52 protein-coding genes (1 of these 52 cut by a window edge) are annotated in these 55,902 nt (G+C 74.0%); 23 read left to right on the top strand and 29 right to left on the bottom strand.

The genetic code is table 11. The annotated features are described in order from the left end of the window. On the bottom strand, positions 1-338 hold the start of the coding sequence (locus IE265_RS18680) for a DUF6531 domain-containing protein (protein WP_190036740.1). Its footprint begins 4,144 nt before the window's first position; only the first 338 of its 4,482 coding nucleotides appear in the window; its start codon is at positions 336-338; its stop codon lies off the left edge, out of view. A 112-nt stretch (positions 339-450) separates the two neighbouring features. On the opposite strand from IE265_RS18680, the gene IE265_RS18675 reads away from it, so the two are divergent. Beyond that, the gene (locus IE265_RS18675; RefSeq protein WP_229916273.1) at positions 451-1,671 is read left to right on the top strand and encodes a DUF6183 family protein; all 1,221 of its coding nucleotides are present in this window, start codon (positions 451-453) and stop codon (positions 1,669-1,671) included. Positions 1,672-1,792: 121 nt separating this feature from the next. Here the strand turns inward: IE265_RS18675 and IE265_RS18670 are convergent, their stop codons facing one another. From IE265_RS18670 to IE265_RS18655, 4 genes are all read right to left on the bottom strand, one after another. Next, positions 1,793-2,248 carry a PaaI family thioesterase gene (locus tag IE265_RS18670; RefSeq protein WP_190036739.1) on the bottom strand — a complete coding sequence of 152 codons (456 nt, stop codon included), beginning with the start codon at positions 2,246-2,248 and terminating at the stop codon, positions 1,793-1,795. 112 nt (positions 2,249-2,360) lie between these two features. Further along, a complete protein-coding gene (locus tag IE265_RS18665; RefSeq protein WP_190036738.1) occupies positions 2,361-3,032 on the bottom strand; it encodes an enoyl-CoA hydratase-related protein in 672 nt (223 codons plus the stop codon). A 158-nt stretch (positions 3,033-3,190) separates the two neighbouring features. After that, positions 3,191-3,910 (bottom strand): TetR/AcrR family transcriptional regulator, encoded by a 720-nt coding sequence (locus IE265_RS18660; protein WP_229916271.1) that lies wholly within the window; start codon positions 3,908-3,910, stop codon positions 3,191-3,193. A 384-nt stretch (positions 3,911-4,294) separates the two neighbouring features. After that, on the bottom strand, positions 4,295-4,813 hold the full coding sequence (locus IE265_RS18655; RefSeq protein ID WP_190036737.1) for a MarR family winged helix-turn-helix transcriptional regulator: 519 nt from the start codon (positions 4,811-4,813) through the stop codon (positions 4,295-4,297). A gap of 164 nt (positions 4,814-4,977) precedes the next feature. On the opposite strand from IE265_RS18655, the gene IE265_RS18650 reads away from it, so the two are divergent. Continuing rightward, positions 4,978-5,493, top strand: coding sequence for a YceI family protein (locus tag IE265_RS18650; protein ID WP_190036736.1), 516 nt, complete (start codon positions 4,978-4,980; stop codon positions 5,491-5,493). 64 nt (positions 5,494-5,557) lie between these two features. Here the strand turns inward: IE265_RS18650 and IE265_RS18645 are convergent, their stop codons facing one another. Beyond that, on the bottom strand, positions 5,558-5,890 hold the full coding sequence (locus IE265_RS18645) for a MazG-like family protein (protein ID WP_190036735.1): 333 nt from the start codon (positions 5,888-5,890) through the stop codon (positions 5,558-5,560). Positions 5,891-6,012: 122 nt separating this feature from the next. Beyond that, a complete protein-coding gene (locus IE265_RS18640; protein ID WP_190036734.1) occupies positions 6,013-6,555 on the bottom strand; it encodes a DoxX family protein in 543 nt (180 codons plus the stop codon). Between the two features lie 151 nt (positions 6,556-6,706). On the opposite strand from IE265_RS18640, the gene IE265_RS18635 reads away from it, so the two are divergent. Then, positions 6,707-7,033: a nuclear transport factor 2 family protein gene (locus IE265_RS18635; RefSeq protein ID WP_190036733.1), complete on the top strand. Its 327-nt coding sequence runs from the start codon at positions 6,707-6,709 to the stop codon at positions 7,031-7,033. Between the two features lie 878 nt (positions 7,034-7,911). Here IE265_RS18635 and IE265_RS18630 read toward each other — a convergent pair. After that, entirely contained in the window at positions 7,912-8,700 is a 789-nt protein-coding gene (locus IE265_RS18630; RefSeq protein WP_190036732.1) for an SDR family oxidoreductase, read from the bottom strand. 152 nt (positions 8,701-8,852) lie between these two features. Between IE265_RS18630 and IE265_RS18625 the strand changes: the two genes are divergently transcribed. Next, positions 8,853-10,499 (top strand): alkaline phosphatase D family protein, encoded by a 1,647-nt coding sequence (locus IE265_RS18625; protein WP_190036731.1) that lies wholly within the window; start codon positions 8,853-8,855, stop codon positions 10,497-10,499. A 242-nt stretch (positions 10,500-10,741) separates the two neighbouring features. Here IE265_RS18625 and IE265_RS18620 read toward each other — a convergent pair whose 3' ends face one another. Beyond that, positions 10,742-11,743, bottom strand: a complete 1,002-nt coding sequence (locus IE265_RS18620; protein WP_190036730.1) for a Gfo/Idh/MocA family protein — start codon at positions 11,741-11,743, stop codon at positions 10,742-10,744. Positions 11,744-11,861: 118 nt separating this feature from the next. Here IE265_RS18620 and IE265_RS18615 point away from each other — a divergent pair, with 118 nt between their 5' ends. The 3 genes from IE265_RS18615 to IE265_RS18605 are packed head-to-tail and all read left to right on the top strand — an operon-like array spanning position 11,862 to position 15,418. After that, on the top strand, positions 11,862-13,235 hold the full coding sequence (locus IE265_RS18615; protein WP_190036729.1) for a multidrug effflux MFS transporter: 1,374 nt from the start codon (positions 11,862-11,864) through the stop codon (positions 13,233-13,235). Continuing rightward, positions 13,187-14,395 (top strand): serine hydrolase domain-containing protein, encoded by a 1,209-nt coding sequence (locus tag IE265_RS18610; protein ID WP_190036728.1) that lies wholly within the window; start codon positions 13,187-13,189, stop codon positions 14,393-14,395. The genes IE265_RS18615 and IE265_RS18610 overlap by 49 nt, the downstream gene beginning before the upstream one ends. Before the next feature lie 9 nt (positions 14,396-14,404). Further along, a complete protein-coding gene (locus IE265_RS18605; RefSeq protein ID WP_190036727.1) occupies positions 14,405-15,418 on the top strand; it encodes a small ribosomal subunit Rsm22 family protein in 1,014 nt (337 codons plus the stop codon). On the opposite strand, the gene ddaH is transcribed toward IE265_RS18605, so the two are convergent. Both ddaH and IE265_RS39120 read right to left on the bottom strand, forming a co-directional pair. Beyond that, positions 15,407-16,189 (bottom strand): dimethylargininase, encoded by a 783-nt coding sequence (ddaH, locus tag IE265_RS18600; protein ID WP_506005199.1) that lies wholly within the window; start codon positions 16,187-16,189, stop codon positions 15,407-15,409. The two genes, IE265_RS18605 and ddaH, sit on opposite strands and share 12 nt — an antisense overlap. 391 nt (positions 16,190-16,580) lie before the next feature. Next, a complete protein-coding gene (locus IE265_RS39120) occupies positions 16,581-16,970 on the bottom strand; it encodes a DUF6243 family protein (RefSeq protein WP_190036801.1) in 390 nt (129 codons plus the stop codon). Between the two features lie 101 nt (positions 16,971-17,071). On the opposite strand from IE265_RS39120, the gene IE265_RS18590 reads away from it, so the two are divergent. Further along, a complete protein-coding gene (locus tag IE265_RS18590; RefSeq protein WP_190036725.1) occupies positions 17,072-17,716 on the top strand; it encodes a TetR/AcrR family transcriptional regulator in 645 nt (214 codons plus the stop codon). A 234-nt stretch (positions 17,717-17,950) separates the two neighbouring features. Then, entirely contained in the window at positions 17,951-18,679 is a 729-nt protein-coding gene (locus IE265_RS18585) for a bifunctional DNA primase/polymerase (protein WP_190036724.1), read from the top strand. A gap of 39 nt (positions 18,680-18,718) precedes the next feature. On the opposite strand, the gene IE265_RS18580 is transcribed toward IE265_RS18585, so the two are convergent. The 7 genes from IE265_RS18580 to IE265_RS18550 all read right to left on the bottom strand — a co-directional run bounded on the left by IE265_RS18580 (position 18,719) and on the right by IE265_RS18550 (position 26,435). Continuing rightward, on the bottom strand, positions 18,719-19,723 hold the full coding sequence (locus tag IE265_RS18580; protein ID WP_190036723.1) for an SCO2278 family lipoprotein: 1,005 nt from the start codon (positions 19,721-19,723) through the stop codon (positions 18,719-18,721). A 131-nt stretch (positions 19,724-19,854) separates the two neighbouring features. Next, entirely contained in the window at positions 19,855-20,703 is an 849-nt protein-coding gene (gene efeU / locus IE265_RS18575; protein ID WP_190036722.1) for an iron uptake transporter permease EfeU, read from the bottom strand. Between the two features lie 3 nt (positions 20,704-20,706). Further along, the gene (gene efeB, locus IE265_RS18570; protein ID WP_190036721.1) at positions 20,707-21,987 is read right to left on the bottom strand and encodes an iron uptake transporter deferrochelatase/peroxidase subunit; all 1,281 of its coding nucleotides are present in this window, start codon (positions 21,985-21,987) and stop codon (positions 20,707-20,709) included. Between the two features lie 14 nt (positions 21,988-22,001). Continuing rightward, positions 22,002-23,159 carry an iron uptake system protein EfeO gene (efeO, locus tag IE265_RS18565; RefSeq protein ID WP_190036720.1) on the bottom strand — a complete coding sequence of 386 codons (1,158 nt, stop codon included), beginning with the start codon at positions 23,157-23,159 and terminating at the stop codon, positions 22,002-22,004. A 212-nt stretch (positions 23,160-23,371) separates the two neighbouring features. Next, entirely contained in the window at positions 23,372-24,211 is an 840-nt protein-coding gene (locus IE265_RS18560) for a heme ABC transporter ATP-binding protein (protein ID WP_373302984.1), read from the bottom strand. Beyond that, entirely contained in the window at positions 24,202-25,212 is a 1,011-nt protein-coding gene (locus IE265_RS18555; protein ID WP_190036796.1) for a FecCD family ABC transporter permease, read from the bottom strand. The genes IE265_RS18560 and IE265_RS18555 overlap by 10 nt, the downstream gene beginning before the upstream one ends. A gap of 209 nt (positions 25,213-25,421) precedes the next feature. Then, positions 25,422-26,435 (bottom strand): heme/hemin ABC transporter substrate-binding protein, encoded by a 1,014-nt coding sequence (locus tag IE265_RS18550; protein ID WP_190036718.1) that lies wholly within the window; start codon positions 26,433-26,435, stop codon positions 25,422-25,424. A 250-nt stretch (positions 26,436-26,685) separates the two neighbouring features. On the opposite strand from IE265_RS18550, the gene IE265_RS18545 reads away from it, so the two are divergent. From IE265_RS18545 to IE265_RS18535, 3 genes are all read left to right on the top strand, one after another. Then, positions 26,686-28,167, top strand: a complete 1,482-nt coding sequence (locus IE265_RS18545; protein ID WP_190036717.1) for an HtaA domain-containing protein — start codon at positions 26,686-26,688, stop codon at positions 28,165-28,167. A gap of 59 nt (positions 28,168-28,226) precedes the next feature. Next, entirely contained in the window at positions 28,227-29,717 is a 1,491-nt protein-coding gene (locus IE265_RS18540) for an HtaA domain-containing protein (protein ID WP_190036716.1), read from the top strand. Between the two features lie 87 nt (positions 29,718-29,804). Then, positions 29,805-30,449 (top strand): PhzF family phenazine biosynthesis protein, encoded by a 645-nt coding sequence (locus IE265_RS18535; RefSeq protein WP_190036715.1) that lies wholly within the window; start codon positions 29,805-29,807, stop codon positions 30,447-30,449. A 79-nt stretch (positions 30,450-30,528) separates the two neighbouring features. Here the strand turns inward: IE265_RS18535 and IE265_RS18530 are convergent, their stop codons facing one another. Both IE265_RS18530 and map read right to left on the bottom strand, forming a co-directional pair. Continuing rightward, positions 30,529-31,188, bottom strand: coding sequence for a biliverdin-producing heme oxygenase (locus IE265_RS18530; protein WP_190036714.1), 660 nt, complete (start codon positions 31,186-31,188; stop codon positions 30,529-30,531). Between the two features lie 205 nt (positions 31,189-31,393). Beyond that, positions 31,394-32,251, bottom strand: coding sequence for a type I methionyl aminopeptidase (gene map / locus IE265_RS18525; protein ID WP_190036713.1), 858 nt, complete (start codon positions 32,249-32,251; stop codon positions 31,394-31,396). A 61-nt stretch (positions 32,252-32,312) separates the two neighbouring features. Between map and IE265_RS18520 the strand changes: the two genes are divergently transcribed. Then, a complete protein-coding gene (locus IE265_RS18520) occupies positions 32,313-32,543 on the top strand; it encodes a hypothetical protein (protein WP_190036712.1) in 231 nt (76 codons plus the stop codon). Positions 32,544-32,802: 259 nt separating this feature from the next. Here the strand turns inward: IE265_RS18520 and IE265_RS18515 are convergent, their stop codons facing one another. After that, entirely contained in the window at positions 32,803-34,074 is a 1,272-nt protein-coding gene (locus IE265_RS18515; protein ID WP_190036795.1) for an MFS transporter, read from the bottom strand. A 178-nt stretch (positions 34,075-34,252) separates the two neighbouring features. Then, positions 34,253-34,855, bottom strand: coding sequence for a hypothetical protein (locus IE265_RS18510; protein WP_190036711.1), 603 nt, complete (start codon positions 34,853-34,855; stop codon positions 34,253-34,255). A gap of 432 nt (positions 34,856-35,287) precedes the next feature. Between IE265_RS18510 and npdG the strand changes: the two genes are divergently transcribed. Continuing rightward, positions 35,288-35,992, top strand: coding sequence for an NADPH-dependent F420 reductase (gene npdG / locus IE265_RS18505; RefSeq protein ID WP_190036710.1), 705 nt, complete (start codon positions 35,288-35,290; stop codon positions 35,990-35,992). A gap of 291 nt (positions 35,993-36,283) precedes the next feature. Further along, entirely contained in the window at positions 36,284-36,469 is a 186-nt protein-coding gene (locus IE265_RS18500; protein WP_190036709.1) for a hypothetical protein, read from the top strand. A gap of 131 nt (positions 36,470-36,600) precedes the next feature. Here IE265_RS18500 and IE265_RS18495 read toward each other — a convergent pair whose 3' ends face one another. Next, positions 36,601-37,401: a site-2 protease family protein gene (locus IE265_RS18495; RefSeq protein WP_190036708.1), complete on the bottom strand. Its 801-nt coding sequence runs from the start codon at positions 37,399-37,401 to the stop codon at positions 36,601-36,603. Between the two features lie 191 nt (positions 37,402-37,592). Between IE265_RS18495 and IE265_RS18490 the strand changes: the two genes are divergently transcribed. Next, the gene (locus IE265_RS18490) at positions 37,593-40,931 is read left to right on the top strand and encodes an AfsR/SARP family transcriptional regulator (RefSeq protein ID WP_190036707.1); all 3,339 of its coding nucleotides are present in this window, start codon (positions 37,593-37,595) and stop codon (positions 40,929-40,931) included. A gap of 52 nt (positions 40,932-40,983) precedes the next feature. Here the strand turns inward: IE265_RS18490 and IE265_RS18485 are convergent, their stop codons facing one another. From IE265_RS18485 to panB, 3 genes are all read right to left on the bottom strand, one after another. Continuing rightward, a complete protein-coding gene (locus IE265_RS18485) occupies positions 40,984-41,811 on the bottom strand; it encodes an ABC transporter permease (protein ID WP_190036706.1) in 828 nt (275 codons plus the stop codon). After that, positions 41,808-42,845 carry an ATP-binding cassette domain-containing protein gene (locus tag IE265_RS18480; RefSeq protein WP_190036705.1) on the bottom strand — a complete coding sequence of 346 codons (1,038 nt, stop codon included), beginning with the start codon at positions 42,843-42,845 and terminating at the stop codon, positions 41,808-41,810. Before IE265_RS18480 ends, IE265_RS18485 begins: the two co-directional genes overlap by 4 nt. A gap of 228 nt (positions 42,846-43,073) precedes the next feature. Continuing rightward, positions 43,074-43,940 carry a 3-methyl-2-oxobutanoate hydroxymethyltransferase gene (gene panB / locus IE265_RS18475; protein WP_190036704.1) on the bottom strand — a complete coding sequence of 289 codons (867 nt, stop codon included), beginning with the start codon at positions 43,938-43,940 and terminating at the stop codon, positions 43,074-43,076. Positions 43,941-44,156: 216 nt separating this feature from the next. Here panB and IE265_RS18470 point away from each other — a divergent pair, with 216 nt between their 5' ends. The 4 genes from IE265_RS18470 (at position 44,157) to IE265_RS18455 (ending at position 50,028) form a co-directional block, all read left to right on the top strand. After that, positions 44,157-45,761 (top strand): MFS transporter, encoded by a 1,605-nt coding sequence (locus IE265_RS18470; RefSeq protein WP_190036703.1) that lies wholly within the window; start codon positions 44,157-44,159, stop codon positions 45,759-45,761. A gap of 277 nt (positions 45,762-46,038) precedes the next feature. Further along, positions 46,039-46,596 carry a TetR/AcrR family transcriptional regulator gene (locus tag IE265_RS18465; protein ID WP_190036794.1) on the top strand — a complete coding sequence of 186 codons (558 nt, stop codon included), beginning with the start codon at positions 46,039-46,041 and terminating at the stop codon, positions 46,594-46,596. Between the two features lie 1,089 nt (positions 46,597-47,685). Continuing rightward, the gene (locus IE265_RS18460; RefSeq protein ID WP_190036702.1) at positions 47,686-48,723 is read left to right on the top strand and encodes an endonuclease/exonuclease/phosphatase family protein; all 1,038 of its coding nucleotides are present in this window, start codon (positions 47,686-47,688) and stop codon (positions 48,721-48,723) included. A gap of 87 nt (positions 48,724-48,810) precedes the next feature. After that, the gene (locus IE265_RS18455) at positions 48,811-50,028 is read left to right on the top strand and encodes an MFS transporter (RefSeq protein ID WP_190036701.1); all 1,218 of its coding nucleotides are present in this window, start codon (positions 48,811-48,813) and stop codon (positions 50,026-50,028) included. Positions 50,029-50,161: 133 nt separating this feature from the next. On the opposite strand, the gene IE265_RS18450 is transcribed toward IE265_RS18455, so the two are convergent. After that, a complete protein-coding gene (locus IE265_RS18450; protein WP_190036700.1) occupies positions 50,162-51,916 on the bottom strand; it encodes an NAD+ synthase in 1,755 nt (584 codons plus the stop codon). Positions 51,917-52,275: 359 nt separating this feature from the next. Here IE265_RS18450 and IE265_RS18445 point away from each other — a divergent pair, with 359 nt between their 5' ends. After that, entirely contained in the window at positions 52,276-53,019 is a 744-nt protein-coding gene (locus IE265_RS18445) for a DUF998 domain-containing protein (RefSeq protein ID WP_190036699.1), read from the top strand. After that, entirely contained in the window at positions 53,016-53,885 is an 870-nt protein-coding gene (locus IE265_RS18440; protein ID WP_190036698.1) for an alpha/beta fold hydrolase, read from the top strand. Before IE265_RS18445 ends, IE265_RS18440 begins: the two co-directional genes overlap by 4 nt. Positions 53,886-53,932: 47 nt before the next feature. On the opposite strand, the gene IE265_RS18435 is transcribed toward IE265_RS18440, so the two are convergent. Beyond that, the gene (locus tag IE265_RS18435; protein WP_229916266.1) at positions 53,933-54,565 is read right to left on the bottom strand and encodes a DUF305 domain-containing protein; all 633 of its coding nucleotides are present in this window, start codon (positions 54,563-54,565) and stop codon (positions 53,933-53,935) included. Positions 54,566-54,575: 10 nt separating this feature from the next. Continuing rightward, positions 54,576-55,241: a thioredoxin-like domain-containing protein gene (locus IE265_RS18430; RefSeq protein WP_190036697.1), complete on the bottom strand. Its 666-nt coding sequence runs from the start codon at positions 55,239-55,241 to the stop codon at positions 54,576-54,578. A gap of 151 nt (positions 55,242-55,392) precedes the next feature. On the opposite strand from IE265_RS18430, the gene IE265_RS18425 reads away from it, so the two are divergent. Then, positions 55,393-55,827: an RrF2 family transcriptional regulator gene (locus tag IE265_RS18425; RefSeq protein ID WP_190036696.1), complete on the top strand. Its 435-nt coding sequence runs from the start codon at positions 55,393-55,395 to the stop codon at positions 55,825-55,827. Positions 55,828-55,902: the final 75 nt, after the last annotated feature.

Raw genomic sequence — 55,902 nt, 5'->3', positions numbered from 1 at the left:
GCGGAGGACAGATCGGCCCGCGCCACCCGCCCATCGGCCAGGGCCTTGTCCGCCAGGGCCTGCGCCCGCTCCAACTGCGGCCAGTACGCCGCCAGCGCGTCCCCCGCCAGGTCGTACGACCGCTTCAACTTCCGCAGATTCTTCGGCACACCCGAGAACTCGTCCCGGAACACCTCGGCCGTCCGGCCCGCCATCGCCAGGACGGCATCCTCCTCCGCCATCCCCTTCACCAACCGCAACGCGTCCTGCACGTCATCGGCAAACGCGTGCAGACTCCTGGCGAGCGACTTCACCCGCACCGGATCCCCCGGCGTCGGATCCTTCTCCAGATCCAGCACATGCCAGTCCGTCGGCCGATACCCCGCCACCACGCAACCCCCGTCACAACGTTCGCTCAACGCGCCTACGCATCAGCAAAGTTACTCGAACCCCTGCTCGTAGACTTCGCGCGTGAACGACAACGACGTGACGCCCGGCGACGGTGCCCCCCGGTGGCATCCCGGGGAGCGGACCGACCCGGCGGAGCTGAAGGAGCTGGCCGAGACCCGGCCGCAGGATCTGTACGCGGCGGTGGAGCGGCTGTGCCGTCAGACGACCGGCCACGGTGACGGACCGCAGAGGCCGGCGGGACGGGCGGCGACGGGGTCCGACGGGGCTTCCGCGGCGCGGGCCGTACGACGGATCGCCGAGACCCTCGCGGAGACGCGCTCCCGGGACTGCGCGCGGTCTGCCGTGGACATCGTGGGCCGACTGCTGCCGGCCGGGTCCTCGTACCGCGAGGAGAACGTCCTGCTGCGGCGCTCGGTGGCGGCGAAGCTGGCCGTGTCCCAGCAACTGCGCGACCTGGAGCCCTTGTTCGGGGAGTTCCCGGATACCGCCGACGACCCCGTGGTGGAGGTTCGGGCCTGCGTGCTGGGCGAGCTCGCCCTGATCGGCGCGGGGCGCGGCCGGCCTCTCCTGGACGCGTACGCGGAGAGGCTGCGCGAGTTGGGGCACCCGCTGGCCCGGCTGCCCCGGACGCGGCTGGACGTCGAGCACCGGTTCGCGGTCCGTGTGCGGGGACTCGGGCCCGTCAGGACCACGGAACAGCTCCGGTCGCGCTTCCCGGAGGTCCCGCCCACCGACGGCGGTGCGGCGGCCGGTCGCACGGCCGCCCGGACGCCCGACGACGGGCGCGCACGGTCGGCCGCCGAGCCCTTCACCGCGGGCGGATGGGCCCGCGAGCCCGAAGCGCGGTTCTTCACTTCGGCGGGACCGCTCGGCCCGGACGACTTCGGGATGTCCTTCATCAGGGAACTGGACCTGGACTGCCTGGCGGGCGAGGGCACGCGCCGGGGCGGTGCCGTCGCCTGCGCGACGACGCCCGACGACGTGCTCGGCGAGCTGTTCTCGGCGTCCTTCAACGGCGGAGTGAACGGGCAGGGGCAGGGCGGCGCGTACGCCAGGCTGTACGCCTGGAACAGCTTCCACGCGTTGCTGGGGCTGCCCGCCGGGACGCCGCCGCTGGAGGCCGTGCGGCGTGCCGCCGACCACCGGTGGCTGCGATTCATGGCGTTCACGGACTGGTTCCACCACGACACGGCGGACGTGGCGTTCGCCGTGCTCGATCCGGCCCGGACCGGGGTCGCGGTACTGGCTGCGACCGACACCGATCCCGACACCGGTTCCTGATTCCGGGGCCGTCCTGCCGGGGCGCGGCTGCCCGCTGCGGCTGTGGCTGTGGCGGCCGTGCTCGGCGGCGCGGTGGCCTGTGCGGCCCCCGGTCGGCCCGCGGGGCTCCGCGGGCCCCCGGTCAGTCCGTCGGGCGCAGGATCAGGCAGGTCGTGGTCGCGTGGGCGATCAGCCGGCCCTGCTCGTCGAGGACCTTGCCCTCCGCGGTCGCCGTGCGGCGGCCCGCGTGCACGACCGTGCCCTCTGCGGTGAGGGTCCGTCCGTCGGTGCGCGCGGCGCGGATGTAGTTCACCTTCAGCTCCAGGGTGGTGCAGCCGACGCCGGCGGGCAGGGTCGTGTGCACCGCGCAGCCCATCGCCGAGTCGAGCAGGGTCGCCGCGATGCCGCCGTGGACGGTGCCGAGAGGGTTCGCGAAGTCGGGACGGGTGTCCAGTGAGACGACGATCCGGCCGTGCTCGACCTCGTCGAAGCGCATGCCGAGCAGCCTGCCGATGGAAGGGAGGTCCGCCGGACGTTCGGTCTGCACCCACTTCATGAGGTCGAGGCCGGACAGGGCGGTGACGTCCACTGTGGACATGGGGGCTCCTCGCTGATCCTTGTGCTGGTGCGTGCGTGTACTGGCTCGTGGTGCGGGGTCGGCCGGCCGAGCGAGTCGACCGGCTCAGCGGGGCGGCAGCCCGGCGCGTCGGCTAGCCGAGCGGGGCGGCCGTGTCGCGCAGGGTCTCCAGTACGGACGCGTACATGCGGGCCTTGATGGTGCCGAGGGTGGGGCCGGCCTTGGCGGCCTGGGCCCGTGCCGTCTCCACGGCGGTGCGCCGTACGGAGTCCTCGTCCGCCACCCGGTCGACGAGCCCGGCGGCGAGCGCGTCGGTGCCGCCGTACCGGCGGGCCGTCAGCATGGCCTCGTGCGCGGTCCGCGCGGTAAGCCGGGACTGGATCAGCGCGGACATGCCGGGAGTGAAGGGGATGTTGATGTCGGCCTCCGGCAGGCACCAGTAGCCGCGGTCGGCGCGCATCACACGGAAGTCGTGGGCGAGCGAGAGCATCGCCCCGGCCGCGAACGTGTGCCCCTGGAGGGCGGCCACGGTGACGACGGGCAGGGAGAGCGTCCGGGCCAGGAGCCCGTGCACCGACACGACGTACTCCTCGTGCCGGTCGGCGTGGGCGAACAGCCAGTCGAGGTCGAGGCCGTTGGACCAGAACTTGCCGGTGGCGGCGGTCACCAGGGCCCGAGGCCCGTCGGCCTTCTCCACCTCGTCCAGAGCGGCGTGCACGGCGGCGATCCAGTCGGGGTGGAATCGGTTCTCGCCGGCTCCGAGGTCCAGGACGAAGACGTCGTCCTCGCGGTCGAGTATCGGCACGGTGGGCTCCTTCGGTCGGGGCGGGTCGGGGCGGGTCTGGTCGGAAGGGAAGGCGGTCCTACGGGTCGAAGCGGAACGGGTCCGAGCGGGAACGGGTCGTTCGGCTCGGGGTCCTGGCCGGGCGCGTGCGACGGCGGCAGGGTGCGGCCCGGCCGGCGTCAGGGGGAGCCGGTCACGGCAGGGCCCGAACCAGGCCCGGCGTCCGGTCCGACGCCGGATCCGACGTCCGGTCCGACGCCGGATCCGGTACTCGGCCCGACGCCAGGTCCCGCATCCGGTCCGGCGTCCGGCCCGGTGCCCCCGCGCAGCGCCCGCGACACGACGTCGCGGATCTCCTCCGCGGTCGCCTCCAGCGGATCGATGCTCTGTTCCGCCCGGCACATGATCACGGCACCCTCGACCGCCGCGATGACGAAGGAGGCGAGGCGCTGACCCCGCGCGTCGGGCAGGCCGTGCGCCACGAACAACGCGGCCAGCGCGGCGCGCCAGCGGGCGAAGACCGCGCCCGCCGTGCGGACCGCCTGCGGTGCCTCATCGTTCGTCTCCACGACGACGGCCACGATCGGGCAGCCGCACCGGAAGCCGCTGTCGACCAGCCGGCCGCGCCACAGCGCGAAGAACGAGTCGACGGCCGCGGGCGGGTCGTCCGCCTCCGCGGCGGCCTCGATCAGACCGGCGATGAAGTCGCCGGCCAGCGCCACGGCCTCGTCGATCAACTGAGCACGCCCGCCGGGGAAGTGGTGGTAGACGGACCCGCGAGGGGCGCCACTGTGCGCGAGGACCCGGTCGATGCTCGTGGCACCCGCGCCGTACTCGCGCAGCAGTTCGGCCGTGCTGAGCACCATCCGTCGGCGGCTGTCGCTCCTGCGAGGGCTCATGCGCCGGTCACCGCCGTCCCGTACCCGCCCCGGGAGCGGGCCCGGGAGGCCCGCCGCGAAGCTACCTGCCAGTAATCCATGGTGTCGGCAATCTATGGTCTATGGCATAGAACATGCAAGAGTCCGGAGGCGGCGCGTGCGCGGGTCCGCCGACCGGGGCGGGTACGGCACGGCTGCCCGGGGTGCTCAGGTCCCTCGGCCTGGGCGGTTCGGGCCCCGCGCCCCAGCCGGGCGCCTGCCGTGTGACGGCCACGCCCGGCGCATGGGTACGGGGTCGACCGGCTCGGTGGCGATCGCCGGCACCGGTACCGGCCGCGTCGAGGACCGGCGGCCGGCCTTCGCCCCGCAGTCCGGGCGGACCGTCGCCAACGGCTGGGGCGACCGCTATCCGGCGGAGTGCGGCGGAGGCGTCTGCGCGGTGCCGTGGGCGGCCGGCAGCAGGTCGTGGAGCTGCGTGTACCGCTGGTCGCAGGCCGTCCGCGAGATCGCCAGGGACACCGCGTCGGCCAGCGGGCGCGAGGACTCGCCGAGCAGCCGGCGCGCCTTGTCCGTGAGCGCCACCTCGATGCCGCGCCGGTCGCCGCACGCCGAGTTCCTGCTGACGAGCCCGGCGTGCTGGAGGCAGGCCACCTGGTAGGTCAGACGGGTCTTGGGGCGGCCGAGGAGTTCCGCGATCCGGGTCATGCGGAGGCTGGAGCCGGGCTGGTCGGCCAGCAGGCACAGCACCAGGAACTCGTCGTGCGAGACCCCCATGGCGTCCTTCACCCGGGAGCGCAGCTGCTGCTCGATCGCTCCGGCGGCGGCCAGCAGGCGCATCCAGGCGCGCAGTTCGGCGGGGAGCAGTCCCTCGTCGTCCGACGGACCGCGATCGGGCTGGTCGGCGGGTCCGGGAGAGTCGCTCATGGGGCCCGAGTCTACCTGTTGTCCATTTTTGGATAACGGGCTAGCGTGTGGTCATCCAAATTTGGACGACTGGCAGGGTGCCGCGGGGACGAGTCCTCGGACGCCTCCTCGGGGTGCCCGCGTGCCCGTCGCCCCGCCGCAAGCCCACTGTCAGGAGAACCCCCATGACCGCCGCCGTAGAGACCGGCCCGTGGCAGCTCGATCCCGCCCGTTCGACCGTCGCCTTCGCGCATCGGACGATGTGGGGCCTGGTCACCGTGAAGGGCACCTTCGGCGCTGTCGCGGGTGAGGGCGAGGTGCTGCCCGACGGCACCGCCCGCGGCTCCGTCACGCTGGAGGCCGCGTCGCTGGACACCGGGAACGCCAAGCGCGACCAGCATCTGCGCGGCGCCGACTTCTTCGACGCGGAGCGGCACCCCACCCTCGTCCTCGCCGTCGACGAGGCCGTCGTCGGGCAGGACGGCACGGCCGCCGTCACCGGCCGGCTGACGGTTCGGGGGGAGAGCAGCCCGCAGTCCGTCACCGCGAGCATCGCCGGGGCGGGCACCGACGAGGTCGTCCTCACCGCGGAGTTCACCGTGGACCGGGCGCGATTCGGCATGGGCTGGAACCAGTTGGGCATGATCCGCGGCCTGGCCACGGTCACGTCGACGCTCGCCTTCGTGCGCACCCCGGCCTAGTCCGGGCGCGGAGCCCCGGCGCGGGAAGCGGCACGCCCCTCGCCCGGGACCCGCCGGGCAGGTGCTAGGAGAGGCCGCCGGGGTCCAGGGAGCGGTCCGTCACCCGGGCGAGGTGCGCGGTGAACACCTCCCGGGCCTCGGGGGTCAGGGTCCGCAGGGCGACCGCCGCCGTGATGATCACGTCGCACAGCTCGGACCGTACGTCGTCCCAGGTGTGAGAGTTGCCCTTGCGGGGATTCTGGCCGGTGGCGCCGATGACCGCCTCGGCGACCTCGCCGACCTCCTCCGAGAGCTTCAGCATCCGCAGGAGCAGGGCCTCCTGGGGCGGGCGGGCCGGCTGGGCGCGTACCAGCCAGTCCTGGAGGCGGTCGATGGACTCCCAGAGATCGTCGCTCATGCCGGCCAGCCTGCCACGGGGAGGGGCGGCGCCGAAGCGGATGGCGCGTGTACCGCCGGGCCGGCCCCGACGACCGTGAGGGGACCGCCCGACGACCGTGCCGGGCCTCGGTGGTCCGCCTCTCAGCTGAACAACTCGCCCTGCTCCCCCTCCTGTTCACGGCGCAGGCGGGCGTTGCGCATGCCGATGACCGCCAGCGTCGCCGCGGCCGTGCCCGCGAGGGCGACCGGGACCATCCAGCCCCGGTCGACGGTGTGGCCGAGGAAGTGGTCGAGGGAGATCCGGCCGGGGCCCGTCACGGCCAGGCCCGCCGCCGTGAGACCCAGCTGGGCCGCGTGCTCGTAGCCGCCGTCCTGGTTGAAGAACCCGTTCGGGGCGTGCACCGCCGACGCGCCCGCCATCGCACCGGCCGCGGCGGCTCCGGCCGCCGGGGTCGCGAGCCCCAGCGCGAGCAGTGCGCCGCCGCCCGCCTCCGCCAGGCCCGACGCGGCGGCGCTCGCCTTCCCGGGCGCGTACCCCACCGACTCCATGAACTGGCCCGTGCCCGTGAGCCCGGGGCCGCCGAACCAGCCGAACAGCTTCTGCGCGCCGTGCGCGGCCAGCACGCCTCCCGTGCCGAGCCGCAGGAGCAGCAGTCCAACATCGCGCCGGGTGCAAGAGGTCACGGTCGTCGTCACTCCTCGGGCATTTCCGCTCGTACGGTCCCGGGCGCGTCGTACGCCCTGTGCCCACCGTCGCACCGAACGGGAGCCGCGACCGCGGTCCGCGCGGCCGTTCGGGTGGCGGGCCCACGGGGGCGGTGTGAGTCTGGCGGACATGACGATTCAGGTGACCAAGCTCAGCGACCCGGCCGTCCGCGCGTTCGTCAGCGCCGTGAACGCGCACGACCGCGAGGCCTTCCGGGCCGTCCTCGCCCCCGGCGCGACCATGGCCGACGACGGGTCCGACCGCGACCTCGACGAGTGGACGGCACGGGAGATCTTCGACTCCCGAGGCCACATGGAGGTCGACAGGGAGTCGGACGGCGGCCACTCCCTCGTCGCGCGCTACAGCAACGACACCTGGGGCGAGATGAAGACGCGGTGGAGCTTCACCGTCGACGACGACGGCCGGATCGCGCGCTTCGAGACGGGTCAGGCGTAGCGCCTCCGGTGCCGGACCGCCGTCCCGCGCGCGACGGCCGGCCCGCCCCGGGCCCCTTCGCCTCCGGGCCGCCGAACCGCACCGGTCTGCGGGCCGTTGCGCCGCGCCCGCTTCCGGGTTGCCGGGCCGCGCCCGGCTTCGGGCCGCCCGACCGCGCCGGTCTCCGGGCCGCCGAACCCGCCGGTCTGCGGGTCGCTGAGCCGCGCCGGTCTGCGGGCCGCTGAGCCGCGCACGCTTCTGGCTTGCTGAACCACGCCCGTCTCAGGGCCGCCGAGCTGCGACCGCTTCCGGGTCGCCGTGCCGCGCCCGCTTCCGGGTTGCTGAGCCGCACCGGTCTGCGGGTCGCTGAGCCGCGCCCGCTTCCGCGCCGCGGAGCCGCGCTTGGCCTCGGGCCGGTGAACCACCCCCGCCGCGGCGCGCTTGGCCCCTGTCGGGGATCTTCGTCGTGGCCGGCCGGCCGGCCGAGGCGCTGCCGGTCAGCGTCGACGCCGGACATACCCTGCCGGGAAGCCGTGCCGCGCGGTGCGCGGCCGTTTGCGGGCAGCCGTCCCGTGGCGACGGGCCGTCTCCCGCGGTCTCCCGCGGGCCCCCCGCCCGTCCGCCCGGAACGGCTGCCGCCTCCCCCCTTGGATGTGGCACCGAAGGGCCGTACTCCAAGTGTGAAGTTCCGGTGGAGGAGGCCGAGCATAGGGCTGCAACCGGCCGGAATGTACCGGAGGGGGAACTTCCGTTCGTGCAGATCGGGCCGCCGGCCGCCGCCCGCCCCGCCGCGCGTGAGGCGGTCAGGGGTGGACCGGCGACTTCTCGCCGAGGTGGTGCCGCCGGACCCCCGCCGCGCGGCCTGACCCTCGCGGCGCGGCGGACCCCCGTCGTGCTCCTCAGCCGCGGCCCACGTACGGCATCGCGGTAGCGAGGACCGTCGCGAACTGCACGTTCGCCTCCAGCGGCAGTTCCGCCATGTGCCGGACCGTCCGGGCCACGTCCTCGACGTCCATCACGGGCTCGGGCGCCATCTCCCCGTTCGCCTGGAGCGCGCCCGTCGCCATGCGTTCGGTCATGTCGGTGGCCGCGTTGCCGATGTCGATCTGGCCGCACGCGATGCGGTACGGACGCCCGTCCAGGGACAGGGACTTGGTGAGCCCTGTCAGAGCGTGCTTCGTCGCCGTGTACGCCGCCGAGGCGGGACGCGGCGTGTGCGCCGAGATCGAGCCGTTGTTGATGATCCTTCCGCCCTGCGGGTCCTGCTCCTTCATCTGCCGGTACGCGGCCTGCGCGCACAGGAACGCCCCGTCGAGGTTGGTGCCGACCACGTGACGCCATGCCTCGTACGGCAGGTCCTCGAACGGCACGCCGCCCGGTCCGAAGGTCCCCGCGTTGTTGAACAGCAGGTCGAGGCGCCCGAATTGCGCCCGTACCGCCGCGAAGAGCCCCGCCACGTCCTCGGGCCGCGCCACGTCGGTGGGCACGCACAAGGTCCCGCCGCCCGGGCCGTCCGGCCCCTCGGCGCGCGCCTCCCGGGCCCGGGCCGCAGTCTCCTCCAGGCGCTCCGCGCGGCGGCCCGCGAGCACCACCGACCAGCCACTGCGCAGGAGTTCGACGGCGACGGCACGGCCGATGCCCGAGCCCGCACCTGTCACGACCGCGATCCTCGTCCCAAGGGCGTCCATGGCTCCGCAGCGTACGCGAGGCCGTCCGACCGCCGCGGCGGTCCGCCATGCGGAACTCATCTGTCCGACATCTGACTGTTGTGTACGTGACAGTCTCGCGTCGACCCTGGCCACTCCAATGCCTTGTACAACATCCGTCAGGGGAGAGCCAGATGACACCCGCAGGCCCGCAGCAACCGTCGCCGCACGCCCCCGAACTCCGCGCCGCCGCCCGTCACCTCGGGCGCCGCCGCTTCCTCACGGTCACCGGTGCGGCCGCCGCGCTCGCCTTCGCCACCAACCTGCCGACCGCGGGAGTGGCGGCCGCCGCCGAACTCGACGCCGCCCGCATCACCGAGGACCCCTTCACCCTCGGTGTCGCCTCCGGTGATCCGCGGCCCACGTCCGTGCTGCTGTGGACGCGGCTCGCGCCCACCCCGTACCAGGCCGACTCCGGACTGCCGCCGGAGCGCGTCACGGTGCGCTGGGAACTGGCCCGCGACGAGCGGTTCCGGCACGTGGTCAGACGCGGCGCCACCGTGGCGCACCCCGAGTTCCACCACTCCGTGCACGTCGAGGTCGGCCACCTCGACCCCGACCGCGTCTTCTACTACCGCTTCCGCGCCGGGAGTTGGGTCAGCGAGACCGGCCGCACCCGCACCGCGCCCTCGTCCCGTGCGCGGGTCGGCGGCCTGAAGCTGGCCGCGGTCTCCTGCCAGGCCTACCACGACGGCTACTTCACCGCGTACGGACACCTCGCCGAGGACGACGTCGACGTCGTGTTCCACCTCGGCGACTACCTCTACGAGTACGCGGTCAGCGCGGTCGGCGGCGCCCGCAACTACACCGACCGCGTGCTGCCCGACGTCTTCAACCGCGAGACGGTGACACTGGAGGACTACCGACTGCGGTACGCCCTCTACAAGTCCGACCCCGAACTGCGCGCCGCGCACGCGGCCCACCCGTTCGTCGTCACGTGGGACGACCACGAGACCGAGAACAACTACGCGGGCGACGTCCCCGAGAACGGCGTACCGCCGGAGGAGTTCCTGCTGCGCCGGGCCGCCGCGTACCGCGCCTACTGGGAGAACCTGCCGCTGCGGCGCCCGCAGCGCCCCGAGGGGCCCGACATGCAGCTCTACCGGCGCCTGACCTGGGGGCGGCTCGCGCAGTTCGACATCCTCGACACCCGGCAGTACCGGTCCGACCAGGCCAACGGCGACGGCTGGAAGACCCCGACGCCCGAGTCCGAGGCCCCGTCGCAGACGCTGCCCGGGTTTGCCCAGGAGCGCTGGCTGACGGACGGTTGGAAGCGGTCGGACGCGCTCTGGAACGTCGTTCCGCAGCAGGTCACCTTCGCCCGCCGCAACCACGCCACCCCCGGCAACACGACTCTGAGCATGGACTCCTGGGACGGCTACCCCGCCTCCCGGGAGCGGCTCCTCGCGGGGGCCGAGGCGGCCGGCGTGGAGAACCTGATGGTGCTCACCGGCGACGTCCATGTGTCGTACGCGTTCGACCTCAAGCGGGACTTCGCGGACCCGGGCTCGCGGACGGTGGGCACCGAGGTCGTCACCACGTCCGTCACCAGTGGCAGGGACGGGTCGGCCAGGCCGGGCAACTGGGCCGGGTACCTCGCTGCGAACCCGCACATGAAGCACTACAACGGGCTGCGCGGGTATGCGACCGTCGCGCTCGGGCGGGAGGCGGCGCGGGTCGACTTCAAGACGGTGCCGGCTGTGACCGTGCCGGGGGGTGGGGTTTCGGTCGCCGCGTCGTTCGTGTGTGAGGTGGGGGAGCCTGGGCTCAAGCCCGTGTAGTTCTTCGGGGGTGTGGGGTGGGCCCCGGCTTGTTCTGTGCGGGTCGCGTGGGGCTGGTTGCGCAGTTCCCCGCGCCCCTTTGGTGGGTGGGGGTGGGCCCGGGTTGTTTTGTGCGGGTCGCGCGGGGTTGATCGCGCAGTTCCCCGCGCCCCTGGGGGGTGGGTGCGGGGTTCCAGGGCCGTGGGGGGGGGGGGGGGCCGTGGGTGCGGGGGCGCTGCCCCGCACCCACGGCCCTGGAGGGGTCAGCGTTGTTCGTTGGGGTAGTGGACGCCGATGCGGTCGCGCACCGTGTCCAGCGTCCGCATGACGGCGAGCGTGCCGTCGAGCGGGACGAGCGGGGACTCGCGCTCGCCGGCCCGCAGGCAGCGCATCACTTCGAGGGCCTCGTGCTTCAGGCTCGTTCGCGGCCCGTCCGCCGGATCGGCGGTGAACTCCTCCGGGTCGCGGCCGTCGCGGTGCAGCACGAACCGGTCGGGGTGGAAGAAGCCGCCCGGGATGTCGATACGGCCCAGCGAGCCGGTGACCGAGGCGGAGACCGACGTACCGCCGACGAGAGAGCAGTGCAGCGAGGCGAGAGCGCCGCTCTCCCAGGAGAGCAGCATTCCCGTCTGGAGATCGACGCTCTCCTCGGAGAGCACCGCTCTTGCCATCACGTCCGAGGGCTCCCCGAGCAGCAGGTGCGCGAACGACACCGGGTAGACGCCCAGATCGAGCAGGGCGCCGCCGCCCTGGGCCGGATCGCGCAGCCGGTGGGTGGGAGGGAAGGGCCCCGCGAGCCCGAAGTCCGCCTGCACCGTGCGGACCTCACCGATCGCCCCGTCGTCCACGAGTCCCTTGAGGCGCCGGACCAGCGGGTTGCAGTACATCCACATGGCCTCCATCAGGAAGCTCCCGTGCCGCGCCGCGAGGTCCACCAGCTCCCGGGCCTCGCGCGTGTTCAGCGTGAACGCCTTCTCGCACAGCACGTTGCGCCCGGCCTCCAGGCAGAGCCCGGCCGCCGCCCGGTGCGCCGCGTGCGGAGTGGCCACGTACACGACGTCCACGTCCTCGTCGGCGGCGAGGGTCTCCCAGTCGCCGTACGCCCGGGGTATCCCGAACCGCTCCGCGAACGCCCCGGCGGACGCCTCGGTGCGCGACGCCACCGCCACCACCTCGGCGTCCGGCAGGTCCACCAGGTCCGCCGTGAACGCCGCCGCGATCCCGCCGGTCGCCAGCACACCCCACCGCACGCGTTCCTCAGCCATCCCGACCCCTTGCTCCGTGACCCCGACGACCTCGACGGCTGCGCCGGTCCCGACCACCATGTCCGAGCTGAGAGCATAGGTCGCGGAATCCACTGACAGGTCGGACGGGGAGGGGCGGATGCCCGAGCGTGGCCGTACCGCGCGGGACCAGGACGGTGCGCAGGGGCACATAACGGGCGCGCCGGCCCCCGCGGACATCGGCACCGCGGACATCGGCACCGCAGGCGCCGGCTCCGCGTCCGCGGCACCGACTCTGCCGCCCCGGCGGGCCATGCGCTCCGTGGGCCTGCTGGTCACCCTCGTCCTCGGCGGCCTCACCGCCGTGCCGCCGCTGTCGATGGACATGTACCTCCCGGCGCTCCCGGACGTCACCGACGCGCTGCACGCGTCCGCGGCCACCGTGCAGCTGACGCTCACCGCCTGCCTCGCGGGCATGGCGCTCGGGCAACTGGTCGTCGGGCCGATGAGCGACCGGTGGGGGCGCCGGCGGCCCCTGATCGCAGGGCTGCTCGTCTACGTGGCCGCCACCGCCGTCTGCGCGTTGGCGCCCACCGTCGAACTGCTCGTCGCCTTCCGGCTGCTCCAGGGGCTCGCGGGCGCGGCCGGCATAGTGATCGCGCGGGCCGTCGTGCGCGACCTGTACGACGGCGTGGACATGGCGCGGTTCTTCTCCACGCTCATGCTGATCTCCGGGGTGGCGCCGATCATCGCGCCGCTGATCGGCGGACAGGTGCTGCGCGTCACCGACTGGCGGGGCGTCTTCCACGTCCTGACGGTCGTCGGGGTCGTCCTGACCGCGTCCGTCTGGCGGCTGCTGCCGGAGACGCTCCCGCCCGCGCGCCGGCACGGCGGCGGCGTCGGCGAGGCGCTGCGCGCCATGCGCGGCCTGCTCGCGGACCGTGTCTTCACCGGGTACATGCTCACGGGCGGGTTCGCCTTCGCCGCCCTGTTCGCGTACATCGCCGCCTCGCCGTTCGTGATCCAGGAGATCTACGGCGCCTCCCCGCAGACGTACGGCGTCCTTTTCGGCGTCAACTCCGTCGGACTGGTGATCGTCGGGCAGGTCAACGGCAAGATCCTCGTCGGCCGGGTGAGTCTGGACAGGGTCCTCGCGGCGGGTCTGGCCGTCGTGACCGCCGCGTCGGCCGCGCTGCTCGCCATGTCCGCCGGAGTCTTCGGTGAGGTGGGCCTGTTCCCCGTCGCCGCGGGGCTGTTCGTCCTGATGTCGGCGATGAGCCTGTGCATGCCCAACACCAACGCCCTGGCGCTCATGCGCACCCGGCACGCCGCCGGCTCCGCGTCCGCGCTGCTCGGCACCTGCTCCTTCCTGATCGGTGCGATCGCCTCGCCCCTCGTGGGCGTCGCGGGGGAGCGCACCGCTGTCCCGATGGCCGCGGTCCAGCTGGTGTGCGCACTGGTGGCGGTGGGCTGCTTCGTGGCACTGTGCCGTCCCTGGCGCAGCCAGGCGGACGCGAAGGGAGCGGACAGCTGAGCACCCCGAGACTGCGGCCCGGCACTCCGGAACGGGCCGGGCTCGACCCGGACGAACTGGCTGGCCTGGTGGCGGAGTTCCGCGAGCTCACCGAGGGGGACCGGCCGTGGGCCGCCGGCGCCGTGCTGGTCGCGGGGCGGGGGCCCGTGACCGCCGTCGAGGAGGCGGCGGGATGGGCGGTGCGGTACTCCGCGTACGACCGGGAGACGGACACCGGGATCGAGCTGCCGCTCCACGACCGCGTGCGGGCGACCACGCGCACGCCCTTCGACCTGGCGTCGCTCACCAAGCTGTTCACCGGCGTGGCCGCGGTGCAGCAGCTGGAGCGCGGCACGCTGGGCATCGACGCGCGCGTGGGCGCGTACCTGCCGGACTTCACGGCCGCCGCCGAGCACGGCCTCACCGTGCGGCACCTGCTGACCCACACCTCGGGGCTGCGTCCCGAGCTCCCGCTGTACGACTGCCCGGACGACGCGGCCCGGCTCGCGCTGCTGCGGGCCGAGGAGCCGCTCGCGGAGCCGGGCGGCGCGTACCTCTACTCGGACCTCAACATGCTGCTCCTGCAGCACCTCCTGGAGCGGCTCACCCGGCGTCCGCTGGACGTCCTCGTCCGGGACGGCGTCACACGGCCGCTCGGCATGACGGCCACCGGGTTCGGGCCGTGCCCGGGCGCGGCCGCCACCGAGGACCAGCGGCGCCCCTGGGCCAAGGCGGACCGGGGGATGCTGCGGGGCGTGGTCCACGACGAGAACGCCTGGGCGCTCGGCGGTGTCGCCGGGCACGCGGGGCTGTTCTCGACGGCGGGCGACCTCGCGGTCCTGTGCCGCACCCTGCTGGCGGGCGGCTCGTACGGCACGGCCCGCATCCTGGGCCCCGACTACGTGGAGCTCCTGCTCTCCCCGCCCGGTCTGGGGTTCGCCGTGGACCAGCAGTGGTTCATGGGCGAGCTGGCCGGCCACGGCGCCGCCGGGCACACGGGCTTCACGGGTACGTCGCTGGTGCTCGACCCGTCGACGGACACGTTCCTGGTGCTGCTGGCCAACACCGTGCACCCCCGGCGCGGGCCCGCCGACAGCGGTCCGCGGGCGGCGGCGGCCACCCGGCTGGCCCGCGCGGTGCGGGGCCCCGACGGGCGCCGGGTGCCGCCACCGGCACCGTAGAATCGCCCCGTGAGTGCCCCCGATTCCCCAGCCGAGACCCTGCGCGCGGCCCTGGACGGGCTGCTCGACGGGCTGCCGCCCAAGGCGGCCGCGCAGGCCGTCGACCGGCTGATCGCGAACTACCGGGGCGCCACCCCGACCGACGCGCCGATCCTGCGCGACCGCGCGGACGTGGCGGCCTACGCCGCGTACCGGATGCCCGCGACGTTCGAGGCGGTACGCGCCGCGCTCGACGCCTTCACGCGGGCCGCGCCCGGGTGGACTCCGGGCACCCATGTCGACGTGGGGGGCGGCACGGGCGCGGCGACCTGGGCCGTCAGCGCCACCTGGCCCGAGGAGCGGCCGGTGACCGTGCTGGACTGGGCCGAGCCCGCGCTCGCCCTCGGCCGTGAACTGGCCTCGCGCAACCCGCTGCTGAAGCCCGCCGAATGGCGGCGCGCCCGGATCGGAGCGGCGCTCTCCATCGAGAGCACCGATCTCGTCACGGTGTCGTACGTCCTGGGCGAGCTCACCGAGGAGAGCCGCGCGGCGGTCGTCGACGCCGCCGCGAGCGCCGCGGGCACGGGCGCCGTCGTGGTCGTCGAACCAGGCACCCCGGACGGCTACGCCCGCGTGATCGAGGCCCGCGGGCGGCTGGTCGACGCCGGGTTCCACGTCGCGGCCCCCTGCCCGCACAGCGCCGGCTGCCCCATCGTGCCCGGCGAGGACTGGTGCCACTTCTCGGCGCGGGTGAGCCGCTCCTCGCTGCACCGGCAGGTCAAGGGCGGCTCACTGGCCTACGAGGACGAGAAGTTCAGCTATGTCGCCGCCACCCGGTTCCCGGTGGAACCGGCTCCCTCGCGGGTCGTGCGGAGGCCGCAGATCCGCAAGGGGCAGGTGCTCCTCGACCTGTGCGAGGCCGAGGAGGCCCTGCGCCGCACGACCGTCACGAAGCGGCACGGCGCGCTCTACCGGGCGGCCCGGGACGTGGACTGGGGCGACGCGTGGCCGCCCGAGGAGGACACCGGGACCTCAGGGGCGTAGCTCCTGGGTGCAGCACTTCACGCTGCCGCCGCCCTTGAGGAGTTCGCTCAGGTCGATGCCGACGGGCTCGAACCCGCGGGCCCTGAGCGGGTCGTAGAGGCCGGTGGCGGACTGCGGGAGCAGCACGTGCAGCCCGTCCGAGACGGCGTTCAGGCCGAATGCCGCCGCGTCGTCCCCGGACGCCGTCAGGGCGTCCGGGAAGAGCCGGCGCAGCACCTCGCGGCTGCCGGGCGAGAAGGCGGGCGGGTAGTACATGATCTCGTCCGCCGCGTCGTCCAGTACGGCGAGTGCCGTGTCCAGGTGGTAGTGGCGCGGGTCGACCAGGTCGAGTCCGACCACCGGCAGGCCGAAGAACTCCTGCGCCTCGCCGTGCGACAGCGGACTGGCCCGGAACCCCCGTCCCGCCAGTACGTACGAGGCGGTGACGGCGAAGTCGCCCTCGCCCTCGTTGACGTGCACGGGCTCGCGGACCTCGGCGAAGCCCCGGGACCTGAACCACGCCAGGTGCGCCGCGGCCTCGCCCTCCCGCTGCGGGAACGCGAAGCGCGCGCCGAGCACCCGGCCGTCGACGACGGTGGCGCCGTTCGCCGCGAAGACCATGTCGGGCAGCCCGGGGCGCGGGGCGAGCACGTCGACGGTGTGCCCGAGGGACAGATAGCGGTCGCGCAGGTCCTCCCACTGGGCCACGGCCAGGGGTACGTCGACCGGCTTGGCGGGGTCCATCCACGGGTTGATGGAGTACGTGACGTCGAAGTGCACGGGCGGGCACATCAGATAGCGCCGGGGTGTGGCGCGGCGGGGAGGGTGCAAGGAGGGCTCCTCACGTGGACCGCAGGGGCAGTTGGTGCCCATGGTGCGGTGCGGGGAGCCCTCGCGTCGGGAGCCGAACGGGTTGTTCTCGCGCCCGGCCCGCCCGGCTCATGACGCCGCGCAGGCCCCCCGGCGGCTCGCCGGGCTCATGGCGTCGTGCCGGCCGCCTTCCGGGTGGCCCTGCCGGGCCCACGGCTTCGTACCGGTCGCCCTCCCTGTCCCCCGCCGGGCTCTCGCGCCCGCGCCGCCGCCCACCCCGTGCGCCCGCCGGGCTCTCGCGCCCGCGCCGCGGCACCCCCCGTGCGCCCGCCGGGCTCGCGCGCCCGCCGCCCACCCCGTGCGCCCGCCCGGCTCACGACGCCGTGCCGGGTGCCTCCCCGTCGGCCCCGCCGGGCGCGGGCGCCTGTCGGGTCGTACGCCTCCCGTCGGCGGGCCCCCGTTCCCGGTTCGTCCGGGCCCCCGCCCGCGCAGGGCCGGCGGAGTCCGCGCGGTCACCCGGGTCCGCGCGGTCAGCCGGGTCCGCCGGGTCACCCGGGTCACCCGGGTCCGCCGGGTCCGCCGGGTCCGCGCGTGCCTCCCGGCGGGCGCGCTCCTCCCGGAGCCTGCGCAGCAGTTCCCGCTTGCGGGCGGCCGGGTCCTCGCCGCCGCCGAACGCCCGGCCCCCGCCGCCGCCGCGCAGGGCCGCGCGGCTCAGCGTGCCGCGGGTGCCGCCGACGCCCAGCATGTCTCCGCCACGGGTCATGGCAGTCTCCTCCCCGATAGATGACGATACGTATCGTCTCGCCGAAGCGTCTCCACGATGCGGCGAGACGCACCGTCTTGTCAACCTGATAGATTCGGCGCATGGCCCAGACGCCCGCCGGACCCCCGCGCAAGCCCGCCCCCGACACCGCCCGGCGCAGCGAGAAGTCCCGCCGCGCCATCTACGACGCCGCCCTCGCCCTCGTCGGCGAGGTCGGCTACGCCAGGACCACCATCGAGGGCATCGCCGCCCGTGCCGGAGTCGGCAAGCAGACCATCTACCGCTGGTGGGGGTCGAAGGGCGACGTGCTCCTGGAGGCCTTCCTCGACCTGGGCGACCAGGCCGCCGACCGCACCGCGCAGCCCGGCCGGGACCCCCACGCCCTCCCCGACACCGGCGACCTCGCGGCCGACCTCAAACTCGTCCTGCGGGCCACGGTCGACGAACTCCTCGACCCCAGGTTCGAGGTGCCCTCGCGCGCCCTCGCCGCCGAGGGCCTCGTCAACGAGCAGATCGGCAAGGAGTTCGTCGCCAAGCTGCTCGAACCCTCGCTGCAGCTCTACGTCGACCGGTTGCGCTCCGCCCAGCGGGCCGGTGCCGTACGGCCGGACGTCGAGCCCCGCATCGCGCTGGAGCTCTTCGTCTCCCCGCTCGCCCAGCGCTGGCTCCAGCGCACGGCCCCGATCTCGTACGCGTACGTGGACACCCTCGTCGACTACGCCCTGTACGGCATCGCCCCGCGCTGAGTCGCCCGCGGGCGGGCCGGCCGACGGGGGAGGCACGGCCGCGGACCTCCGGCGCCGTGTGAGCCTGCCGACACCGGAGTCGGGCATATGTGCGCGAAAGGCGCTCGCGGCCCCGATGGCGGCCTTGGTGCGATTGGTCCCGACCACCCCGGATGTCGGCTCCGGCCACCCGGGGCGCAGGATGGTGGGACGATGGAGCAAGGCGTCCGCAGACCATTCGAGGCGAGGGGTTCGATGAGCGCAGAGAAGGGCCGCGCCTCGGGCGCGCAGGGCAGGATCTCCCAGTGGCTGCGCGGCCGGCGTCCCCGCACGGACGCCCCCGACGTTCCGGGCCGTGAGGAGCAGCTGCTCGCCGCCGCCGGCGCGGGGCTGCCGCTCGCGCCCGCCGCCCACCCCTCCGCGTACCGGTGCTCCTGCGACCGCGTGGGCTGTCCCACGCCCGCCCGCCACCCCGTCTCGTTCGCCTGGCAGACCCAGTCCACCACCGACCGGGCGCAGATCGAGCGCTGGGCCCGGCACCAGCCGCAGGCCAACTTCATCACCGCGACCGGCATGGTCCACGACGTCCTGGACGTCCCGCTGGAGGCCGGCGTGGAGGCCCTCGGGCGCCTGCTCGCCGACGGTGTCGACGTGGGACCCGTCGCCCGGTCCGGCGGCGACCGGATGCTGTTCTTCACGGCCACGCGCGGTACGCCCGAGGACGAGGACGAGTGGTGGCCGTGCGAGCTGGACTGCCACCCCGAGACGATGGACGAGCACCCCGGACTGCGCTGGCACTGCCGCGGCTCGTACGTACTGGTGCCGCCCGCACGGCTGCCAGGCGACCTGGCGGTGGAGTGGGAGCGCGGCCCCGAGCATCCGCTGCCCGACCCGCTGACCCTGCTGGAGGTGCTCACCGACGAGTGCGCCCGGTACGCGGGCCAGGGCCGGGAGCACGTCGCCGCGTGGCCCCTCCGGGGCTGACGGACCCGCCGCGCCGGCCGGCCCCGGAGGGCGGCCGGGCTACTCGCCCTTCGCCCCCGTGAGGCCCTGGATGCGGCCGAGGAACCGCACCTGACGGTCCGCCGCGCCCTTCGCCGGGTCCAGCACGGCCTGGTTGGAGACCGACTCCAGGGTCAGCGACTGCTTCGGCTCGCCCGTCATCAGTGCCTTCACATCCGTGTTGGTCACGTCGATCGGGACGCCCCGCGCCGAGGTCTGCCGCTGGTAGTGGCGGGTGGTGAAGAAGACGAGGGCACCGCCGTCCGCGGTGCGCAGGGCCACCGGGGCGTAGTCGCCCGAGGTCAGCGGCTCGTCGATGTACTGCTGGGCGAGGCCGGGCCGGCTGGCGTTCTTCGTGCGGTCCGAGCGCCACTTGGTGGTGTGCGTGCCCGGGGCGAAGGTGTCGCCGCCGTCCCTGAGGTACGCCGCGTACGCCTTGGGCAGCGCGCGGGGAGCCACGGCCAGGTCCGCCGCGTCGGGGGCGACGGCCTGCGCCCAGCCGTCCGCGTCCTTCGCGAACTCCGGTATGTCGGCGCCGGGAAGGATCGTCAGGTACGAGACCTCCCACACCTCGTCGGGTCCGCCCCGGGTGAAGACCAGCAGCCAACGGTCCTCGTCGCGGCCCTTGTTGGCCTTCGACTCGGTGACGAACCAGCGCGGCCAGCCCGCCTTCTCCGGGATGGTGAACTCGGTGCCCGTCAGCTTCAGCGGCAGATAGCCCGGGTTGCCGCCCGGCTGGTTGCTGCCGCCGGCCTTCAGCTTCGCGCCGTCGATGTCCCCGAGGGCACCGGTGACCCGGTCGGCGTCCAGGGTCGGGTCGTTGGCCGCGTTGGCCTCGTTGTAGGCGGTCGAGAAGTCCTTCAGCGCCCGCGCGGCCTCGGTCCTCGTGGCACCGGGGAGGACTTCGCGCTCCCCGTGCACCACCACGCAGCCGCCCGCCGTCACCGACAGCACGGTCACCAGCGCCGCCGCCGACGCGCTCCGGCCAAGTCTGCGAGGCCTACGAGGGCCGCGATCCCAGCTCATCAGGTGCCTTCACCTTCCCCTTCCCGGAGGGGAACCCTATCGGGACCGGGACCGCCCGGGTGACGGGTCCGCGCACCCGGACCCGGACGGTGGACAGCCGCGCTCGGGGCGCGGGACCGGGACCGCCCGGCTCAGGCATCCTCGCGGAGCGGCGCGGCGGCCTTCACCCCGGGCCCCGCGGACCGCGAGGGAGCGAGGAAGAGGGCGAGCGTCGGCACCAGGTACAGCGACCACACGGTCACCTGGAGCACGGTCGGGTCGGGCTGGAAGTTGAGGACGCCCTTGAGCAGGGTGCCGTACCAGCTGTCCGGCGGGATCGCCGCGCTGACGTCGAACGCCTTGTCCGTCAGGCCCGGCAGGAAGTCGGCCTCCTGGAGGTCGTGGAAGCCGTACGCGAGGACGCCCGCGGCCACGACGACCAGCATCGCGCCGGTCCAGGTGAAGAACGTGGAGAGGTTGATGCGGACCGCGCCCCGGTAGAAGAGGTGGCCGAGCACGACGGCCGTGAGCAGACCGAGCAGCACGCCGATCAGCGGTGCCTGGGTGCCGTCGCCCGAGGCGCGCACGGACGTCCACACGAACAGGGCGGTCTCCAGGCCCTCGCGGCCGACCGCGAGGAACGCCGTGGCGACGAGCGCGCCCGTGCCCATCCGCAGTGCCGCGTCGAGCTTTCCGTGCAGCTCGGCCCTCAGGTGCCGGGCCGTTCGCCGCATCCAGAAGACCATCCACGTCACCAGGCCCACCGCGAGGATCGACAGGGAGCCGCCGAGTGCCTCCTGCGCCTTGAACGTCAGCTCCTGGGAGCCGAATTCGAGCGCGAAGCCGAAGCCGAGCGCGAGGGCGACGGCGACGGCGATGCCGATCCAGACGGGCTTCAGGGCGTCCCGGCGGTCGGTCTTCACCAGGTAGGCGATGAGGATGCAGACGACCAGGCTCGCCTCCAGCCCTTCGCGCAGACCGATCAGATAGTTCGCGAACACGGGTCAGGCCTCCTCGGAGAACAGCGCCCGGCCCCACCAGTCGTCCTTGTCCCGGACGCCGGGCGGGATCGCGAAGACCGCTGAACCCACGTGCTGGATGTACTCGTTGAGCTGGTCGGTGGCCAGGTTGCGCTGCACCCGGACGAAGCCCTCGCGCACGTCGCGCTGGTAGGCGAGGAAGAACAGGCCGGCGTCCAGCCGGCCCAGCCCGTCCGTGCCGTCCGTGAAGGAGTAGCCGCGGCGCAGGAGCGTCGCGCCGCCGTTGGAGTCGGGGTGCGCGAGCCGGACGTGCGCGTCGGGCTTCATGGCCTTCAGGAACGGCTTGTCGCGCTCCTTCGCCCTGCCGACGGGCGCCCCTTCGCCCTTGTCGCGGCCGAAGATGTCCTCCTGCTCCTGCAGCGAGGTGCGGTCCCAGGTCTCGATGTTCATGCGGATGCGCCGGGCCACGAGGTACGAACCACCCGTCATCCAGGCCGAGTTCTCGTCGACGTCCTTCTCGTCGACCCACACGAACCTCTTGAGCCGGTCGGTCTCGGTCCCCGCGATGTTGCGGGTGCCGTCCTTGAAGCCCATCAGGTTGCGCGGGGTCTGGGCCTCCGGAGTCGTCGACGACGTCTTGCCGAAGCCCAGTTGGGACCAGCGGACGACGACCCTGCCGAAGCCGATCCGGGAGAGGTTGCGTATCGCGTGCACCGCGACCTGCGGGTCGTCCGCGCAGGCCTGCACGCACAGGTCGCCGCCGCTGCGGCTCCGGTCCAGGTTGTCGCCCGCGAACTTCGGCAGGTCCACGAGCGCCCCGGGGCGCCGGTCGGCCAGGTCGAACCGCTCGAACAGCGAGGGCCCGAAGCCGATGGTGAGGGTCAGCCGGGACGGCCTGAGGCCGAGCGCCTCACCGGTGTCGTCCGGCGGCGCCTCGGCGAGCCCGCCGTACGCGCCCTCGCCGACGGCCTGCCCCCGGGTCATCCGCCGGGCGGCCTCCGTCCAGTCCTTCAGCAGTTGGACGAAGGCCGCCCGGTCCTGCGTCGTCACGTCGAAGGCCGCGAAGTGCAGCCGGTCCTGCACCGGTGTGGCGATGCCCGACTGGTGCGTGCCGTGGAAGGCGACCGCCGCACCCGACGCGGCGGCGGTCGGCTCGACGTCGTCGCCGGCACGCGTCACCGCGACCGCGCCGCCGGCCGCGGCGGCGCCGAGCGCGAGCCCGGCACCGCCCCAGCCGATCAGCGCCCGCCGGGACGGAGCGCCGGCGGGCCCGGTGCGCGGGGTGTCCTGCGGAGGGTGAGTCATGCCGGACCCGCCCCCTACTTGGCCACGACGGCGGCGGCGAGCTTCGACAGCGGCTCACCCAGCGCGTTCACCGCGTCCAGCAGGCCCTTGACGTCGTCCTTGCCGAGCTTGTCGTACGAGGTGAACTCGTACGACGTGGTGTCCTCGCGGTAGGTGTCCAGCAGCTCGTTCAGCGCCGCGAACCGCTTGTCCAGCTCCTCGGCCAGCTCCGCGTCGTTCTCCGAGGCGACCGGCTTGAGCAGCTCGTACGACTTCTGCGCGCCCTCGACGTTGGCCTTGAAGTCCACCAGGTCGGTGTGCGAGTAGCGCTCCTCCTCGCCCGTGACCTTGCCGGTGGCGACCTCGTCGAGGAGCTCCTTGGCGCCGTTGGCCATGGCGGTCGGGGTGATCTCGGCCTTGCCGACCCGCTTCTGCCAGTCCTTCAGGTCCTTCACCAGCAGGTCGGCGAGTTCGGAGTCCCGGTCGGTGAGCTTCCCGTCCTTCCACAGCGAGCGCTCCAGCCGGTGCCAGCCGGTCCAGTCCTTCTCCAGGTCCTGGCCCTCCTCCAGGCCGTCCTCGCGGACGTCGACCTTCGGGTCGATGTCGCCGAAGGACTCCGCGACGGGCTCGGTCCGCTCCCAGCCGATGCGCGAGACGGCGTACGCCTTCTTCGCGGCCGCGATGTCGCCGGCCTTGACGGCGTCGGTGAACACCTCGACCTTCGGCAGCGTCTCGTCGGCCTGCTCCTGCGCGTACTCCCGGTAGGCGGCGACCGCCGCGTCCAGGCGCGGGTCGCGCTCGGCGACCTTGCCGGAGCCGGTGGCCCGGACGTCCTGGCGGATGCCCTTGCCCTTCATGCCGGGCTTGCAGGCGATCCGGTAGTCGCCCGCCTTCACCTCGGCGGTCACCCTCTGGCTGGTGCCCGGGCCGATGTTCTCCCGCTCGGTGACGATGCGGTCGTCCGGGAAGAGCAGGTAGACCTCGGTCACCTTGGAGCCCTTGTTCGCCACGTCGATCTCGACGTGCCCGGCCGGGAACTCCTTGCGGGACACCTTGCACGCGGTGTCCGTGGCCGTCACCTCGATGACGCGGTCGCCGCCCTTGGCGTCGCTCTTCTCGGTGCAGCCCGTGACGGCGGCCAGCGCGACCGCGGTCGCGGCGACGGTGACGACGGAGAGTCGGACGGCTGGCATACAGGCTCCAGAATGGTTCACAGGGGGATGGCCCGGAGAGCGCACAGGAGATGCACAGTCCGTGGTGAGGCTTGCCTAAGTTATCCGAGCCTTACCTGCCTGCCACCCGCACGCGACCTGCCTTTCCAGTGATCCCGCTCTCACTGACGGCGTATGAGCACGGCCTGATCACGGTGGCTCAAACTGCGCCCCACGCAACGGTCAAACCCGGGTCAAGAATCCCGCACCGGACTCACCAGGACATCCCCGGTGCGCGGGTGCGGGAACACCTCGACGGGCTGCTGGTAGACGTCCGACAGCAGACGGTCCGTGAAGACCCCGGCCGGCGGCCCGTCGGCCACCGCCCGCCCGGCGCGCAGGATCACGACGCGGTGCGCGTACGCGGCCGCGAGCCCCAGGTCGTGCAGCACCACGACCACCGCGTCGCCCGCCCGCGCGCGCTCCCGGCAGACCCGCAGCACCAGTTCCTGGTGGCGCAGGTCCAGCGCGGCGGTCGGCTCGTCGAGCAGCAGCAGCCGGGCGCGCTGGGCGAGCACCCGTGCGAGCGCGACCCGCGCCCGCTCGCCGCCGCTGAGCGCCGAGAACGGCCGGGCCGCGAAGTCCGCGGTCCCGGTCGCCGCCATGGCCGCGGCCACCGCGGGATCGTCCTCGTCCTCCAGGGCCGTCCCGGCCCAGGGCGCCCGGCCCATCCGTACGACCTCCTCGACCGCGAACGGGAAGGAGAGCGTGGCGGACTGGGGGAGGACGGCCCTGCGCAGCGCCAGTTCGCGCGCGGACCAGGCGTGCGCGGGTCGCCCGTGGACGCGTACGGTCCCCGAGGCGGCCGGGAGGTCGGCGGCGAGCGCGCCCAACAGGGTCGACTTGCCGGCGCCGTTGGGCCCGACCAGTGCCAGCACCTCGCCCGCACGGGCCGCCACGTCCACGCCGGCCAGCACCTCGCGCGTGCCCAGCCTGACGTGCAGTGCCTCCGCCTCGGCGAGCACGTCACCGGGACGCACGGGCTCCGGCGGCGCCGTGCGCGCGCCTGGCAGTCCGAACAGCCTCACGCCCAGCCTCCTTGCCTGCGACGGGTCCTGCGCAGCAGCCAGAAGAAGAAGGGGCTGCCGAAGAGCGCGGTCAGCACGCCGAGCGGCAGCTCGGCGGGCTCCGCCACGGTCCGGGCCGCGAGGTCGCCCGCGAGGAGCACCACCGCGCCGCCCAGGGCACTGCCGGGGATGAGGAACCGGTGGCCCGGGCCCGCGGCCATCCGCAGCAGGTGCGGAACGACGAGTCCCACGAAGCCGATGACACCGGAGACGCTGACGGCCGCGGCCGTCAGCAGCGCGACCACCAGCACCAGGACGACACGCAGCCGTTCGACGTCCACGCCCAAGTGCCGGGCGGGCCGCTCGCCGAGTGCCAGCAGGTCCAGTCTCCGCGCGTGGAGGGGAGCGACGGCCAGGCCGACGGCCGCGCAGGGCAGCACCGCCAGCACCTTCGGCCACGTGGCCTGGGAGAGCGAGCCGAGCTGCCAGAAGGCGATCCGGTTCACCGCCGCGGTGTCCGCGAGGAAGATGAACAGGCCGATCAGCGCACCCGCGAAGGCGTTCACCGCGATACCGGTGAGGATCAGCGTCACGATCTCCGTACGTCCGCCCGAGCGGGACATCGTGTACACCAGCAGGGCCGTGCCGAGGCCCGCCGCGAAGGCGAACGCCGGGAGCGTCCAGGTGCCCAGGAAGCTCAGCCCCAGCGAGATCGCCGCGACCGCGCCGACCGCCGCGCCCGACGAGACGCCGATGACGCCCGGTTCGGCGAGCGGGTTGCCGAACACGCCCTGCATCAGGGCGCCCGCGCAGCCCAGTGAGGCGCCCACGAGCAGTGCGAGCACGATCCTCGGGAAGCGCACGTTCCACAGCACGGACTCCGGCACCCGGGCGAGTTCACCCCCGCCGAGCCCCGCGCGGTGCGCTACGGAGGAGAGGATGTCGCCCGGCGGGATCTCGTACGCGCCGAGCCCCGCCGACATCAGCGTGAGCAGGGCGAGGAGGAGGGTCAGGCCGGCGGCGAGCAGCCAGGGGACACCGCGGCGCGACCGTGCCGAGGACCACTCGCCGTGCCCGTTCGGCCCGTTCGGCCCGTCCGGTTCGTCCGGACGGGCGGGCCTGCCGTGTCCGCCCGGCTCCGCGGCGTCCGTCGCTCGTGCGGGTGCGCCGCCGGGGCCGGTCCGCGCGCCGCCGGCCGGCGGCGGGGGCCCGGGCGCGGGGTCCTTGCCGGTCACGGTCACGGCGTGTCCCCGTACAACTGGTCGACGATCGAGGTGAGGACCCGGTCCGTGCGGGGGCCGTAGTTGAGGAGGACGCCGTCCTCGATCGCGACGACCCGGCGGTTCATGCCCGCGGGCGTCTGGGCGACGCCGGGGATCTCGACGAGTCCGTCCACGCCGCCGACGGACTCCAGTCCCTTGGACATCACGAGGATCGCGTCGGGGGCCGCGCCGGAGAGGGCCTCCGTGGTGATCGCGGTGAAGTCCTTCCGCAGACCGGACTCGGCGCCCGCGTCCACGGCGCCCGCCGCTTCGAGCAGCGAGGTGGCTCCCGAGCCCCGGCCGCCGATCAGATGGACCGAGGCGGAGCCGCGCAGGTAGAGGAAGGCGACACGCGGCCGGTCGCCGCGGCGCGGAATGCCCTTGCGCACGGCGGCGATCCGCTGCTCGGAGCGCTCGGTCAGCTCCTTGCCCGCTGCCGGCACGCCGAGCGCGCGGGCGACGGCGCCGATGCGCGGGCCCACGTCGCCGAGGCCCCGCGCCGGGGCGACCACGAGGACCGGGACGCCCGCGTCGCGGATCTGGTCCATGGCCTCCTCGGGCCCCGTGGTGGCCTCCGCGAGCACGAGGTCCGGCTTCAGGGACAGCACGCTCTCCGCGGACACGTCGTGGTTGCGGGTGACCACCGGCAGCTTCCCGGCCTGGGCGAAGGTGGCGGTGATGTCACGGGCCACGACCCGGTCGCCGAGGCCGAGCGTGAAGACGATCTCGCTGAGGCTGCCGGAGAGCGGGACGACGCGCCGCGCGTCCCTGACCGTCACCTCGCGGCCGTCGGACGAGCGCACGGTGACCGGGAGTTGCGGCTCGGGCGGGTCCGCCAGGGGCTCCACGCGGTCGGCCGCCGCGGCGGGGCGTGCCGCGGTGTCCGACCCGCCGTCGGGTCCGCCCCCGCCGGGTCCGCCCCCGGAGCCGCAGCCCGTCGCCGTGAGCGCGAGCACCGACAGCAGTGCACCCGCCACTCGTGTACGCATGCGTCGCACTGTCGCGTCGTTCCTTTCGGTTCGCGGGGCACGCCCCGGTCCGCCGGTCGTGCCCGGCTGGGCGCCCGGGCCGCGGACGCGACCCCGACTTCCCTGCACCGGGGGGCCTTTGGCGCGTCCCGGCCCCTTCTGTCTCAACCGGCGCTTCCCGCACCGGCTCGCATAGCTTAGGTTAGCCTTACCTTTCTTGCCAGGATCGCATCGGGTCCGGCCGGAATCCGCCCGTCCCCGGAGGACCCCCATGCCCTCGCGACCGCGCGCCCTGCCACCGAGGCTGCGCCCACGCGGCGACTCGTTCCACGGTTCGCGTCCGGCCCCCGCCCGACTGCGGCTCGTGGTCGCCGCGTTGTGCGCGGCCGTGCTCGGAGCCCTGCTCCCCGCCGGCGCCGCCCACGCGCAGAGCCGCACCGTGCAGGGCGGCCGACTGGACTGGGGCATCAAGTCCTCGTTCCAGAGCTACGTGACAGGACCGGTGGCGAAGGGCGGCTTCTCCCTCACGGGAGGAGCCGCCACCGTCGGCGGCAGCCAGTTCCGCTTCCACTCGGCGACCGGTTCGTACGACGGCGCCTCGGGCGCCTTCTCCGCGGGCTTCTCCGGGGGTGTCCACTTCCTCGGGCACAAACAGGAGAACGGCGTCCACCAGCTCGACCTGACGATCAGCCGACCCACCGTCCGCCTCTCCGGGGGCGGCGGCACCCTGTACGTCGACATCACGAGCAGGGCGAAGGGCACCGGGGCGGTCACGACGTCCTCGCAGGTGCCCTTCGCCTCCCTCTCACTGGGCGGCGTCGACATGAGGGGCGGCGGCGACGCCGTCCGGATCGAGAACCTGCCCGCCACGCTGACCGCCCAGGGCGCGAGGTCGTTCGCCGGGTACTACACCGCGGGCACCGCCCTCGACCCGGTGAGCCTGTCCGCGGACGTCCGGCCGGCGGCCGCCGCCGAACCCTCGCGCACCGCGTCGCCCTCCCCGACGAAGTCCGGGAAGGAGAAGGGGGATCCGGGGCGGATCAAGGACGGTGCCGTCGACTGGGGCGTACGCCGCACCTTCCGCGAGTACGTCACCGGGGAGATCGCCCGGGGCGACTGGAAGCTCAGCGGGGGCGCCCAGGACGGCGGCGCGCTCTTCCGCTTCCCCGAGGGGTCGGGCACGTACGACGCGAAGCGGCGGACCCTTGAAGCGACCTTCGCCGGAGCCGTCCGCTTCACCGGCGAACAGGGGCTCGACCTGAAGCTCGGCGCGGTCCGAGCCGAGGTCACGGACCGCGGCCGGGGCACGCTCTACGCCGACGTCACCAGCGCGGGCGACACGGACCGTAGGGTCCCGCTCGTCACCTTCACCGCGAAGGGGCTCACGGCGCGGGAGGGCCTCGCCTCGGTCACCGAGGCACCCGCGGAACTGACCGCCGAGGGCGCCGAGGCGTTCGGCGGGATGTACAGGGCGGGCACGCAGATGGACCCCGTCTCCCTCGCCGTCGCCCTGGCCGGCGGCGCCGAACTGCCCGCGCTGCCCGACCTCGGCAGCACGGAGTCCGCCACGCCGAAGGCCGCGCCGGCCGAGCGGACACCCGAACCCGGGGCCCGGGCCGCCGCGGGCGGAGCGGACTTCCCCGTCCTGCCCGTCGGCCTCGTGGCCGGCTCCCTCGTCGCGGCCGCGGCAGCCCTCGTGATCATCCGCAGGCGTCGCGCCGCACCGGCCGCCGACGCCCCCCAGGAGGACTGAGTCCTCTTCCCCCGTCCGCCCCGGCGGACTCCCGCACCGAACCAAGGAGACCCACCACCATGGCCGCCAACCGCCGCCGCCCCACAGCCCTCGCCGCCGCCTGCGCGACGGCCGTCACCCTGGGCGCCACCGCGCTCGCCGCGATGCCGGCGTCCGCCGCCGAGGTACCGCTCAAGGGCTACGAACTGACCTGGGGCATCAAGCAGTCCTACCGCGCGTACGTGACCGGCATGGCGGCCGGCGCCTTCACGCCCACGGGCGGCGCCACGCAGGCCAAGGACAACGGGGCGTTCACCTTCGCCGACGGCACGGGCACCTACGACTCCGAGGGCCACACCGTGGCGCTCGGCTTCGCCGGCAGCCTGAAGATCTCCTCCACGCTGCACGGCTTCGAACTCACCCTGTCCGACGTCAAGTTCGACAGCAAGGCCGCGAGGGTCACGGCCGACGTCACCCGCAACGGCACCACCTCCGACGACGTGCCGCTCGCCGAGGTCACCGTCACCCGCACGATGACCGACATGCCGACCAGGCTCACGACCCAGGCGGCGGACGTCTTCGGCAGCGCCGGCTACGCGAACGCGGCCGGGGACCCGCTCACGGTGGTGGAGAAGAAGACGCAGTCGCCGAGCCCGTCCGCCACGAACTCCACGAGCCCGTCGGCCTCCCCGTCGACGTCCACGTCCCCCAGCGCCTCCGCGAGCCCCTCGGCCGGCACCTCCGCCAACCCGTCGCACTCCGCCTCCACGAGCGCGTCGCCGACCGGCGCCCCCGCACGCGGGGAGGTCACCGACGGCACCCTCGGCTGGGGCGTGAAGCAGTCCTTCCGCACCTACGTGGTGGACGGTGCAGCCAAGGGGAGGATCACCGTCTCCGACGGGGCGACCCGGGCCGCGGGCAACGGGATCCTCACCTTCGTGGACGCCACCGGCACCTACGACACGGAGGCCGACACCCTGAAGGCGGCCTTCAAGGGCTCGGTCAACTTCAAGGGCCACAAGGAGAACGGCACCTACGGCCTCGACCTGACCCTCAGCGACCTCAGGGCCGAGATCGACGGCGGCTCGGGCACGCTCACGGCCGACGTGGACAGCCTCGGCGACAAGTCGGACGACGTGACCCTCGCCGAACTGAAGCCCGGGTCGGCCGACCTGAAGGCCAAGAACGACGTCATCACCCTCGACGACGTCACCGCCACCCTCACCAAGGCGGGCGCGGAGGCCTTCGGCGGCTTCTACCAGGCGGGCGCCGCCCTCGACCCCGTCGACCTGTCCGTCGCACTGTCCGAGGACGCCGACCTCCCGGGCACCGGCCCGGGCTCGTCCACCGGCACCTCGGGCGGTACGGGCGGCACCGGAGGAGCGGGGACGACCGGCGGCGCCGGCGCCACCGGCTCCACCACGGGCGGCGTGACCGGCGGTCTCGCCGCCACCGGCTCGGACGTTCCCGCGGGCGCCCTCGGCGCCGCGGCCGCCGTCACCGTCGCGGCGGGCGCGGGCGTCGTGCTCGCGGTGCGCCGCCGCCGGGGCACCGAATCCGCCCGGGCCTGACCCGAACGGGACGCACCCGGCCGCCGCCCCCACCGGGGCCGGCGGCCGGGTGCGCGCGTGCAGGTGGAGTGGTGTTTGAATGCCGGAGTGACTGATTACGACGTGCTGCGGGTCTTCTGCGGGCCCCGCGGAGGGTACGGCAACGAACTCGGTGTCGTACGGAACGGTTCCGTGGTGCCGGAGCCCGACGAGCGGCAGGCCCTCGCGGCCAAACTCGGCTTCAGCGAGACCGTCTTCGTCGACGACCCCGAGCGCGGGGTCATCGACATCTACACGCCCACCCTGCGGCTGCCCTTCGCCGGGCACCCGTGCGTCGGTACGGCCTGGCTCCTCGACGTACCCGAACTCGTCACGCCCGCGGGAGTGGTGGGGACCCGCCTGGACGGCGAGTTCAGCTGGATCGAGGCCCGCCCCGAGTGGGCCCCGCCGCGCACCCTGCGCCAGTACGGCACGGCCGCCGAGGTCGACGCGCTGGAGGTGCCGCCGCCGGGGGAGTGGATCTACGCGTGGGCCTGGGAGGACGAGGCGGCGGGCCGTGTCCGCGCCCGCGCCTTCCCCGGACGCGGCGACGGCATCGACGAGGACGAGGCGACGGGCGCCGCGGCACTGCTCCTGACGGACCGGCTCGGCCGTGCCCTGAACATCGTCCAGGGCACGGGCTCCCAGATCCTCACGGCCCCGCAGCCCGAGGGCTGGGTGGAAGTGGGCGGCCGGGTCGTCCTCGAACGCTGAACGCGGCGGACGCCCGTGCCCGGACGCCGCGGCGCCGGGGCACGGGCGTCCGTGCCGATGCCCCGTCGCGGGGCCCCGCTCACGCGCTCAGCCGGAACTCCTCGCCGAGGGCCTGGAAGACGCCGGTGTTCAGGGCGAACGCACGCTTGCACTCGGCGACCATCCGCTGCTTCTCCAGGTCGTCCGCCGCGACTGCGTCGAGCAGTTCGCGGTACTCCCGCTTGAACGCCGCGGGGTTGCCGATGCCCTCGAACACGTAGAACCGCACCCCGTCGCCCTTGCGGGCGAAGCCCCAGGTCTGCTCCGCCCTGCCGCGGATGATCTGGCCGCCCGAGAGGTCTCCGAGGTAGCGGGTGTAGTGGTGGGCCACATATCCGCCGCGCCAGGTGAGCGCGCACTCGGCGACCCGCGCCGCGTACTCCTCCGTCGCGGGCAGGGGCTCGAGACCGTCACGCCAGCCTTCGCCCCGCAGATGGGCGAGGTCGCGCTCCAGGGACGCGAGCCGCATCAGCTCGGGCCTGATGAACGGCCCCGCCACGGGGTCCGCGGCCAGCTCGTCCGCGCGGGCCTCCAGCGCGCGGTACACGAACCAGAGCTGCTCGGTGTAGCGGGCGTACGCGTCGACACCGAGCCTGCCGCCGAGCAGGTCGCTCATGAACGTCGAGGTCTCCGCCTCCACGTGCTGCTCGTGGGAGGCGGTGCGGATGAGCGTCGAGAACGGTGTGCTCGACGAGTTCATGGGGACCTCCGGGGCCGAAGGGTGGATGAGGGCCGGGCTCATCTTCTATGGTTAGGCTTACCTAAGTCAACAGCTTCCCGACGCCCTGTCGGTAAAACCGTACCCCGAATGCCCCGGGGACCCACATGGCGAAGCCGCCCACTCCGGTGGAAGTGGGCGGCTCGGGACGGACGGGGGCAGCCCGGGGCGCGGGCGGCCGTGCGGACTACGGCAGCGTGAGGATCTCCGCGCCGCTGTCCGTGACGACGAGCGTGTGCTCGAACTGCGCGGTCCGCTTCCGGTCCTTGGTGACGACCGTCCAGCCGTCGTCCCACATGTCGTAGTCGTGCGTGCCCAGCGTCAGCATCGGCTCGATGGTGAAGGTCATCCCCGGCTGGATGACGGTCGTCGCGTGCGGGCTGTCGTAGTGCGGGACGATCAGGCCGGAGTGGAACGACGAGTTGATGCCGTGCCCGGTGAAGTCCCGCACGACCCCGTACCCGAACCGCTTCGCGTACGACTCGATGACCCGTCCGATGATGTTGATCTGCCGGCCCGGCCGGACGGCCTTGATCGCGCGGTCCAGGGACTCGCGGGTCCGCTCGACGAGCAGCCGCGACTCCTCGTCCACGTCCCCGACGAGGTACGTGGCGTTGTTGTCGCCGTGCACGCCCCCGATGTACGCCGTCACGTCGAGGTTGATGATGTCGCCGTCACGCAGGACAGTGGAGTCCGGGATGCCGTGGCAGATGACCTCGTTCACGGAGGTGCACAGCGACTTCGGGAAGCCGCGGTAGCCGAGCGTGGACGGATAGGCGCCGTGGTCGCACATGTACTCGTGGGCGACCTGGTCCAGTTCGTCCGTGGTGACGCCGGGTGCGATCAGCTTCGCCGCCTCCGCCATCGCCCGCGCGGCGATACGGCCCGCGACGCGCATCGCCTCGACCGTCTCCGGGGACTGGACCTCGGGGCCGGTGTACGAGGCGGGGGCGGGCTTGCCCACGTACTCGGGACGCCTGATGTTTCCCGGCACGGGAAGGGTGGGAGAGAGCTCCCCTGGTACGAGCAGCGACTGGCCAGACATGCCAGCGAGTCTAACCAGCGCGTGGTGGGGGACGATGTCAGCGGCGAAAGGAGCCCGAGTCATGGCCCTGTTCAAGAAGCGGACGGTCGGGAAGCCGGGCGAGTGGTACTACTGCCTGGAGCACAAGAAGGTCGAGGAGGGCCCCGACTGCCCGGGCAAGGACCGTTTCGGACCGTACCCGTCCCGCGTCGAGGCCCAGAACGCGATGGACACCGCCCGCGAGCGCAACCTCGAATGGGAGAACGACCCCCGCTGGCACGACTCCGCGGCCCGCGGCAAGGACGACGACTGACACCGGCCGCCCCTCACGGGGCGAGGGGTCCGGCGCCACCCTGGTCCCGGGCCGTTCCCGCGCCCCGGTCCGACCCGGCCCCGCCGGGCACCTCCGGCCCGGGGCCGGCCGCAGCGTGCGGGACTCCCCTGCGGGGTGCGGGGTGCGGGGTGCCGGGTGAGGTGGGGGCGGCCGGTCCGGGAACGGCCCGGGGCGCCGAATCCGGGTCGGCCGGTCGGGGCCGGGGGAGGCCCCGGGGCGCGCACCCGGACGGTGGGGGTCACGTGCCGGCGCCCGCGGCCTCCCGCGCCTGCTTCAGCCGCACGGCGTGCTCGTTCGTCCGTACGTCGTACGCCATCAGCCGGGGAAGGCACAGCGCGAGCGCCCCGACCGCCGCCACGCACAGCACGCCGCCGGCCCACACCGACGTCCGTACGCTCGTCCACGCGGCCATCCCGCCGGCCCGGACCTGGCCCAGCTGCGGCCCGACGGAGTACGAGAGCAGCTCGATCCCGGCCAAACGGCCCCGCAACTCGTCCGGGATCGTCTGGTTCCACATCGCCGCACGGAAGATCCCGCTGACCATGTCGAAACAGCCGGCGAGGGTCAGGAGGAGCAGCACCGGCCACACGCTGTGCACGGCCCCCGCGGCCACCATCGACAGGCCCCAGCACGCCGCCGCCAGCACCACCGCCCGCCCGTGCCGGTGGACCCGCGAGGTCCAGCCGCTCGTCAGGCTCACCAGCAGTGCCCCGGCGGGCAGCGCCGCGTACATCAGGCCCAGCGACCACTCGGCGTCCAGCTCGTCCGCCAGGAAGGGCAGCACCGCCAGCGGGAAGGCGAGGAACATGGCGGCCAGGTCGATGGCGTAGGTGCCCAGCAGCTCCTTGCGGCTCCAGGCGTACCGCGCCCCCTCCGCGATGGAGCGCAGCGACGGCTTCGCGGCCTCGTGGGCGGCGGGCGAGGCGGCGAGACCGAGGGCGAGCAGCACCGACACCACGAAGGTGGCGAGGTCCGCGGCGTAGGCCCAGCCGAGGCCCGCGTACGCGACGACGAGGCCGGCGGCTGCGGGACCCGCGACACCGCCGACCGTCCAGCGCAGCGAGTTGAGCGCGGCGGCGGCGGGCAGGTGCTCGTGCCGCACGATGCGCGGGGTGAGCGCGTCCAGGGCCGGCCGCTGCACCGCGACGAGCGCGGAGGAGAGCGCGGCCACCGCGTACAGCGGCCACACCAGGGGCTCCGGCAGCAGCGCGTTGACCAGCAGCGCGCCGCAGAGGAGCCCCTGCCCCGCCTCCGACCACAGGATCAGCCGGCGCTTGTCCAGGGCGTCCGCGAGGGCCCCGCCGTACAGGCCGAAGACGATCAGCGGCAGGAGTTCCACGGCGCCGATCGCGCCGACGGCGACCACCGACCCGGTCAGTTCCTTCATCTGCACGGGCAGCGCCACGAACGTCAGGAAGCTGCCGAAGTTGGTGACGAGCCCGGCCACCCACAGCCGTCTGAAGTCGGCGGAGGTCCGCCAGGGGGCCAGGTCGGGCAGCAGCGACCGCAGCCGCGAGGGGGCCGGACCGGGATCGGGGACCGGCGCCGGGGCGGGAGCGGTGGCGTCGGCCCCGGGGTCGGCGGGGTCGGCTGGACCGGCGGTGTCGGGAGAAGGGTGTGTCACGACGGGCCATCGTCCGTCCCGCCCCCGGCCGGGGCAAACGCTTTTCCGGGGCGGGGCCGTCACCTCACCAGCGGGCGGGCGGCGGTGACGTCAGGCGGTCGGCGAGCCGTGACAGCCGGTCCCGCACCCGACTGCGTCCCCGCGGCGCGGGCAGCGCGTTCTCCCCGGCGGCCGCGCTCACCAGGTGCTGCACGGTGTCCAGGTCGAGGTCCTGGCCGGGCGGCACCGCCAGCGCCTCGTGCGCCATCGCGTGCAGGTCGTGGTCGCCGGAGTCCAGCGCGAGCACGGTCGCTCCGGCCCGGCGGGCGTCGTGGACCCGCTCCAGGAGTGGCGCACCCGGCGCCCCGGGCGCGACGACCAGCAGGGTCTCGCCCCGCCTGGCCGCCTCGATCCGGCCGAGCCCCACCGCCAGATGGGCCGGGTCACCGGGCCGTGCCGCGTGCCGCACGAGCGTCGGCGCCAGTTCCGGCGTCCCCGACCAGGCCGCCTCGTCCACCAGATGCGCGGCCAGGTGCCACGGTTCGGACTCCGCCGTCCCCACCAGCAGCAGCCCGCCCCCGTGCGGCAGCACCGAGGAGCGCAGCGCCCCCGCGAACCGCCGGGTGGCGCCCAGCCACTCGGTTCCGGCGAGCACTTCGCGCAGCAGGGCGACCCGTACGGCATCCATGACCACGCATCCTGCCGCAACGGGCCGCCCGCCGTGCGGGGTTCGCGATGGATTCGCCCGGTCCGGGCGGAGTGTCCGGCCCGGCCGTACGGACAGGGTGCGCGGACCGGGTGCGCGGGGCCGCGCCGACGACGCCCCGACGGTCGCGCGGCCCCCGCGGCGGGGGGCCGCCCGGTCTCGTGGCCGCGCGCCGGCCAACTCCGCCGCCACGGCGCCCACTTCGGAGCAGCCCCGCGCACCCCGCCGCTCCCGCGGCCCGTTCCGCCGCGCCCGCGCCGGAGTCCGCGGCCCTGCCGGCGGCGAGGCGCGGCAGCCGGACTCCCGTACGGCTGGGGCGGCTTCGGAGCACGCGGGGCACCGGCCCGCCGGCAGGTCCCGTGACGGCTCCCACCTGAGCGCCGCGGACGCGGGCCGCGCACGTAAGGTCGGCCCATGACCTCTACTGACAGCGCACAGAAGGCCCCCGCGAAGGACCCCTGGGACCTTCCCGACGTCTCCGGGCTCGTCGTCGGTGTCCTCGGCGGCACCGGTCCGCAGGGCAAGGGCCTCGCCTACCGGCTGGCCCTGGCCGGCCAGAAGGTGATCATCGGCTCGCGGGCCGCCGAGCGGGCCGCGGCCGCGGCCGACGAACTCGGCCACGGCGTCGAGGGCGCGGACAACGCCGAGACCGCGCGCCGCAGCGACATCGTCATCGTCGCCGTGCCGTGGGACGGCCACGGCCGGACGCTGGAGTCACTGCGCGCGGAGCTGGCCGGCAAGCTCGTCGTCGACTGCGTCAACCCGCTGGGCTTCGACAAGAAGGGCGCGTACGCGCTGAAGCCCGAGGAGGGCAGCGCGGCCGAGCAGGCCGCCGCCCTGCTGCCCGAGTCCCGGGTGACGGCCGCCTTCCACCACCTCTCCGCGGTGCTGCTCCAGGACCCGGGGATCGCCGAGATCGACACCGACGTGATGGTCCTCGGCGAGGAGAGGGCGGACGTCGAGATCGTGCAGGCGCTGGCCGGGCGCATCCCCGGGATGCGCGGCATCTTCGCCGGGCGGCTGCGCAACGCCCACCAGGTCGAGTCGCTGGTCGCGAACCTCATCTCGGTCAACCGGCGGTACAAGGCCCACGCGGGCCTGCGCCTGACCGACGTGTAGGGCGGCACACCCGTCGCACGCCTCCCGCCGCCCGCCCCGGACAAGCGGTCCCGGGGCGGGGCGGGGCGGGGCGAACGGAGGGCGGCGAGGGCGGCTCCGGCGGCCGGTCCGTGGCGGCCTCGCGACGGGGCGGACCCGGGACGGGCCCGGACGCCGGGCAGGCGGCTCACCCGTGCGCCGCGCGGCCCGGGCCCACGGCCCGCCCGTCGGGGCCGGGGCCACCGGCGCGACCCGCAGCGGGCGTGGGGGACACTGGAGCGAAGCAGTGTCCCCCCGACAGGAGCCCGACCCATGCCCCGACTCTCCCTCTACGCCCTCGTCGTCTGCGTGCTCGCCGTCGCCGCGGCCGTCGTCTCCTTCGCCCAGGGGAGCTGGCTGGGGATCGTCTGGGTGCTGCTCGCCGGACTGTCGTCCAACATGACCTGGTACTACCTGCGCAGGGACCGCATCCGGCGCGGCACCTCCGTCACCGGCTGAGCCCGGGGCCACCCGTCCGGGCCCGCGCGCACCGGCCGGCCGCGCACGCCACCGGCCGCACGCCACCCGACGGCCGCACGCCCCCGCCGCGAGCGCGCGTCAGGACCGGCCGCGCATCGCGGCCGCGCGCGTCAGCGGCCGACCACGCAGAACTGGTCGGTCTGCGTCCAGAAACGGTAGAGGTTCTGTCCGCAGTACGTGCGCAGCTCGTCGATGCCGAGGCCGCGCAGGAGCGCGTCGACCGCGTCGAAGAACACGCCGTTCACCGCGGGGATCCACAGCACCGCGAACACCAGGAGCAGCCCGAACGGCGCCAGCGGCTCCACCTGCCGGCGGACCTGGTACGACAGCCAGGGCTCGATCACGCCGTAGCCGTCCAGGCCGGGGACCGGCAGGAAGTTCAGCAGCGCGGCCGTCACCTGGAGCAGCGCCAGGAACGCCAGCGCGAACTGGAACTCGGCCGGCACACCGTCCAGCGCGTCCAGCCAGAACGGGGCCGTGCAGACCACGGCGAACAGCACGTTCGTCAGCGGGCCCGCCGCGGAGATCAGGCTGTGCCGCCACCGCCCCCTGATGCGGTTCCGCTCGATGAAGACGGCGCCGCCCGGCAGGCCGATGCCGCCCATGATGACGAAGATCACGGGCAGCACGATGCTCAGCAGCGCGTGCGTGTACTTCAGCGGGTTCAGGGTCAGATAGCCCTTCGCGCCGATCGAGATGTCGCCGCTGTGCAGGGCGGTGCGCGCGTGCGCGTACTCGTGCAGGCACAGGGACACGATCCAGGCGGCCGTCACGAACAGGAAGACGGCCACCCCCGGCTGCTCGGCGAAGCCGGTCCAGGTGGCCCATCCGGTGACCGCCATCACGGCCACGATCCCGATGAAGACGGGGCTGATCCGCCGGTCGCTGTGCCGGGTGGTGGCGGTGGTCATGGGGTCGGGCTCCCTGCGTCGGCGCGGCGGTTCGTCCTGATGGGCGTGCCCGACCGTACCGGGCGTATGCCGAAAACGTCTCGCGATCCGCTGTGAGTTCCGGCAGGGTGGACCGGTCTTCCCGTCCCGTAGGACGTCCCGGGCGCCACGCCGCCGGAACCCCGCGCCCCGCCCCGAAGCCACCGGAGACAATGGACCTCGTGCGCTACCGCATCCTCGGCACCACCCAGGCTCTCCGTCCCGACGGCACGCCCCTCCCCGTCGGCGGGGCACGGTTGCGCGCCCTGCTGACCGTGCTCGCCCTGAGACCGGGCCGGACCGTGCCCGCGGCCGTGCTGGTGGACGAGGTGTGGGGCGCCGACCGGCCGGCCGACGCCACGGGCGCGCTCCAGGCGCTGGTGGGCCGTCTGCGCCGGGCCCTGGGCGCCGACGCGATCGGTTCCGCCGAGGGCGGCTACCGGCTGCGCGCGTCGGCCGACGACATCGACCTGCTCCGCTTCGAGCGGCTCGTGGACGAGGGCACCCGGGCCCTGGCCGACGCCGACCCGCACAAGGCGGCGGCCGTCCTGGACGACGCCCTCGCCCTGTGGCGCGGTCCCGCGCTGGCGGACCTCCCCGACGGCGCCGCCGAGTCGGCCCGCTGGGAGGCCCGCAGGCTCGACGCCCGCCGGGCCCGCCTCACCGCGTCGCTCGCCCTCGGCCGGGCGGACCGCGCCCTTCCCGAGCTGACCGCCCTGTGCGACACCCACCCGCTCGACGAGTCCCTCCAACTGCTGCGCCTGCGCGCCCTGCGCGACACGGGCCGCACGGCCGAGGCACTCGCCGGCTACGAGTCCGTACGCAAGCTCATGGCGGACCGGCTCGGCACCGACCCCGGGCCGCATCTGCGGGAACTGCACGGCGAGTTGCTGCGGGGCGCCACCGGCCCCGCGCCGGCCGGTACGACCCCGGTCCCGGCGGCGGGGGCCGTCGGGGGGCCGGACACGGACCGGACCACCCGGCCCGATCCGCGGGAGCGCGGCGCGGCCCGCGGCAACCTGCGTGCCCGGCTCACCTCGTTCGTCGGGCGCACCACCGATCTGGAGACCATCCGCGGCGACCTCGCGGGCGCCCGGCTCGTCACGTTGCTGGGACCCGGCGGCGCCGGCAAGACACGGCTCTCCCAGGAGGCGGGGGAGGGCGTCCCGGTGCCCGACGGCGTGTGGCTGGCCGAACTGGCACCCGTCGACGACCCGGAGGCGGTGCCCGAGGCCGTGCTCACCGCGGTCGGGGCCCGCGAGACCGTGCTGCGCGGCGCCGGGGCCGAGGAGATGCGGGTGGTCACCGACCGGAACGACGACCCGCTGGTCCGGCTCACCGAGCACTGCGCCAAGCGCCGCATGCTGCTCATCCTCGACAACTGCGAGCACGTCGTGGACGCCGCGGCCCGGCTCGTCGAGCAGCTCCTGGAACGCTGCCCGGGACTGACCGTCCTCGCCACGAGCCGCGAACCCCTCGGTGTGCCGGGCGAGTTGCTGCGGCCGGTGGAACCCCTGCCGCAGCCGTACGCGCTGCGGCTGCTCGCCGACCGGGGAGCGTCCGCCCGCCCCGGTTTCCGGGTGGACGACGACCCGGAGGCGGCAGCCGAGATCTGCCGGCGGCTGGACGGACTGCCCCTCGCCATCGAACTCGCCGCAGCCCGGCTGCGGATGCTCACCCTGCGGCAGATCGCCGACCGGCTCGACGACCGGTTCAGGCTGCTCACCTCGGGCAGCCGGACCGTCCTGCCGCGCCAGCAGACCCTGCGCGCGGTCGTCGACTGGTCCTGGGACCTCCTCGACGCGGACGAGCGGGACGTCCTGCGGCGGCTGTCCGTCTTCGCCGGCGGCTGCGACCTGGCCGCGGCCGAGGCGGTCTGCGGGCCGGCCGCGCTGGAGGCACTCGGCTCGCTGGTCGACAAGTCCCTGGTCGTGGCGGCCCCTTCGCCCGCCGCCGCGGACGAGGGCGCCATGCGCTACCGACTCCTGGAGACCGTCGCCGAGTACGCCGGGGAGCGGCTCGACGAGGCCGGGGACCGCACCGCCGCGGAGCGCGCCCACCTCACGTACTACCGCGAACTCGCCCGCACCACCGACCCGCTGCTGCGCGGCCCCGGGCAGCGCGAGGCCGTCGAGCGGCTCCAGCTGGAGAGCGAGAACACCCGGGCCGCGCTGCAGCACGCGGTGGCCGCCGGGGACGAGCAGGAGGCGCTCTGCCTGGTCCTGTCCCTCGCCTGGTACTGGCAGATCCGCGACCTGCGGCTGATCACCCGCAGCTGGACCCGCGAGGTCGCCGCCCTCGGCCCCGACCCGTTCGCGCCGCCCGGCGAACGCGCGACCCCCCTGTACGAGTCCTGCACCGCGGCCCCGCCGCCGATGCGCCCCGAGGTCCTCGCCGAGGCGCGGCGGGGCCTGCACCTCCTCCATCTCGCCTGCATGGACCTGGACCTGGAGTTCTGGCAGACCCCGGAGGCCGAGGCCCGGCTGCGGGTCGTCACGCGGACCTACGAACCGGGCTTCCCGCAGGTCTGCCGCAACCCCGGCTACCTCTGGTTCTTCGCCGTACTGCTCACCGGCGACCTGGACCGGCTGCGCCACGTGGTCGACGCCGGCGTCGAGAGCTGCCGCGACCTCGGCTACACCTGGGAACTCGCCGTCGCCCTCCAGATGCGCGCCAACATCCTGGCCAACCGCTCCGACTGGGCGGGCGACGCGACCCGCGACGCCGAGGAGTCACTGGAGATCTTCGTCCGGATCGGGGACGCCTGGGGGGCCGCCGAGGCGCTGTCCGCCCGCGGCGAGGCCCATGAGCGGCAGGGTGCGTACGCGCTCGCGGCCGACGACTACCAGGCGGCCATCACGCATGTAGAACGCCTCGGCGCGCGCTCCCAGTTGGCCGTGCTCGGCTCGCGCCTCGGCAACGCCCTCATCGACGCGGGCGAGACCGTACGGGGCGAGCGGATGCTGCGCGACGTCCTGGAGGAGGGCCACGGCGTGCTCAACGAGGCGATGCCCGCCGCCCGGCTCTTCCTCGCGATCTGGCTCGGCCGCAGCGGCCGGTTCGCCGAGGCCCGCGAGCAGACGGTGCTGCTGCGGGACGACTTCGGCGCCGTGCACTTCGTGGTCTTCGAGGGCTTCGTCCTCGGTGTGGAGGGCTGGATCGACACCCTGGAGGGCCTGCACGACGAGGCACTGGTCAAGGTGCGCGCCGCCCTGACCCACGCCCAGGACCCGGTGGCCCGGATGGTCGGCCCGCACATGGCCTCCACGCATCTGCTCACCGCGGCAATGGCGCTGTGCGGCGCCGAGGGCGGCCGCGCGCGGGACGCCGCCCGCTGCGTCGGCGCCGCCGACCACCTGCTGCCCCCGGGCCACCACCGCGGGCCCACCGAGAGCGAGATGCGGGCGGCGGCCGAGACGGCGGTACGGGCCGCCCTGGGCGACGACGCCTACGAGGCGGCGTACGCGGAGGGCGGCGGCCTCTCCGTGGAGGAGGCCGCCGCCCTGGTCTGACGACGCGGACCGCCGCGACGGCGCCCGCCCGGGGGCGGACGCCCGGTGGACGTCAGTTCTTGGTGCGGTACTTGTGGATCGCGACCGGGGCCATCACCGCGGTGATGACGACCGACCAGAGCAGCGTGACCATGACGTCGTGGGCGACCGGCTGCCCGCCGTTCATCAGCCCGCGGGCCGCGTCCGCGAGGGACGACAGCGGGTTGTAGTCGGTGAACGCCTGGAGCCAGCCCGGCATGGTGGACGGCGGCGAGAAGATCGACGAGCCGAACTGCAGGGGCATCAGCACGAGGAACCCCATTCCCTGGATGGCCTGGGCGTTCTTCATCACCACGCCCATGGTCAGGAAGATCCACATGACGGAGGAGCCGAAGACCATGGACAGCCCGATGGCGGCGAACAGGCCCGGCACGTTCGACACGGACAGGCCGAGCATGAAGCCGACGGCGAGCAGGATCGCGGTGGCGACCAGCAGGCGGCCGATCTCGACCGAGATCTTGGCGATCAGGACCGAGGCGCGGGAGATCGGCAGGGACCGGAAGCGGTCCATCACGCCGGTCTGGAAGTCCTGGTTGAAGCCGGTGCCCACGCCCATGGCGATGTTCATGCCCATCATCGCCATGAGGCCGGGGACGACGTAGTTGACGTACACGTCCTGGTTGCCCTTGCCGGCGATGGCACCGCCGAACACGAAGACGAAGAGCAGCGTGAACACGATCGGCATCAGGATCACGTCGAACATCGACTCGGGGTCCTGGCGGATCCACAGCACATTGCGCCGTATCAGGGCTCTGACGTGCCGGATGTGGGCGCTCAGGCCGACCCGGGGGTCGTCGGTCGCCCTGGTCTGCGCGGGGACGTCGATGACGGTGGCGCTCATACGGCGGCCTCCTCGTAGGCGCGGTCGGCCTGGGTGGTCTGCTGGTCGTCGGGCGCGGTGGCGCGGTGGCCGGTGAGGGACAGGAACACCTCGTCCAGGCTGGGCAGTTCGGTGCTCAGGTCGGCCAGCGTGATGCCGCGCGCCGACAGGGCGCCGACGACCGCGGTGAGCTGCTCGTCGCTGAGGATCGGGACGAGGACGGTGCCGGTCGCGGTGTCGACGACCGCGCTGCCCGGACCCGTGAGGCCGAAGTCGTCGAGTGCCGTGGCGGTGGGGCGCAGCTCCAGCGGGTCGGCGGGGCGGATACGCAGCGCGCGGCCGCCCACCTTCGCCTTCAGCTCGTCGATGCCGCCGTTGGCGATGACCTTGCCGCGGTCGATGACCGTGAGCTCGCTCGCGAGCTGTTCGGCCTCCTCCATGTACTGGGTGGTGAGGAGCACGGTGACGCCGTCGCCGACCATGCGGCGGACCTCGGACCACACCTCGTTGCGGGTGCGCGGGTCCAGGCCGGTCGTGGGCTCGTCGAGGTAGAGGACCGACGGGCTGCCGATCATGGAAGCGGCGAGGTCCAGCCGGCGGCGCATACCGCCGGAGTACGTGCTCGCCGGGCGCTTGGCCGCGTCGGTGAGCGAGAAGCGCTCCAGGAGCCCGTCGGCGCGGGCGCGGGCGTCCTTGCGCGAGAGGTCGAGGAGCCGGCCGATCATGTAGAGGTTCTCGCGGCCGGAGAGCTTCTCGTCCACGGAGGCGTACTGGCCGGTGAGCCCGATGACCCGGCGCAGGCTGCGGGGCTGGCGCACCACGTCGTAGCCGGCGACCGTCGCGCGGCCCGAGTCGGGGGTCAGGAGGGTGGAGAGGATGCGTACGAGGGTGGTCTTGCCGGCACCGTTGGGACCGAGCACGCCCCGGACCGTGCCCTCGCGCACGTCCAGGTCCACGCCGTCCAGTGCCTTGGTCTCGCCGTAGTGCTTGACCAGCCCCCGCACGGTGACGGCGTTGCGCACGCCGTCGGTGGGGTTGTCGTCGATTCGCGTCATGGGGACCAAGGTGCCAGCCGCCACCGACAAACCGCCTACAGCCTGCCGACAGCAACCGATATGTCGCCGACAGTCGGTTGGAAGGTCGGCGAACGGCCAGACCCCGGGCGGAGCCCGGATGCCCCGGCCGGGGGAATCCCCGGCCGACGGAATCCCCGGGCGGCGCGGGAAAAACGGCAGCCCGCCGACGGGGGAAGTTCGGCGGGCTGCCTCTGGTACCGCAGTGGACTAGTGGACGGAGTGCTCCTCCTGCGGGAACGTTCCGCCGACGACGTCTTCGGCGAACGCCTTCGCCGCGCCGCCCATGACCTCGCGCAGGTTCGCGTACTGCTTCACGAAGCGCGGCATCTTCCCGCCGGTGAGGCCGAGCATGTCGGTCCACACGAGGACCTGCGCGTCGGTCTCCGCCCCGGCGCCGATACCGACGGTCGGGATGTGCAGGACCCGTGTGACCTCGGCGGCCAGCTCGGCCGGCACCAGCTCCAGCACGACGGCGAAGGCTCCCGCGTCCTGGACGGCCTTGGCGTCGCGCAGCAGCTGCTGCGCGGCCTCCTCGCCGCGCCCCTGGACGCGGTAGCCCATGGAGTTGACCGACTGGGGCGTCAGGCCGATGTGGGCCATGACGGGGATGCCGGACTCGACCAGGAGCTCGATCTGGCGGTGCGAGCGCTCGCCGCCCTCCAGCTTCACGGCCCCGACGCCGGCCTCCTTCACCAGGCGGGTGGCCGAGCGCAGCGCCTGCACCGGCCCCTCCTGGTAGGACCCGAAGGGCAGGTCCCCGACGATCAGGGCGCGCGAGGTGCCCCGTACGACGGCGGCCGAGAGCATCGTCATCTCGTCGAGCGTGACGGGCACGGTCGTCTCGTAGCCCAGGTGGCAGTTGCCCGCCGAGTCGCCGACCAGCATGACCGGGATGCCGGCCTCGTCGAACACGGAGGCGGTCATGGCGTCGTACGCGGTGAGCATCGGCCATTTCTCGCCGCGCTCCTTGGCGAGAGTGATGTCGCGGACGGTGATGCGGCGTGTGCCCTTGCCCCCGTACAGCGCATTGCTGCTGCTGTCGTTCGGCTTCCGGGCAGCCGAAAGCTGCGTCATTGCAACGGCTCCTTCTGTCATCTCGAGGCGCCCTCACGGCGTCCCCGGATCACCTCCATGGTGGCACCTCGCGCCGTGGAACGGCTAGAGGGGCCACGCCGCGCCTCCCCCGGGCGGCCCCGGAGCGGTGCGCGGCACCCCAAACCGGCGTAAGTTCTCGGTAAAGGCTTTTCAATACGAGACGGTCTCGTATCGAATTACTCTTAGGCTCATCCCATGACCGCTCCAGTCGATCCTGCCGATCCCGCCGAGTCAGCAGTCCCCGCCCGCCGCGTACCGGAAGCCGTGCACCGGCGCCGCTGGGCGATCCTCGGCGTCCTGATGCTCAGCCTGCTGATCGTCGTTCTCGACAACTCGATCCTGAACGTCGCGATCAAGACCATCGCCACCCCCGCCCCGACCGGCCTGGGGGCGACCCAGAGCGAACTCGAATGGGCCATCAACTCCTACACCCTCGTCTTCGCGGGCCTCCTCTTCTCCGCCGGCATCCTCGGCGACCGGCTCGGCCGCAAGAAGGTCCTGCTCGGCGGACTCCTCGTGTTCGGCCTCGGCTCGGCCCTCGCGGCCTTCTCGGGCTCACCGGTCCAGCTCATCGCCTTCCGCGCGGTGATGGGACTCGGCGCCGCCTTCGTGATGCCGGCCACCCTCGCGGTCCTCATGAACGTCTTCGAGCGCGACGAGCAGCCGAAGGCCATCGGCATCTGGGCGGGCGGCGTGGGCCTCGCCATCGCCATCGGCCCCATCACCGGAGGCGTCCTGCTCGAACACTTCTGGTGGGGCTCGGTCTTCCTGATCAACGTCCCGATCGTGCTCCTCGCGCTCGCCCTGATGGTCTGGCTCGTCCCCGACTCCCGCGACCCGAACCCGGGCCGGATCGACCCCGTGGGCGTCGTGCTGTCCGTGGTCGGGCTCGTGCTGCTCGTGTACGGCATCATCAAGGGCGGCCAGCTCGCCGACTTCACCGACCCCGTGGTGCTCGTGAGCGTCGGCGCCGGGCTCGCTGTCCTCGCCGCCTTCGTCGTCCACGAGAAGCGCAGCGACCATCCGTCCATGGACGTGGCGTACTTCCGGAACAAGGTCTTCTCGGCGGCCATCGGCGCCATCGCGCTCGTCTTCTTCGCGCTGATGGGCGTCACGTTCTTCGCCGTCTTCTACACCCAGAGCGTGCGCGGCTACTCGGCCCTGCAGACGGGTCTGCTGATGCTGCCGCTGGCCCTCGCCCAGCTGGTGTTCGCGCCGCGGGCCCGACTGGTCGTGGACCGCTTCGGCAACAAGGCCACCACCACCGCCGGCATGCTCACCCTCGCCGCGACGCTGGCCGCGTTCGCCACGCTTGAGGCGGACACGCCGATCTGGGTCCTGGAGGTCATCTTCTTCCTGATGGGCGCGGGGATGGCGCACATCATGACGCCCACCAGTGTCGTGATCATGCAGGCGCTGCCCCGTGAGAAGGCGGGTTCCGCCTCCGCGCTGAGCAACACGTTCCGCCAGGTCGGCGGCGCCCTGGGCATCGCCGTGCTCGGTTCCGTCCTGTCCGCCGCGTACCGCTCGGGCATCGAGGACCACCTGCCGCCCGCCGCGCGGCACACCGCGGGCGAGTCCATCGAGGCGACGCTCGGCTTCGCGGCGAAGCTCGGCCCGAAGGGGGACGCCCTCATCGGTCCGGCCAACGACGCCTTCCTGCACGCGATGCACGTCACGGCCGTGTGCGGCGCCGCGGTCGCCGTCGTCGGAGCGCTCGTCGTGTACCTGTTCCTGCCGGGGCGCGGTCCGGCCGCGGCGGACAAGCAGTCCGAACTCGTGAGTGCGGCGGACGCCTGATCCGCCCGCCCGGTACCGGCCCGCCCCGGGGCCGCGGAGCACGCGGTGCTCCGCCGCCCCGGGTTCGCGGTACACCGGGCGCGGGCGCTCCCCGGGAGCCGGGGACAATCGGCGGGACAGCAGGCCTCGGCACCGCGTGGGCGGTGCCGGGGGAGCGGCGACCGAAGAGCGGAGCGACGAGGTGGACGGCGCGGAGCGGGAAGCGGCCGGACGGGGCGGACCCGGCAGGGGGCGGCCACGCAGCGAGGCGGTGGAGCGCTCGATCGTCGAGGGCGTCATGAAGCTGCTGGAGGACGGCGTTCCGCTGGCGGACATCTCCATCGAGCGGGTCGCCCGCATCGCCGGCGTGGGCAAGGCGACCATCTACCGGCGCTGGAGCGGCCGGGAGGAGCTGTTCTGCGACGTCCTGCGCACCTCCGAGCCGCCCGACCCGGAACTGCCCGGCACCTCCATGCGCGCCGACCTGGTCGTGCTGCTCGAATCGATCCGCGAGCGCGGCCTGGCCAACCGCTCGTCGGCGATCATCCACAACGTGTACGCGCAGATGAAGAGCAGCCCCAAGCTGTGGGCGGCGTACCACGCGGCCGTCATCGAGCCGCGCCGCCGGATGTCCTTCGAGGTGCTGCGGCGGGGGCAGGAGAACGGCGAGATCCGTCCGGACGTCGACATCGACCTCGTCAACGACCTGTTCACGGGCCCGATGCTCGTCCGGGCCGTCCTGCGCCAGGACGCCGGCCTGGAGGAGGGCCTGGCCGAACGGATCGTCGACACGGTCCTGCAGGGGCTGGCCCCGCAGTCCCCGAGCGGACCGGACCCGGCCCCCACCGCCGGCTGACCGGCCGGGAGCCAGCCCGCCGCACGACCGCCTCCCGGTACCTCCGGGCCCCCGGGCCCCCGGGCCCCGCGGTCCCCGAGCGGACCGGACCCGGCTCCCACCGCCGGCTGACCGGCCGGGAGCCCGCCGGCCCCACGACCGCTTCCCGGTACATCCGGCACCCCGGACCTCTGGCCCCCCGGACCCCGCGGTCCCCGAGCGGACCGGACCCGGCCCCCACCGCCAGCTGACCGGCCGGGAGCCCGCCGGCCCCACGACCGCCTCCCGGCACCTCCGGCCCCCGGCACCTCCGGCTCCCCGGTACCTCCGGCTCCCCGGTACCTCCGGCTCCCCGGTACCTCCGGCTCCCCGGTACCTCCGGCTCCCCGGTACCTCCGGCCCCCGGTACCTCCGGCCCCCGGTACCTCCGGCCCCCGGCACCTCCGGCCCTCCGGCACCTCCGGCCCTCCGGCACCTCCGGGCCTCCGGCCCACGGCCGCACTTGGCCGTCGAGCCCGAGGCGCCGGGTCGCAACCGCGCAGCGGCTCGGAGGCCGCCGGCCGCCTCCTCCACCGGCGAGCGGCCGCACTTGGCCGTCGAGCCCGACGCGCCGGGGTCACCCACCGTCCCGCGCCACGTCCACCGGCCGGTGGACGCAGACCGCGTCCCGCCGGCGCGACACGCACAACCATCCGACCCAGCGGCTCCTGGCCGCCAACGGGCGCCGAAGGGGCGGCATGGCGCCCGCGCCCGTCCGGGGTGCGGGCCGACCGCGATCCCCGGCCCCGACGGCGGACGACGCCCCGAACCGCGCCGCCCGAGCCCACCGGACGCGCCCGCGCCGGCGGCCCGCCGCGCCGCCGGCCGGGCTGTGGTGCGCCTCACCCGCCCCCGGGGCCCCACCGCCCCGACACCCCCCCGTACAGCCCGTTCGGAAATGTGCGCGTTCCGTCACAGACCACCCGCATCGGGCGCGGGCCGGAACTCCCGACCGCAACTTCTTCGTCCTCGTGCCCGGACGGCCGCCGCGGGACGGCGGGAACGAACGCGATCATCCCCTAGGGTCTTAGACGCGGGAATGATGTGCACGGCAGTTGGTGAGGCGACGGTATGGCGCAGGCGTACATGACCGAGACGGGCAGCGGCGGCCAGGGGCCCGGCCGCAGAGGACCCCGGCTCCGGCGCCTGCTCTCGACCCTGCGCAACGACCCCGGCGTCTGGCGCCGCGGCATCGTCGTGGCGGCGCTCGCGGTCTGCCTGGCACTGGTGATGCTGCTGCACGCGCAGGTGCCCAACCGCATCGGCAACCTCGGCAGCCTGACGGAGACGTTCCTGCCGTGGCTGGGCGTGTTCGTCCCGCTGCTGCTCGTCCTCGCGCTGGTGCGCAGGTCCGCGACCGCCCTGATCGCCGTGGTGCTGCCGTTCGCGGTCTGGCTGAACCTCTTCGGCGGGCTGCTCGGCGACAAGACCGGCGGCGGCGGGAACCTCACCGTCGCCACCCACAACGTGAACGCCGACAACCCGGACCCCTCCGGCACCGCGCGCGAGGTGGCCGCCTCGGGCGCCGACGTCGTGGCCCTGGAGGAGCTGACGACCTCGGCGGTCCCCGTGTACGAGAAGGCCCTCGCGGCGACGTACAAGTACCACTCCGTGCAGGGCACGGTCGGCCTGTGGAGCAAGTACCCGCTCAGCGCCACCGCCCCCGTCGACATCAAGCTCGGCTGGACGCGCGCGATGCGGGCGACGGTCACGGCGCCGGACGGGCGGCTCGCGGTGTACGTGGCCCACCTCCCCTCCGTGCGCGTGAAGATGGAGGCCGGGTTCACCGCCCGCCAGCGCGACAAGAGCGCCGACGCGCTCGGCGAGGCCATCGCCGACGAGCGGTTGTCGCAGGTCGTGCTGCTCGGCGACCTGAACGGCACGATGAACGACCGCGCGCTCAACGCCGTCACCTCGCAGATGCGCTCCACGCAGGGCGCGGCCGGCAGCGGCTACGGATTCAGCTGGCCCGCGTCGTTCCCCATGGCGCGGATCGACCAGATCATGGTGAAGGGGGTCGAGCCGGTCACCTCCTGGACCCTGCCCGAGACCGGCAGCGACCACCTTCCGATCGCCGCCACCGTGAAGCTCGCGGCAACCACCTCGTAACTCCCGGGAATACTGGGCCTGAGAGGCTTTGTTCCGTAACTGAACTTAAGCTGTACGGGACTCCGCCACTTCTTTGAAAGGCCCCTCATGCCCCTGGCCCTGCTCGCCCTCGCCGTGGGCGCCTTCGGCATCGGCACCACGGAGTTCGTGATGATGGGCCTGCTGCCCGACGTCGCGGACGACCTGCACATATCCATCCCCAGCGCGGGCCACCTGGTCTCGGCGTACGCGCTGGGGGTGGTCATCGGAGCCCCGCTGCTGGCCGCCGTGACCGCCCGCATGGCCCGCCGCAAGGTCCTGGTCGGCCTGATGGCCCTCTTCGTCGTGGGCAACGCGCTCTCCGCGTTCGCCCCCGACCAGCACCTGCTCCTCGCCGCCCGCTTCCTCAGCGGCCTGCCGCACGGCGCCTTCTTCGGCGTCGGCGCCGTCGTCGCCACCGGCATGGTGGCACCCGAGCGCAAGGCCCGCGCGGTATCGCTGATGTTCCTCGGCCTGACCATCGCGAACATCGCGGGCGTGCCCGCGGCCACGCTCATGGGCCAGCACTTCGGCTGGCGGTCGACGTTCCTCGCCGTCAGCGTGATCGGCCTCGCCGCCATCGCGTCCCTGGTGGCGCTGCTGCCCCGCGACGACGCGCAGGCACCCGTCGTCGGACTGCGCGGCGAACTCGCGGCCCTGAAGTCGCTCCCCGTCTGGCTGGCGCTCGGCACGACGGTCGCGGGCTTCGGCGCCCTCTTCTCGGCGTACAGCTACATCACGCCGATGCTGACCGACTCCGCCGGATACGCCGACTCCAGCGTCACGCTGCTGCTGGCGCTCTTCGGTGTGGGGGCCACCCTGGGCAACCTGCTCGGCGGCCGGCTGGCCGACCGCTCGATGCGGGGCACGCTGTTCGGCGGACTCGCCTCGCTCGCCGCGGTCCTCCTGCTGTTCCCGCTCCTGATGAGCACCGCGTGGAGCGCGCCCCTCGCCGTGCTGCTGCTCGGCACGGCCTCGTTCGTGACCAGCTCGCCGCTGCTGCTGATGGTCATGGAGAAGGCCTCCTCGGCCCCCTCGCTCGCCTCCTCGGCCAACCAGGCCGCCTTCAACCTGGCCAACGCGGGCGGTGCCTGGATCGGCGGCCTCACCCTCGCGGCGGGCTTCGGCGTGACCTCGCCGGCGCTCGCGGGCGCCGCGCTCGCCGTGCTGGGCATCGGGGTCGCCGCCGTCGCGTACGGCGTGGACCGGCGGGGCGGCTCCGTCGGAGGCGGGCGCCTCGTGGCCGCCCATGTGCCGCGGCCGGCGGAGACCGCCGCGCGGCACTGACCCGCCACCGGCCCTTTCCGCCCGTGCGCAGGCACGGGCGGAAGGGCCGCGCAGTGGCGGACGGCGAAGGGGGCGCCCGGTCGGTACCGGGCGCCCCCTTTCCGCGCGGGCCCGTGGGACGGCCCGTACGGCGTCAGACGTTCTCGCGCCAGAGGTTCGTGATCGGCAGGCGCCGGTCCTTGCCGAAGCCCTTGGCCGAGATCTTGGTGCCCGGCGGGTACTGCCGCCGCTTGTACTCCGCCGTGTCGACCATCCGCAGGGTCTTCGTGACCAGCTCGTGGTCGAAGCCCGCCGCCACGATCGCGTCGGCGCCGGTGTCGCGGTCGACGTACAGCTCCAGGATCGCGTCCAGGACCGGGTAGTCGGGCAGCGAGTCGGTGTCGACCTGGTCGGGCCGCAGTTCGGCGCTCGGCGGCTTGCTGATCGAGTTCTCGGGGATCGGCGGGGTCTGGCCGCGCTCGGCCGCCGCCCGGTTGCGCCACTCGGCCAGCCGGAAGACCGACGTCTTGTAGACGTCCTTGATGGGCCCGTACGCGCCCACGGAGTCGCCGTACAGCGTCGAGTACCCGACGGCCAGCTCGGACTTGTTGCCCGGCGCCAGCACGATGTGCCCCTCCTGGTTGGACAGGGCCATCAGCGTCGTGCCGCGCAACCGCGACTGGAGGTTCTCCTCGGCCAGGCCGGTCAGGCCCAGCGACTCCATGTACGCGTCGAACATCGGCTCGATGGGTACGGTCCGGAAGTTGAGCCCGGTCCGCCGGGCCAGCTCGGCCGCGTCGCCCCGGGAGTGGTCCGAGGAGTACTTCGACGGCATCGACACGCCGTACACGTTCTCCGGTCCCAGCGCGTCGCAGGCGAGCGCCGCGACGAGCGCGGAGTCGATACCGCCCGAGAGCCCGATCAGCACCGAGCGGAAACCGTTCTTCGCCGCGTACGCGCGCAGTCCCACCACCAGTGCGGAGTACACCTCCTCGTCGTCGTCGAGGCGTTCGGCGTACCCGCCGGCGAGCTCCGGCTCGTACGCGGGCAGCGGCTCCTCGGACAGGACGACGTGGTCGACGCGCAGGCCGTCGTCCACGACGCGCCCGTGGGCGGACTCGCCGGCGGCCGGCAGCTCCAGGTCGAGGACGACGCAGCCCTCGGCGAACTGGGGTGCCCGCGCGACGACTTCGCCGTCCCGGTCCACGACGATCGAGTCGCCGTCGAAGACCAGTTCGTCCTGGCCGCCGATCATCGCGAGGTACGCGGTCGTGCAGCCCGCCTCCTGCGCGCGCTTGCGCACCAGGTCCAGCCGGGTGTCGTCCTTGTCCCGCTCGTACGGCGAGGCGTTGATCGAGACCAGCAGGCCGGCCCCGGCGGAACGGGCCGCGGGGACGCGGCCGCCGTCCTGCCAGAGGTCCTCGCAGATGGCGAGCGCGACGTCGACCCCGTGCACCCGGACCACGGGGAGGGTGTCGCCGGGCACGAAGTAGCGGAACTCGTCGAAGACGCCGTAGTTCGGCAGGTGGTGCTTGGAGAACGTGAGCACCGGCTCGCCGCCGTACAGCACCGCGGCGGCGTTGCGCGGGGCACCGGCCGGCTGGCCGTACTTCGGCTGGGCCGTCCCGGCCCGGTCGAGGTAGCCGACGACCACCGGGATCCCTCCGAAGCCCTCCTCGGCGAGCCGCGCGGCGAGTCCCCGCAGGGCCGCGCGCGAGGCCTCCACGAAGGACGACCGCAGGGCCAGGTCCTCGACGGGGTACCCGGTCAGCACCATCTCGGGGAACGCCACCAGGTGCGCTCCCTGCTCGGCGGAGTGCCGGGTCCAGCGGAGGATCGCCTCGGCGTTCCCGGCGAGATCGCCGACGGTCGAGTCGATCTGATTCAGGGCGAGGCGTAGTTGAGGCACCCGGCCAGTGTAATCGTCAGAGCGACGCGATGGGGTGGCGGGCGGGTGTGGGGCGCCCCACGCCGACCCGCGGCGGCTCCGCGTCGGCGGCAGGTCCCGTCCGCCGTGTCCCCCGCCCTCGATCGCCTCCGTCCGGTGCCGTGCACCCGGCCCTCCGGCCTCCAGCGAGTCACCCGCATTTCCGAGCGGTCGGGAGCTGTCGGGAGCGGTCGGGAGCTGTCGGTGCCCGCCGCGGTCCGGCACCGGGGTGCGGGGCGGGGTGTGCGGGGTCTGGGGTGCGGCCGACCGCCGCCGCGTGGCCCGGCGGATGCCCGGACGCGGCGTGCGGACCGGGGGCCGGGCGCCGATCATGGACTTCTATGACGACGCCACCCACGGCCGCCGCCGTCCTGATCGCCCCCGGAGGGCTCGCCCACTGCGCGTGGGTGCTCGAAGCCGTCCTGCCGACGGGGCTCACGCCGACCCGCGCGTGCGTCAGTGAACTGGCCGCCGGCGACCAGCCGTACGGCGCGCTCCTCCGCGGCACGGACCTGGCCGCCGGGGTGCTCGTGCGCGCCGGCGGGCTGTCGGCGCCCCGTTCCGCGAGCGGCCGGGGACGGCGGATGCGCGCCGGTCCCGCCGGGCTCGTCCTGTTCGGCGCGGCGAGCGCCCTGGACGCGTGCCCGCCCCTGGACTGCGCGCCGACCGCCGACGCCGTGTGCGCCGCGCGCGAGCACGCCGGACTCGTCCCCGCCGCGCACGGCCTCACCCGCGCGCTCGCCCTGTGCGGTGCCCTCGTCGCGACGGCGGCCCTCACCCGCGCCGCCCGCGGGACCGCGCCCGGCGCGCCCGCCACGCGCGCGTGCACCGTGCTCGTGGCGCTCGCACTCGCCGCCACCGTATGGACGCCGGCAGCCGTCGGCGCACTGGAGACGGGCCACGACGGCTGGGGCCACGGCGTCGCCCAGCGGCTCCAGGTCGGTGCCGTCGCGGTCCGGCTGACCGCGCACGCCCCGGCCCACGTACGCCCTCCCGCGCGGACCCGCCCGGGCGGGCGCACTCCCCTCGCCGGCCCGCGGGGTACCGGCGGGGCGCGCCACGCATCGCAGGGCGCCCTCCGATGACGTTCACCGGGATCGACGGAGTCCCCCACCACCTCCGTGTCGACGGCTCGGGTCCCGTCTGCCTGCTCACCGCGGGGCTCGGCATGTGCTGGTTCGACTGGGACCGGGTGGTCCCGCTGCTCGCCCGGCGCCGCACGGTCGTCCGCTTCGACCGGCCGGGGCTCGGCCTGAGCGGGCCCGCGCGCGCGTGGCCCACGCTCATGGGTGAGGCACGGCGCATCGCGCGCGTGCTCGACTCCGCCGGGGCGGTGGGCCCGGTCACGGTGGTGGGGCACTCCCTGGCCGGGTTCCACTGCGAGGCCTTCGCGCGGCTGTTCCCGGAGCGGACCGCCGGGCTCGTGCTGGTCGACTCCAGCGTCGAGGAGGCGCCCCGCGCCTGCGCCGCGCCCGTGCTGCGGGACGCGGCCACGCGCGCGTGCGGCACGCTCCTGTCCGCCGCGGGCGTCCCGCGCGCCCTGGGGCCCCTTGTGCGGCGTACGGCGGTGCGGGCCGGACGGTACGGCGGGCGCGGAGACCCGGCCCCGTCCGGGCAGGTGCGCCGGGCGTACTCCACCAGCCGGTCCCTGCGGGCCGTTCTCGCGGAGAACGCCCGCTACGGTGACGAGGCCGCCGAACTGGCCGCCCTGCGGGACCGCTTCCCGCTCGACGCCCCGGTCACCGTGCTGGCCGCGGACACCGGCGGCGGACGGCGTTGGCTGAGCCGGCAGCGGGCCCTGGCCGAACGGCTGGGCGGTGCCCTGCGGGTGTCGGCCCCGTCCGGCCACTTCGTCATGCTCGACCGTCCGCGCGACGTGGCGGACGCGGTGCTGGACACGCCCCGGTGGCCGTCCCCGGCCGGCGGCGGCTCACCCCCGCCGGGGGACTGACGGCCCGCCGGGGCCGGCGACCAGCGGAGTCGGCCGGGGCCCGGCGGTCAGATCAGCGGCTTCGCGCCGCGCTTCCTCAGCAGGTCGGAGATCAGCTTCATCTCCGACTCCTGGGCCTGGACCATGCCCCGCGCCAGCCGTCGTTCCACTCCGACCCTGCACCGCTCCACGCAGCCCTCGGCCATGTGCACGCCGCCCTTGTGGTGGGAGTACATCAGCTGGAGGTAGCGGACCTCGGCGGCCCTGCCCTTCAGCCCGCGCAGCGCGTCCATCTCGGTGTTCGTCGCCATGCCCGGCATCAGCGCGCCGTCGTCGCCGCTCCCCATGCCGCCCATCCCCATCCACTCCATGGGGGGCGCGGACGACACCTTGGGCAGCTCCCACAGGTCGAGCCAGCCGATCAGCATGCCGCGCTGGTTGGCCTGCGTCTGCGCGATGTCGTACGCGAGGCGGCGCACCTCCTCGTCCTTCGTGAGGTCGCGCACGATGTACGACATCTCGACGGCCTGCTGGTGGTGCACCGCCATGTCCCGCGCGAAGCCCGCGTCCGCCGAGTCCGCCGCCGGGGGCCTCGTACCGGAGTCCCCGCCGTCGGCGACCGCGTACGTGATCGTCCCGGCCGTCACCAGCACGGCGGCTGCGGCCCCGGCGATCCACCCCGCGTTCTTCGACTTCCTCACCGCGTGAACCTCACTGCGCGAGACCGTTGGTGCAGGCGGCACCCGGCTCGGGCGTCTGCTTGCCCTGGACGTACGTCTCGAAGAAGGTACCGACGTCCGGGTCGCTCGCGCTCTTCACCGTGCGCTGGTGGCCCCAGGCCGACAGCATGATGGGGTCCTTCTGGTCCTCGACCGGGCTCATCAGGGTGTACGGCGTCTTCTTGACCTTCTCCGACAGCGCCTTCACGTCCGCCTCGGACGCCTTGCTGCTGTACGTCACCCAGACCGCGCCGTGCTCCAGCGAGTGCACCGCGTTCACGTTCTTGACGGCCTTGTCGTAGACGTCGCCGTTGCAGTTCATCCAGACCGCGTTGTGGTCACCGCCGACAGGGGGCTCCATCGGGTAGTCCACGGTCTTGGTGACGTGGTTCTGGGTCAGCTTCCCGTCCCACTTCCGCACGCCGTCCTTGCCGGTGACGAACTTCCCCGAAGCCTGCTTCCCGTCGCTCGACGCGCCGTCCTTGCCGGACTGGGAGTCGATGAGATAGGCGCCACCGGCCACGAGACCCGCCACGACGATCACGCTGGCGGCGATCGTGAGGGTCCGGTTGCGGCGCTCGCGGGACCGCTCGGCGCGCCGCATCTCCTCTATGCGCGCCTTGCGCGACGTGCTGTCTGTCTTCTTGGCGGAACCCATGGGGTGGTCCTTCAGGGGAAAGGGACAGTGGAGTCTGCTGATCGTAGTGGGGAAGAAGGGGATATCCGCAGGGAGGTCGGAGGAATGGCCGAAGGGACCGCCCCCGTGACGATAAGTTGAACCCGGGATGCGCATTATCTACCCTGCCTGTATGCGCCTGCTCCGATCCACCGACCTCGCCCTGCGCGTCCTGATGCGGCTCGCCGTCGAGGACGGGGCGACGCCCACGACCCGGGAGGTGGCGGCCGGCATGGAGGTGCCGTACACGCATGCCGCGAAGGTGGTCGCCGAACTGCAGCACCAGGGACTGGTCGACGCGCGCCGCGGCCGGGGCGGCGGCCTCGCGCTCACGGAGAAGGGCCGGACGGCGTCCGTCGGCGCAGTGGTGCGGAGCTTCGAGGGCGAGGGCGACGTCGTCGAGTGCGAGGGGGCGACGCCCTGTCCGCTGCGCTCGGACTGCCGGCTGCGCGGCGCGCTGCGCAGGGCGCAGGAGGCGTTCTACGCCAGCCTCGACCCCCTGACGGTGCAGGACATGGTCGCGGCGCCGACCGGGCCGCTGCTGCTGGGGATCTCCCGGCACCCGTAGAACCCCGGTCACCCTGCGCCCACTCCGTCGGCGCCCAGGCATCCCCGGGCCCGGCGGGTCGGCGTGAAACCCCCG

The organism is Streptomyces fructofermentans (assembly GCF_014651055.1).
Classification (GTDB): domain Bacteria; phylum Actinomycetota; class Actinomycetes; order Streptomycetales; family Streptomycetaceae; genus Streptomyces; species Streptomyces fructofermentans.
This window is presented reverse-complemented; position numbering and strand designations above follow the sequence as displayed.

Coding starts and splice junctions, on each gene's coding strand:
- IE265_RS18670 (WP_190036739.1), bottom strand. CDS start 2,248: ATGTCCACAGTGGACGTCACCGCCCTGTCCGGCCTCGACCTCATGAAG.
- IE265_RS18660 (WP_229916271.1), bottom strand. CDS start 3,910: ATGAGCCCTCGCAGGAGCGACAGCCGCCGACGGATGGTGCTCAGCACG.
- IE265_RS18655 (WP_190036737.1), bottom strand. CDS start 4,813: ATGAGCGACTCTCCCGGACCCGCCGACCAGCCCGATCGCGGTCCGTCG.
- IE265_RS18650 (WP_190036736.1), top strand. CDS start 4,978: ATGACCGCCGCCGTAGAGACCGGCCCGTGGCAGCTCGATCCCGCCCGT.
- IE265_RS18645 (WP_190036735.1), bottom strand. CDS start 5,890: ATGAGCGACGATCTCTGGGAGTCCATCGACCGCCTCCAGGACTGGCTG.
- IE265_RS18635 (WP_190036733.1), top strand. CDS start 6,707: ATGACGATTCAGGTGACCAAGCTCAGCGACCCGGCCGTCCGCGCGTTC.
- IE265_RS18630 (WP_190036732.1), bottom strand. CDS start 8,700: ATGGACGCCCTTGGGACGAGGATCGCGGTCGTGACAGGTGCGGGCTCG.
- IE265_RS18625 (WP_190036731.1), top strand. CDS start 8,853: ATGACACCCGCAGGCCCGCAGCAACCGTCGCCGCACGCCCCCGAACTC.
- IE265_RS18620 (WP_190036730.1), bottom strand. CDS start 11,743: ATGGCTGAGGAACGCGTGCGGTGGGGTGTGCTGGCGACCGGCGGGATC.
- IE265_RS18615 (WP_190036729.1), top strand. CDS start 11,862: ATGCCCGAGCGTGGCCGTACCGCGCGGGACCAGGACGGTGCGCAGGGG.
- ddaH (WP_506005199.1), bottom strand. CDS start 16,189: ATGTGCCCGCCCGTGCACTTCGACGTCACGTACTCCATCAACCCGTGG.
- IE265_RS39120 (WP_190036801.1), bottom strand. CDS start 16,970: ATGACCCGTGGCGGAGACATGCTGGGCGTCGGCGGCACCCGCGGCACG.
- IE265_RS18590 (WP_190036725.1), top strand. CDS start 17,072: ATGGCCCAGACGCCCGCCGGACCCCCGCGCAAGCCCGCCCCCGACACC.
- IE265_RS18585 (WP_190036724.1), top strand. CDS start 17,951: ATGAGCGCAGAGAAGGGCCGCGCCTCGGGCGCGCAGGGCAGGATCTCC.
- IE265_RS18580 (WP_190036723.1), bottom strand. CDS start 19,723: ATGAGCTGGGATCGCGGCCCTCGTAGGCCTCGCAGACTTGGCCGGAGC.
- efeB (WP_190036721.1), bottom strand. CDS start 21,987: ATGACTCACCCTCCGCAGGACACCCCGCGCACCGGGCCCGCCGGCGCT.
- efeO (WP_190036720.1), bottom strand. CDS start 23,159: ATGCCAGCCGTCCGACTCTCCGTCGTCACCGTCGCCGCGACCGCGGTC.
- IE265_RS18550 (WP_190036718.1), bottom strand. CDS start 26,435: ATGCGTACACGAGTGGCGGGTGCACTGCTGTCGGTGCTCGCGCTCACG.
- IE265_RS18545 (WP_190036717.1), top strand. CDS start 26,686: ATGCCCTCGCGACCGCGCGCCCTGCCACCGAGGCTGCGCCCACGCGGC.
- IE265_RS18540 (WP_190036716.1), top strand. CDS start 28,227: ATGGCCGCCAACCGCCGCCGCCCCACAGCCCTCGCCGCCGCCTGCGCG.
- IE265_RS18530 (WP_190036714.1), bottom strand. CDS start 31,188: ATGAACTCGTCGAGCACACCGTTCTCGACGCTCATCCGCACCGCCTCC.
- map (WP_190036713.1), bottom strand. CDS start 32,251: ATGTCTGGCCAGTCGCTGCTCGTACCAGGGGAGCTCTCTCCCACCCTT.
- IE265_RS18520 (WP_190036712.1), top strand. CDS start 32,313: ATGGCCCTGTTCAAGAAGCGGACGGTCGGGAAGCCGGGCGAGTGGTAC.
- IE265_RS18510 (WP_190036711.1), bottom strand. CDS start 34,855: ATGGATGCCGTACGGGTCGCCCTGCTGCGCGAAGTGCTCGCCGGAACC.
- npdG (WP_190036710.1), top strand. CDS start 35,288: ATGACCTCTACTGACAGCGCACAGAAGGCCCCCGCGAAGGACCCCTGG.
- IE265_RS18500 (WP_190036709.1), top strand. CDS start 36,284: ATGCCCCGACTCTCCCTCTACGCCCTCGTCGTCTGCGTGCTCGCCGTC.
- IE265_RS18495 (WP_190036708.1), bottom strand. CDS start 37,401: ATGACCACCGCCACCACCCGGCACAGCGACCGGCGGATCAGCCCCGTC.
- IE265_RS18490 (WP_190036707.1), top strand. CDS start 37,593: ATGGACCTCGTGCGCTACCGCATCCTCGGCACCACCCAGGCTCTCCGT.
- IE265_RS18485 (WP_190036706.1), bottom strand. CDS start 41,811: ATGAGCGCCACCGTCATCGACGTCCCCGCGCAGACCAGGGCGACCGAC.
- IE265_RS18480 (WP_190036705.1), bottom strand. CDS start 42,845: ATGACGCGAATCGACGACAACCCCACCGACGGCGTGCGCAACGCCGTC.
- panB (WP_190036704.1), bottom strand. CDS start 43,940: ATGACGCAGCTTTCGGCTGCCCGGAAGCCGAACGACAGCAGCAGCAAT.
- IE265_RS18470 (WP_190036703.1), top strand. CDS start 44,157: ATGACCGCTCCAGTCGATCCTGCCGATCCCGCCGAGTCAGCAGTCCCC.
- IE265_RS18465 (WP_190036794.1), top strand. CDS start 46,039: ATGAAGCTGCTGGAGGACGGCGTTCCGCTGGCGGACATCTCCATCGAG.
- IE265_RS18460 (WP_190036702.1), top strand. CDS start 47,686: ATGGCGCAGGCGTACATGACCGAGACGGGCAGCGGCGGCCAGGGGCCC.
- IE265_RS18455 (WP_190036701.1), top strand. CDS start 48,811: ATGCCCCTGGCCCTGCTCGCCCTCGCCGTGGGCGCCTTCGGCATCGGC.
- IE265_RS18445 (WP_190036699.1), top strand. CDS start 52,276: ATGACGACGCCACCCACGGCCGCCGCCGTCCTGATCGCCCCCGGAGGG.
- IE265_RS18440 (WP_190036698.1), top strand. CDS start 53,016: ATGACGTTCACCGGGATCGACGGAGTCCCCCACCACCTCCGTGTCGAC.
- IE265_RS18430 (WP_190036697.1), bottom strand. CDS start 55,241: ATGGGTTCCGCCAAGAAGACAGACAGCACGTCGCGCAAGGCGCGCATA.
- IE265_RS18425 (WP_190036696.1), top strand. CDS start 55,393: ATGCGCCTGCTCCGATCCACCGACCTCGCCCTGCGCGTCCTGATGCGG.